Genomic DNA, 57,671 nt, shown 5'->3' with positions numbered 1-57,671 from the left:
TCCATGTTCAATCAGCACGCCAAGTGGCTCAAGGTCACCGCCGACATTCCGTGGCGTGCGCCGATTGCGAGCCTGAACTACCTGTTGAGCTCGCACGTGTGGCGGCAGGACCACAACGGGTTCAGCCACCAGGATCCCGGCTTCATCGACCACGTCGTGAATAAGAGCGCCGACGTGGTGCGGGTCTATCTGCCGTTCGACGCGAACACGCTGCTGAGCACCTACGATCACTGCCTGCGCAGCGTGGACTACGTGAACGTGGTCGTGGCCGGCAAGCAGCCCGCGCCGAACCTGCTCACCATGGAGGAGGCGGTGGCGCACTGCACGCGCGGCCTCGGCATCTTCGACTGGGCCGGCACCGAGACGCCCGGGGTGTCGCCCGACGTGGTGCTCGTCGCCGCCGGCGACGTGCCCACCCTCGAGGTGCTCGGTGCCGCCGCCATTTTGCGCGAGCACCTGCCGTCGCTGGCCGTGCGCGTGGTCAACGTGGTCGACCTGATGCGGCTGCAGTCGGCAGACGATCACCCGCACGGGCTCACCGACCGTGAGTTCGACGCGATCTTCACGCCCGACAAGCCGATCGTGTTCGCGTACCACGGCTACCCCTGGCTCATTCATCGGCTCACCTACAAGCGCACCGGGCACGACAACCTGCATGCCCGCGGATACAAGGAGATCGGCACCACCACGACGCCGTTCGACATGGTGATGCTCAACGACCTCGACCGGTACCACCTCGTGATGGATGTCATCGACCGCGTTCCCGGGCTCGGCGCCCGTGCCGGCCTGCTGCGCCAGCAGATGCAGGATGCCCGGCTGCACGCCCGGCAGTACACCCGCGACCACGGCGAAGACGCCCCGGAGATCCTGGACTGGGCCTGGGGCGAAGCGAGCGGCACCCCGGAGTCGAGGTCGGCGCGGGCCGCCGAGTCGACCGGTGGGGACAACACGTAGCGTCCTCGGGGAGCTGCACCCGATGTTGCTTCCCCACCGGCGGCGGGACCAGTGCAGCCGGCCCGCGGCATGCGGTCGCGGGCGGATGCTGCGGCCCCGCGCAGGCTCCCCGAACGGCGGTATGACCCGGGCGGTCAGGTCGGGAGTGCCATACTAGACAGGTCGATCGCGTAGTTCCGTTCGGCAATCCGCGCCCGTCCGGGTCGCCGAGATTCGCCGCTGGAAATGCCCGCCGACACGATCAACGGTGTGTGTTCCGCTGCAGGGGCGCCGCTGGAATTGTTTTGCGATTCGGTCGAAGCTGCCCGTCCCACAGGCAGAGAAAACCGCGTCGTGCACTCTCTCGTCCCTCAAATGGATTGAATGGATACCGTGGCACGTAGCATCTACATCACCTCGGCCGAAGGCAACACCGGCAAGTCCACCATCGCGCTCGGCGTGCTCGACACCCTCACCCACTCGGTGCAGCGCGTCGGCGTGTTTCGCCCCGTCGCCCGCTCGACGGACGAACCCGACTACGTGGTCGAGCTGCTGCTGCGGCACCTGAACGCCGGCGAGCCGGCCAGCGCGGAGTTCGTTCAGAACTACGAGCAGAGCATCGGGGTCACCTACGACGCAGTGAACAGCGACCCGGACGCCGCCCTCGCCCGCATCGTGCAGCGCTACAAAGCCGTCGAGGCCGGGTGCGACACCGTCGTCATCATCGGCAGCGACTACACCGACGTGGGCAGCCCCACCGAACTCGCGTTCAACGCGCGCATCGCCGCGAACCTCGGCGCTCCCGTGCTGCTCGTGCTCGGCGGACGTGTGGGGCAGGCGCAGGGCGAATGGCTCGGCCAGAGCGACCCGCGCACAACGAGCGACATCCGCCAGCAGACCGACGTGGCGCTCGCCGAGTTGCGCGACGAGCACGCATCCGTTCTCGCCATCGTCGTGAACCGAGCGGATGCCTCCCGGCTCGACGAGGTCGTCGCCGCCGTGCGGACCGTCGTCGACGCACCGAGCAACCGCGGCGAATCCACCGCGGGCATCCCCGTGTGGGCCGTGCCCGAAGACCCCTACCTCGTCGCCCCGAGCATGAAAAGCATCATGCAGGCCGTGGACGGCGCACTCATCAAGGGCGACCCCGAACTGCTCGCCCGCGAGGCGCTGGGCGTGGTCGTGGCGGCCATGTCCATGGTCAACGTGCTGCCGCGGCTGATCGAAGGCTCGGTCGTGGTGGTGCCCGGCGACCGCGAAGACGTGCTGCTCGCCGTGCTGATGGCCAACTCCGCCGCCACGTTCCCCTCGATCGCCGGCATCGTGCTCAACGGCGGTTTCGAACTGCCCGAGCCGATCCAGCGCCTGATGGCGGGGCTCACCCCCTCGCTGCCGATCATCAGCACCAAGCTCGGTTCCTACGAGACCGCGCTGCGGGTCACCCACACTCGCGGGCGCTTCGCCGCCGATTCGCAGCGCAAGCACGACACCGCTCTGGCCCTGTTCGAGAAGCACGTCGACGCATCCGCTCTGTTCGAACGCCTCGAGGTGAGCCGCGCCGACGTCGTGACCCCGCTGATGTTCGAGTACAACCTGCTGGAGCGTGCCCGCAGCAAGCGCCGCCACATCGTGCTTCCGGAGGGCGACGACGACCGCGTGCTGCGCGCCGCCGCCACACTGCTGGCCCGCGACGTGGTCGACCTCACCATCCTCGGCGAGGAATTCGAGGTGCGCTCGCGTGCCATCGGTCTCGGCCTGGACATCTCCAAGGCGCACGTCCTGAGCCCCTTCGACGACGTGCTGCGGCTGCGCTTCGCGGAGGAGTACGCCCGGCTGCGTGCGCACAAGGGCGTCACCCTCGACCAGGCGCGCGACACCGTCACCGACCTCTCGTTCTTCGGAACGATGATGGTGCAGCTCGGCATCGCCGACGGCATGGTCTCCGGCGCCACGCACACGACCGCGCACACCATCCGGCCGAGCTTCCAGATCATCAAGACCCGGCCGGGCGTCGGCGTGGTGTCGAGCGTGTTCCTGATGGCGCTCGCCGACCGCGTGCTCGTCTACGGCGACTGTGCGATCATCCCGGACCCCACGGCCGAGGAACTCGCGGACATCGCCATCTCCGCCTCCGAGACCGCCGTGCAGTTCGGCATCGAGCCGCGCATCGCGATGCTCTCCTACTCCACGGGCTCCTCCGGGGAGGGCGCAGACGTCGACAAGGTGCGCGCCGCGACCGCCCTCGTGCGCGAGCGCCGACCCGACCTGCTGGTCGAGGGTCCGATCCAGTACGACGCCGCCGCGGATGCCGCGGTGGCGGCCACGAAGATGCCCGGCTCCGAGGTGGCCGGCCGGGCGACCGTGTTCATCTTCCCCGACCTGAACACCGGCAACAACACCTATAAGGCGGTGCAGCGCTCGGCCAACGCCGTGGCGATCGGACCGATCCTGCAGGGACTGCGCAAGCCGATCAACGACCTGTCCCGCGGAGCCCTCGTGCAGGACATCGTCAATACCGTCGCGATCACGGCCATCCAGGCCGCGTCCCTCGATGAGGCGGCGGCCGCCGCGGTGTCGGCCGCGGCCGGAGTGCACGCATGACCGCCGTGCTCGTGGTCAACTCCGGTTCCTCGTCGTTCAAATACCAGCTGATTGAGATGAGCACGGAGACGACCCTCGCGAGCGGACTCGTCGAGCGCATCGGCGAGCTGATGGGCCAGTCCTCGCACACCGTCTGGGGCCGCCCGACGGATGCCGCGGCATCCGTTCCCGGCCCAGCCGCAGCAGTCGGCGCAGCCGTTCCCGCCGCGCACGGCTCCGCTCCCGCCGATTCCGCTCCCGCCGGCGCCGGCGCGGCCAACTCTGACGTGGTCGGTTCTGGCGCTGCCAGCTCTGGCTTGGTTGGTTCTGGCGTGGTTGGTTCTGGCGCTGCCGGCGCATCCGTTCCCGTAGAGACGGCCGTGACGGCCGTGACCGAAACGTCAGCCACGGAGCGCGAGCTGCCCATTCCCGACCACACGGCGGGCTTTGGCGTGATGCTCGAGGCGTTCCGCACCCACGGCCCGTCGCTGACCGAGCACGCGCCCGTGGCCGTCGGGCACCGCGTCGTGCACGGCGGAGCACGTTTTCACGAGCCGACGGTCGTGACCGAGGCGGTTGAGCGCGACATCGACGAGCTCTCCGGGCTCGCGCCGTTGCACAACCCCGGTGCCCTGCAGGGCATCACGGCCGCGATCGAAGCCTTCGCGTCGGTGCCGCACGTGGCCGTCTTTGACACCGCGTTTCACCAGACGCTGCCGCCCGAGGCCTTCACCTACGCCATCAACGCGGACCTCGCCGAACGCTTTCGGGTGCGCCGGTACGGGTTTCACGGCACCTCACATGGTTTCGTTTCCCGCGCCGGCGCCGAGTTCCTGGGCCGCCCCGTGGAAGACCTGAACCAGATCGTGCTGCACCTCGGCAACGGCGGATCCGTCTGCGCCGTGCGCGCCGGTCGCTCGGTCGAGACGAGCATGGGCATGACCCCGCTCGAAGGACTCGTCATGGGCACCCGCTCCGGCGACATCGACCCGGGTGTCTTGTTTCACCTGCACCGCAAGGCCGGACTCGACATCGACGACCTCGACGCCCTGCTCAACCGGGGGAGCGGCCTGCTCGGGCTGACCGGACGCGGTGACCTGCGCGACGTGGTCACGGCCGCCGACTCCGGCGACGGGCCGTCCCAGCTGGCCCTCGACGTGTACGTGCACCGGCTCAAGGGCTACGTCGGGTCGTATTACGCCCAGCTCGGCCACGTCGACGTCATCACCTTCACGGCCGGCGTCGGCGAGAACAGCGCACTCATACGCGGCCGGGCCCTGGCCGGGCTCGAGGCGCTCGGCATCACCATCGACGCGGAGCGCAACGAGGCACGCACGCGCGGCCCGCGGCGTATCTCGACCGACGACTCCGCCGTCACCGTGCTCGTCATCCCCACCAACGAGGAACTTGAGATCGCCCGCCAGACCCTCTCCAAGGTCGGCTGACCCCGCACCGACCCGGCCACCCTCCCCGCAAAACCGGTGTTTTCATGACACGCCGGGTCGGGGAGCCACGGATGCCGGCGTGTCGCGAATGATCCGGTTTGAGGGTGACGTGCGGCTCGGCGACGAGTGACGGATGCACCGGGGAGCCGGGAGCGTCGGCATCCGCGTGCCGTGGGCCGGGCCGTGTGCCGCGTGCACAAAACCGGTGTTTTCACGACACGCCGAGCTGCCGTGCCACACGGGCCGGCGTGTCGTAAATGTGCCGGGTTTAGCGGTGGTGCCGAGCCCGACGCGCGTCGACGACCGTGCGGTCTATCGCGGCGAGTGTGGTCGGCCACTCGAATAGGATCTGCGCGTACGTGAGGCGAAGGGTCGGGCGGCCCAGACCCGCCGCCTGCAGATCGCGGGTGTGGTCCGGGTGAAACCGGCTCTCACCGTGCCACTCCTGCCCATCGATTTCGACGGCCACGCAATCCTCCACAACGAGGTCTTCCGGGGGCATCGTTTCGGTTCCCGGCTGTCCGACGCGCACCTGGGCCTCCACTCGGTATCCCTCATGGCGCAGGCGCCGGCGCACGACCGTTTCGAGCCCGGAATCTGCGGTGAATTCCATCTCCCGGATGCCTCGGTGCAGGCGGGCCGGAGCATGCGCGCAGATGCGACGCACCTCGCTGATGGTGAGGAATTTCTCGTGCACGGCGGACTCAAGGCAGGCGATGGCGTGCTCCTCGTTCAGACAATGGATGCCTTGCCACACGGCTTCCATCGGGCTCACCAGCCAACACCTCGCGCCCTCGTCGAAGCGGGGAACCCCCCAGTGGTAGTGGATCTCTCGCCCATCGAGAGCTTCCGTCGGGCGCGGGTGACTCGTGTATCCGGTGCCGCGCGCCCCGGGTGGTAGTGCCAGGTGCAGGGAGAGATCGAGGCCGGCCCATACTCTTCCACGGCGCAGTGCGCTGAGGCACGCGATTCGAGCATGATTCGCGGCTGCGGTGGTTTGGTCGGAATCGACGTGGGCGCACACGTAGGTTCCGCGGGAAACCCGAGAGATCATTCCACCGGCCACGGCCGCTCTAATCTCCGTTGCGGCAACGCCGCGGGTGCGGAGCTCGTGGGTGGAGGCGACATGCCCGAGGGAACACAACAGAAGAAGGGGGCGCATGCACCGAGGGTGGCCCCCGGCGCCGCGACGGGGTCGGTCCTCGCCCGAGCCGGGGGAGCGTTTCTCCTGAACCGTCCTGTGGAGGAGAACCGACCGCCTCGTAAAACCGGTCATTCTGAGACACGCCGGGGTGGCCAGCCACGAAACACGGCGTGTCTCGAAAAGGACCGGTTTTGCCGAGGGGAGAGGGACGAAGGGATGACGACGGTCACGATGGTGACGCAGGGACGGGGGTAGTCTCGGCCTCAAAGAGGAGAGGTCATGAAAGCGATCGTTCTGTACGACTCCAACTACGGCAACACCCAGTCGATCGCGGAGACCATCGCGGGCGCCCTCGACCCCATGGCGGCCACGGCAGTGCCGGTCGGGAGTTTCAACGCCGAGGAGCTGCACGCGGGAGACGTGCTCGTTGTGGGCAGTCCGATCAACGGATGGCGCCCCACGGCCCGAATCACCGAGGCGCTGTCCTCCCTGGGTGCCGACCAACTGCGCGGGGTGAGGGCCGCGGCCTTCGACACCCGGCTGCACATCTTCATCCACGGCGACGCGGCGAAGAAGATCAGCGCGTCCCTGCAGGAGCACGGCGCGGAGATCATCGCACCGCCCCACGCCTTCTACGTGCAGAAATCCGAGGGCCCGCTCGACGCGGGAGAGAGCGCGAACGCTGCCGAGTGGGCCGCATCGCTGAAACGACTCGCCAACTAGCAGCCGACGGGTGGCTGGCGCAGCATCACCGGGAAATCTGTTGCAGCGCCCAGGAGTTGCCGTCGGGATCTGTGAAGAAGGCGTAGCGAACGCCGCCGCCCATATCGTTGACATCCGAGACGTCAACCCCGTTGTCAACGAGCGTCCGTCGCGCGACCTCGACGTCGTCCACGACCAGGTGAAGGCCGAGAACGGGCGCGGCGTCCGGGCTGCTGATCCCACCGCCGATCACGATGGAGCAGGCCGATCCCGGCGGTGTGAGCTGCACGATGCGCATCCCGTTGCCGGGCTCGATATCGTGATCGAGCACGAAGCCCACCCGGTCAACGTAAAAGGCCTTGCTGCGCTCCACGTCCGACGAGGGCAACGGCACCAGTTCAAGTCGCATGTCCACAGGTACTCCTTCCGGCCGCACGCATGGCACGACTGCCAGTATTCATGCGAGCGTACAACGGATGCCGCCGCCGGTTCGCACGCACGGCCACGTCGCGGGTGCATCCGGCGAGTCGCTCAGTTGTCGGAACGCGTCTGTCGGCACGCGCTCGTTCACACCGGATGCGCCCGTTCGGCCGACGCCGCGGCATCCGTCTTTCGAGCAGCGCGCGGCACGGCGTCGGCGGGGCCAAGTACCATTGATCTGTGGTTACCGCACTGTATCGCCGTTACCGGCCAGAGACCTTCGCCGAGATGATCGGGCAGTCGCAAGTGACTGAACCGCTCATGACGGCCCTGCGCACCAATCGGGTGAATCACGCCTACCTGTTCAGCGGGCCGCGAGGCTGCGGCAAGACCACCTCGGCACGCATCCTGGCTCGCTGCCTCAACTGTGCCGAAGGCCCCACCGACACACCGTGCGGGGTCTGCCCGAGCTGCGTGGAACTCGCCCGCGACGGCGGCGGCTCCCTCGATGTGGTGGAGATCGACGCCGCCAGCCACAACGGCGTCGACGACGCCCGCGACATTCGCGAGCGGGCGATCTTCGCGCCCGCCCGCGACCGCTACAAGATCTTCATCCTCGACGAGGCGCACATGGTGACGCCGCAGGGATTCAACGCCCTGCTCAAAATCGTCGAGGAACCGCCCGAGCACGTGAAGTTCATCTTCGCCACGACCGAACCCGAGAAGGTCATCGGCACGATCCGCTCGCGCACCCACCACTACCCGTTCCGGCTGGTGCCGCCCGCGCCCATGCTCGACTACGTGCAGCACATGTGCGAAACGGAGAAGGTGCAGGTCGCCCCTGGCGTTCTGCCGCTCGTCGTGCGCGCCGGCGGTGGCTCGCCTCGAGACACGCTCTCGCTGCTCGATCAGCTGATGGCCGGTTCCGACGGCCACACCGTGGAGTACGAACGCGCTGTTGCCCTGCTCGGCTACACGAGCGCGACCCTGCTCGACGACGCGGTTGACGCCCTTGGAGCCCGCGATGCCGGTGCCGCCTTCGACGCCGCAGACCGGGTGATCCAGACCGGCCAGGACCCGCGTCGTTTCGTCGAAGACCTGCTCGAGCGGATGCGCGACCTCATCGTCGTCGCCGCCACATCCGCTGCCGGAGCCGCGGCGGTGCTGCGCGGAGTTCCGCAGGACGAAATCGACCGGATGGCCGCCCAGGCCGCCCAGTTCGGGGCGGCGGAACTGTCGCGCACCGCCGACATCCTGAACGCCGCCCTCACCGAGATGACCGGGGCCACGTCGCCGCGGTTGCACCTCGAACTCATGATTGCGCGCGCGCTGATCCCGGCGACCGACGATTCCGTTCGCGGAGCGCTGGCTCGTGTGGAGCGCCTCGAACGCCGGATCGGCGTGGACGGCGCGCCGTCGCATCCGGCCGCCGAACCGACGTCGGCCGCGGCCCCTCGTCGACCGGTGGAGCCGGCCGCGCCGGCCGCGGCTCGCGCCCACGTCGAGCCGGGAGGAACCGGTCCGTCACCGGCCAGACCGGCCGAGACCGCCGAGCCCGCGCCGACGGGCACGGCGGCCGACACCGCGCCGCCGGCAGGAGTTGGCCCCGTCGAATGGGGTGCGCCTGCCACGACTGGCACCGCTGAAACGAAGCAGGCAACCACACCACCGTCCGCAACCACACCACCGTCCGCAGCCGCAACCACACCACCGTCCGCAACCACACCACCGTCCGCAGCCGCAGCCGCAGCCGCAGCCGCAGCCGGGCCTCCCACGACGCCTTCGACAACGTCGACCAACCCCGCGGAAGCGCGCGAGGCGGAGTCCAACACGGCGGGCACGGCTACGGCATCCGCTCGGGACACGGTCCCGGCCGGCACCCCGCCGGCCGACTCCGCTCCTCCGGTGCGCGTGCTGCCCACGGGGCCGGTCACGTTCGCGCAGATGAGTGACGCGTGGCCCGAGATCCTCGATGCCGTGCGCACCGCCAAGGTGAGCGCCTGGCTCGTCGCGTACACGGCTCACCTGATCGACCTGCGCGGTGACGTGCTCGTGCTGTCGTTTCCGAGTGAGGCCGACGTCGCGAGCTTCAAGCACTCTCCGGCGCCGGGCATGGGCGTGAGCGACTTCCTGCGCACCGCGATCCTGGCGGTCATGGGGCTCAAGGTGAAGTTCATCGCCCGCGAGGAACCGCGCCCGCCGTCCGGCCCCGCACCCGACGCGCCCATCGACCCCGTGACCTCGCCGTCGGCAGCCCCCGAAGGCGATGCGCTGTCCGACGAACCATGGGCGAACGGCCCGAGCGCGGCAGCGAGCCCTGCTCCCGGCGCCGCCTCCGCCGACGCGCCCTCCGCCGCTACCTCCGCGGGCCCGTCCGCCGCCTCCGAGGATGCGGTGACCTCTGCCGGCGCGGCGACTCCCGCCTCGACCCCATCTGCCGGTGCGCCCACCGTCACGGATGCGGCCACGTCCGCCGATGCGGCCACCGTCACGGATGCGCCCACGGTCGCCGATTCTGCACCCCCTGTGCCGACTGTCACCGAGTACGAGACCATCCCCGCGGCCGCAATCGATCCCGCAATCGACCAGGGCGCGGATGCCGCCGCGCGCGCTGTAGCCTCGACCGGGTGGAACACGGTCGTCATCCCGGGTTCCGCCGGCGCCGCGCCCGTCGCCCCCGCGGCCTCCGCCGCGGCGACGCAGCCGGCCGCACCGGCCCGCGATCGCACGCCGGAGCGCAGAGCCGAGGAGGAGCCGCCGTTCAACGACGTTCCCCCACCCTTCGACGACGTGGAGCCCGAGCGCGATGCCCCCCGCGAGGAGCGGATGCCCCACCCGACAGCAGCGAACCCGAGCAGAGGCGGCTCGCCCACGCCCACGCCCACGGCCACGCCCACGGCCACGGCCGCCGCGCCGCGCGCCCAGGCCGCATCGGCCGGTCGACGCCCGACGGCGCAGGCACGTCCGACGACGGCGCCGAGCTTCGCCGAGAAACAGCGCTACGGCGAGGCGGTCGTGCGCGAGATTCTGGGCGCCACATTCATTGAAGAACAGCCGTACTTCGCGGCGACGCCGCGACCGAGAGGCGATTAGCCCATGTATGAAGGAATTGTTCAGGAACTGATCGACGAGCTCGGGCAGCTGCCCGGCATCGGGCCCAAGTCCGCCCAGCGCATCGCGTTTCACATTCTGCAGACCGAGAAGGTCGACGTGACTCGGCTCGCCAACGTGCTGCTCGAGGTGCGGGACAAGGTGCGGTTCTGCGATATCTGCGGCAACGTGTCCGAGCAGACCACCTGCATGATCTGCCGCGACCCGCGTCGCAGCGCCGCGCTCATCTGCGTGGTCGAGGAGGCCAAGGACGTCGTGGCGATCGAACGCACCCGCGAGTTCAAGGGGCTCTATCACGTGCTCGGCGGGGCGATCAGTCCCATCGACGGCGTCGGTCCCGACGACCTGCGCATCCGCCAGCTGATGCAACGGCTCGCCGACAACACGGTTCAGGAGGTCATCATCGCGACCGATCCGAACCTCGAGGGGGAGGCCACCGCCACCTACCTGTCGCGCCTGCTCACCACGCTGGAAATTCGAGTGACCCGCCTCGCCTCCGGCCTCCCGGTCGGCGGCGACCTGGAATACGCCGACGAGGTCACCCTCGGCCGTGCCTTCGAGGGTCGCCGCGAGGTCGCGAAGTAGTCCACCCCGCTCCGCGCCGGCGCCCCTAAAACCGGCCCGTTCACGACACGCCGCGCCGCGTGGCGCCGCACCCCGGCGTGTCTCAGAATCCCCGGTTTTGTGCAGCGGCCACGAGCCCGCGGCGGGCCACATGACGTCACATGGTGGGCGCCGCGTGGCATGACATTTATACTGGGGGCTTGGGCCCTGCCCATCTTCCCCCACCTCAGGAGTGCTACGTGGCTTTGATCGTGCAGAAGTTCGGCGGATCGTCCGTTGCCGACGCCGAAAGCATAAAGCGTGTCGCGAAACGCATCGTCGATACGCGCAAGGCCGGCAATGAAGTGGTCGTCGCCGTGTCGGCCATGGGCGATTCCACCGACGAGCTGCTCGACCTCGCCCACCAGGTCACGCCGCTTCCCGCTCCCCGCGAGCTCGACATGCTGCTCACCGCGGGCGAGCGCATTTCCATGGCCCTGCTGGCCATGGCCATCAAGAGCATGGGGTACGACGCCCGCTCGTTCACCGGCAGCCAGGCCGGCATGATCACGGATGCCCGCCACGGGTCGGCGCGCATCGTGGACGTCACGCCCGGCCGCATCCGTGAAGCGCTCGACGAGGGCGCCGTCGCCATCGTGGCCGGCTTTCAGGGCTTCAACCGCGACACCAAAGACATCACCACCCTCGGACGCGGCGGCTCCGACACCACCGCCGTCGCCCTCGCGGCGGCCCTGCGCGCCGACGTCTGCGAGATCTACACGGATGTCGACGGCATCTACACCGCCGACCCCCGCGTCGTGCCCAAGGCCCACAAACTCGACCGCGTGTCCAGCGAAGAGATGCTCGAACTCGCGGCCGCCGGCGCCAAGGTTCTCTACATTCGCGCCGTGGAATATGCCCGGCGCCATGGCGTCACACTGCATGTGCGGTCATCCTTTAATAACAACACCGGCACGGTCGTTTACAACGCCGATACTGCCCGCGCGAATGGAGAGATAGTGGAAGAGCCAGTCATCGCCGGGGTTGCCGCCGATCTGAGTGAAGCAAAGGTCACCGTCGTCGGCGTTCCCGACATTCCGGGCAAGGCCGCCCTCATCTTCAAGATCGTCGCGAAGACCAACGCCAACGTCGACATGATCGTGCAGAACGTGTCCGCCGCGTCGACGGGACTCACCGACATCTCGTTCACCCTGCCCAAGTCGGAGGGTCAGCAGGTGCTCACCGCGCTCACCAACGAGCAGCAGGAGGTCGGGTTCAAGGGCCTGCAGTACGACGACCAGATCGGCAAGCTGGCCCTGGTCGGCGGAGGCATGCGCACCAACTCGGGGGTGTCGGCCAAACTCTTCGAGGCGCTCTATGAGGCGGGAATCAACATTGAAATGATCTCCACGAGCGAGATTCGTATCTCCGTTGTCACCCGCGCCGACACCATCAACGAGGCCCTCCGCGTGGTGCACACCGCGTTCGGGCTCGACGCCGACGCCGACGCCCAGGTACACGGCGGAACCGGCCGCTAGGCCACACCAGCACCGAGTCTGCATCTCGCGGACGCACGACACCGTTCTACGTTAGGAAGCAAGTGAGCACCCACGCTGTAACCGCAGGAATCAACATCGGCGTCGTCGGTGCCACCGGACAGGTGGGCGCCGTCGTGCGTGCGCTGTTGGCCGAGCGCGATTTTCCGGTGAAGAGCATCCGCTTCTTCGCGTCCGCCCGTTCGGCCGGCAACACGCTGCCGTTCAAGGGCGTCGACGTCGTGATCGAAGACGCGGCGATCGCCGACCCCACCGGCCTCGACGTGGCGATTTTCTCCGCCGGTGCGTCGCTGTCCAAGGTGCAGGCGCCGCGCTTCGCCGCCGCCGGTGTCACCGTGATCGACAACTCCTCCGGATGGCGGATGGACCCCGACGTGCCCCTCGTGGTGAGTGAGGTCAACCCCGAGGCCATTCACCTGGCCACCAAGGGCATCATCGCCAACCCCAACTGCACCACCATGGCCGCAATGCCCGTGCTCAAGGTGCTGCACGAAGCGGCCGGCCTGGAACGCCTCATCGTGAGCACCTACCAGGCGGTGTCCGGAAGCGGCCTCGCCGGTGCATTCGAGCTGGCCTCCCAGGTGCGCGTCGCCGTGAAAGACGAGAACCTGTTGGGCCTCGTGCACTCCGGCACGGCCGTGACGCTGCCCGAGCCGACGATCTACGCCCGCCCGATCGCCTTCGACGTCATCCCGCTTGCCGGGTCCGTCGTCCCCGACGGCAGCTTCGAAACCGACGAAGAACAGAAGCTGCGCAACGAGAGCCGCAAGATTCTGCGGCTTCCCGACCTCCGCGTCTCCGGCACCTGCGTGCGCGTGCCCGTGTTCACGGGCCACTCCCTGTCGATCAACGTGGAATTCGCCCGGCCGCTCACGGTCAAGCAGGCCAACGAACTGCTCGTGGATGCCCCCGGCGTCACCCTCACCGACGTGCCGACCCCGCTGCAGGCGGCCGGCGAGGACGCGAGCTTCGTCGGCCGCATCCGTCAGGACGAGGGCGTTCCGGACAACCGCGGCCTCGCCCTGTTCATCAGCAACGACAACCTCCGCAAGGGCGCCGCGCTCAACGCCGTGCAGATCGCGGAGCTCGTCGCGGCGGAGCTCGTCTCGGCATAGCCGCACCGCCCGGCGGATGCCGCTCGGCACCCGCCGGGCTCGGTCCCGAGGTGCTGTGGCGCGCCCGCGTGACGCCCATCGCGCCCCGCGTCGGGGTCACGAGGCCAGGACAATGACACGTCATTCCGCAGGATGCCGGGGGGCGCGAGTGCCTTGTCGGCCCCCTAACTGGGCTCGCGCTGCACTAAACTCTGGCTTGTGAGGCGTAATCGGTTGTGGGACGGGCTACGGCGGGCCGGGTTCGTGATTTTCACGGCCTACGGCATCGCCGTGATTGTCGATGCCGTGACCCACGTTCTTCGGGGCACGATCACCGACCTGGTCATCGCCGCCATCGGCGTGGGCTGCGTCGTCGCCCTCGAGAGCTACCGGTTCTGGGTGGGCGGGCCGCCGTACCGCAGCCTCTCCTTCACCCTTCCCGTGATTGCGTTGCCGATTCTCTCGCCGATGCTCGGCGACCCGGCCGCCGTGGGCGTGCTCGCAATCGGGACGGTCGTGCGCGTTCTCGCCCGCACTCACCGCTGGTCAATGGCCGCGTATGCCTCCGGCCTGGTTGGCATCGGGGCCGCCATCTACCTCATGGTTCATCACGCGCTGCGCGACGCCGACGCACCACAGGCGATCGCCGCGCTGATTGCGGCCGTCGCGTTCGTCGTGACGGTTTTGCTCGTGGAAACGGGCCGTCGCATGAGCACCGCGGCCCCCTGGGCATTCGATGCGTGGCTCCCGAGCGACCCGGCCCGCTTCGTCACCACGCTCGCGAGCGCCGCGGCGCTCACCGCCCTCGTCGCGCTGTGGAACGACCCGTCCCTGCCCTACTTCGAAGAGTCCGTGCAGCCGCGCAACGCGCTCGTCATCCTTCTTCTGCTCACCGTGATCACCATTGCCGCCAAGGCCTCGGTGCGCCTGTACGACATGCGGCGGCGCTTCAACGGTCTGATCCGGGGCACCGCCGCCCTGAACGCGAAGTCCTTCAATCACACCGCAGACTCCGAGTCTTTCGCGGACCTCCTGCGCCGTGCCGTCAGCGAGGCCGTCGGAGCCGAAACGGTGACCGTGCGCAGCCACCCCGGGTCCCCGAGCGACATCGCGGCGGCCGTCACCCTGGTCGAGGGCCAGGTGCTCTATATCGTGGCCCACCGCGATGGGATGGATGTGGCGTTCGGCCGCGACGACCAGCTCGCCCTGAATGCGCTGGCGCACACGACCGACGTCGTCGTGCAAACACGGCACGACATCGGTGGACTGACGCTGCGGGCCACGACCGATCCGCTCACCGGCCTCCCCAACTACGGTGCCTTCCAGGAGGCGCTCAACAACATCAACGATCACCGCAACTACTCCGAGGCGCTTGCGGTGCTCTTCCTGGACCTCGACGACTTCAAACGCCTCAACGACCGGCTCGGCCACCAGGCCGGCGACGACGTTCTGCGTGCGATCGGCCACCGCTTGCGCCTCGCCGTGCGTCCCTTCGATGTGGTCGCCCGCGTCGGCGGCGATGAGTTCGTCATCATCCTCACCCGGCTCTCCTCACTCGCCGAAGCCAAACTCGTGGCCGACGAGATCCTCGCCGCGACGGGCGCGCCGCTCATGGTCGCCGACACCACGGTGCATCCGCTGCTCAGCATCGGCCTGGCGTACTCCGCGCACCGCGAAGTGGATGCTTCCCAGCTCGTTCTCGATGCCGACCGCAGCATGCTTTCGGTCAAGAAATCCCGCCGCAGCGGCGGTCCGTCCGATGAGAGCAGCATCAGCATCTCGGACCACCGGTCGCCGCAGGTGAACGATGCCGTGACCGACGCCATTCGGGAGAACCGGCTGGAAATGGCCTACCAGCCGATCGTGAGCCTCGTGACGAGTCAGATCTGGGCGTTCGAGGCGCTCGTTCGGTTCACCGATCCGGAGATCGGAGCGCTGTCGCCGCCCTCGCTCGTGGCCAAGGCCAAGAACCTCGGCCTGCTCGACGAACTCACCCGACAGGTCGCCGAGAAGGCTATGGCCGCCGCAGCCGAATTCCGCCTGGTTGAGCCGCGCATCCTGTGTATGACCATCAACGTGGAGGCGATGCAGGTACTGCCGGAACGCCTCGGCAGATTCGTGGAAGACCTCGCCCACCGCTACGCCGATATTTCCCTGTGCCTCGAACTGAACGAGCGCTCGGTGGCGCGCGTGTCGCCGGCGTTGCGCGCCCAAGTCGACCGTCTGCGGGATATCGGAATCCTCATCGCACTCGACGATTACGGTTCGGAGGATTCGTCGGTGGACTCGCTCGTGCGAGTGCCGATGGACATTCTCAAGATCGACAAGAGCCTCGTCGACGATCTCGAGGATGTGCGCCAGCGCGAGGTGCTCACGGCGCTGCAGGGCTTTGGCGACAACCTGGAGTACTCGATGATCGTCGAAGGCGTCGAAGACGCGGTCATGGCGTCCCAGCTGACCCGACTGGGCATTCGCAGCGCACAGGGCTTCCACTACGGCACCCCGCAGAGCCTGGAAGACATCCTCGCCCGGCTGGAGGAGCACGGAGCAGCGGCCGTCATCCCGCACGCCGCGTGCGCAGGCGAGCACGCCGAGCAGCCCGTTGACTCGCGGGCCGAAGACGACGCCCTCGTGGCACCCGGTTCGTGACGGTGGCCGGCGACCCCACGTGGCACGATCTCCGCTCCGTGAGTAGCGTTGACTCGTGACACAACCCCCAGTACCCGCGGACGTCGAGAACTACTTCTACGACCTTGCCCCGGCCTCCCGCGCCGTTCTGTACCCCGTGATCGACGCGGTGCGCGACGCAATGCCGCCCGGATACGAACTGGGGATGCACTTCGGAATGCCCGGTTGGGTGATTCCGCTTCGCACCTACCCCACGACGTATAACGGCCTGCCGCTGTCCTACGTGAGTCTCGCGGCGCAGAAAAACTATCACTCGCTGTATCTCATGGCGCTCTACAGCAACCCGGCAGCGGATGCCGCGTTCCGCGCCGAATGGGCCGCCACCGGCCGCAAACTCAACATGGGAAAATCCTGTCTCCGGTTCAAGACCCTGGCCGAAGTCGACCTGGACATCGTTGCCCGTTCGGTCGCCAGCGTGTCGGTCGAGGCCTTCCTCGCCCGCTACGAGCGCATCAAGCACTAGCCACACCCGCCCGCCCGCCTCGCGTTCCCGGCCGTGACCCCGCGCGAACGCCGCCCGGCGTTCGGCGCTCCGGCGCCGCGATACACTCGGAAGCGTGAATTCAACGGAACCCGTAGACGTCGTTCTCATTGGCGGCGGTATCATGAGCGCTACTCTCGGCACCCTCCTCAAGGAGCTGCAGCCGTCGTGGCGCATCGAAGTGTATGAGCGACTCGGGGAAGCGGCGCAGGAAAGCTCAAACCCGTGGAACAACGCCGGCACCGGCCACGCGGCGCTCTGCGAGCTCAACTACATGCCGGAAGTGCCCGGCGGGAAGCTGACCGCCGACAAGGCCGTCAACATCAACGAGCAGTTCCAGATCAGCCGGCAGCTGTGGGCGCACCTGGTCACGACCGGCGCGCTGCCCGAGCCGGAGAACTTCATCAACTCCACCCCGCACATGACGTTCGTGCGCGGCAAGGCCAATGTCGCCTACCTGCGCGAACGCTACGAGGTGCTCAAAAACCAGCCGCTGTTCGCCGGCATGGAGTTCAGCGACGATCCGGCCGTCATCGGCCGGTGGACGCCGCTGATCACCAAGAAGCGTCCGTCCGGGCAGAAGATCGCGGCCACGCGCAGCGACCTCGGAACCGACGTGGATTTCGGTGCCCTCACGCGTTTCATGTTCGACAACCTCGCCAAGCATGACGTCGAGGTGAAGATGAACCGACAGGTGACCAACCTCAAGCAGAACGCCGACGGCACCTGGCGCATCAACCTGCTGCAGCAGGTCGGGCAGACCCGCAGTACGGTCAATGCCAGGTTCGTGTTCGTGGGCGCCGGCGGTGGCGGCCTCGCGCTGCTGCAGAAGAGCGGCATCCCCGAGATCAAGGGATTCGGCGGATTTCCGATCAGTGGGCAGTTCCTGCGCACCACGAACCCCGATCTCGTCGCCCAGCACCAGGCGAAGGTCTACGGCAAGGCCGGCGTCGGGGCCCCTCCCATGTCGGTGCCGCACCTTGACACGCGCATCGTCGATGGTGAGATGTCGCTCCTGTTCGGCCCGTACGCCGGCTTCAGCCCGAAGTTCCTCAAGACGAGCACCTGGTTCGACCTGCCGTTCTCGATTCGTCTACACAACCTTGGCCCCATGCTCGCCGTGGCCCGGCACAACTTCGACCTGATGAAGTACCTCATCGGCGAGGTATTCGCCTCCCGCAAGGCCAAGCTCAAGGCGCTGCAGGAGTTCGTGCCCACCGCCAAGATGGCCGACTGGGAACTCATCACCGCCGGCCAGCGCGTGCAGGTCATGAAGAAGGATGCCGCCAAGGGCGGAATCCTCCAGATGGGTACCGAGGTGATCACGTCCGCCGACGGCAGCATTGCCGGGCTGCTCGGGGCCTCGCCCGGGGCATCCACGGCGGCCCCGATCATGGTGGACCTGCTGGCGCGGTGCTTCCCCGACCGCATTGCGGGCTGGGAACCGAAGATCCGCGCCATGATTCCGAGCCACGGCACCAAGCTGTCCGACGACCCGGCCGCGGCCGCCGCCTCGCTCGCCACGACCGCCGAGGTTCTGCACCTCACCGCCTGACTCCACCGCCTGACTCCACCGCCTGACTCCACCGCCCGACTCGACCGGCCCCCGGCATCCGTGGGGCCCGTGCGCAAAACCGGTGTTTTTCGAGACACGCCGTCTGTGCTGCCACCTGGCACGGCGTGTCTCAGAATGACCGGTTTTAGCAGCGGATGCCGTGGGATGCCGTGGCACGCTTGCGCTCCACTCGGAGTTGTGTTCGAATAAAGTCATGCGCTGGACCGGTCAGGAACTCACGACGGAGGAGGCCGGCGCGCTCCCGGGGCTCGCCAGGCTCAGCAATTTCGTGCGCAGCGTGCAAACGCCCGAGTTCGCCGGAATCACGTTCCACGAAATCCTCGCCAAGAGCGCGCTCAATCGGGTTCCCGGGCAGAGCGCGATGCCGTTCGGCTACACGATCAATCCCTACCGCGGATGCTCGCACGCCTGCGCCTACTGCTTCGCCCGGCCCACACATGAGTACCTCAACCTCGACGCCGGCAAGGACTTCGACAGCGAAATCATCGTCAAGGTGAACGTGGCGGAGGTGCTGCGCAAAGAACTCGCGAAGCCGACGTGGGGAAAGCATCCGGTTGCGCTCGGCACGAACACCGACCCGTACCAGCGCGCGGAAGGCCGCTACCGGTTGATGCCGGGCATCATCGCGGCCCTCGCGGAATCGGGCACGCCGCTGTCGATTCTCACCAAGGGCACCCTGCTGCGCCGCGACCTTGACCTGCTCGCCGAGGCCAGCCGACTGGTGCCGGTGGATCTGGCGCTCTCCATCGCCATCTACGACGACGAGCTGCAGCAGTCGGTGGAACCGGGAACGCCGACCACCAAGGCCCGGCTTGCCACAGTGACCGCGGTGCGCGAGCGCGGTATGGACTGCGGGGTGTTCATGATGCCGATTCTGCCGTTCCTCACCGACACCCGGGCGCACCTCGACGAGGCGCTGCGGCAGGCCAAGGCGGCCGGGGCGTCGAGCGTGCTGTACTGCGCGCTCAACCTCAAACCAACGGTGAAGCAGTGGTACTTCCAGTGGCTCGAGCGCGAACATCCGGAGCTGCTGCCGCGCTACCGGGAAGTGTTCGCCGGCGGCACCTATGCCGCGAAGGACTATCGCACCTGGCTCACGGCGCGCATGAGACCCCTCATGCGCGCGCACGGCCTGGAGCGGGGGCGCACCGACCCGGCCACCGGCGGACCGCGCTCGAGCGCTCTGGATGCTGCGCTGGCCGCCGGTTCCGGGCCGACCGTGGCCCCCGGCTTCTCGCCCGCCGGTGACGCCGCGGCCGGTTCCGCCGGGTCGCTCATCGCCGAGGAACTCCCGCCGGAGCTCGCGCCCCGACTCTTCTAGCCGAACCGCCGCCCCGCACGCCGGCGGGGGCCGGTGCACCCACGACGCGGGCGGACTCCAAGCCTCAGATGGCATACTAAAACTGAGGGGGATGTGATGACTCTTGGATTACCGGGATACCTGGTTCGGTCAGCGCTCAGTCGCGCCCTCGCGCGGGCCGCGAACTGGTTCGGTCTGATCTGTCTCGCGGGCGCCCTCGCCTCCGTCGCCATCCTCAGCTCGACGCGCAGCGGAACCGAGCTGTCCCTCACCATCGCCGTCATCCTCGCCATGGCCGGACTTCTCGTTCTGCTCGCACGACGCCGCAATCTCGTGACCTCCCTCGCGTATCTGATCACCGGAACCTTCTGCGTATATGTCTTCACCGACACCGTGTTGGGCGTGCCGCAGGAGTTTTCCGCGTCGACCGTCTTTCTGCTTGCCCTCCCCAAGATGGCCCTGATCATGGTCGGCGGCGCCGGGTCCGGGCTCGTCGTCGGTGTTTTCTGGAGCACGGCCGGTTTTCTCCTGGCCGAAGCGGCGGCGCTGCTCGCCATCGCGCACGCCGGCATCAGCGGCGGCCGCGACTTCTTCACCGTGTCCGCCTACGTTTTCCTGACGACCGTGTTGCTCCTCGCATCTCTCGGTCGCCGCCGGGGAGCGCTCGCGCAGCCCGCCCTGCTGCGGGCGGCGCAGAACGATGCGGCGAGCCAGCTGCGCCATTCGCTCGACAACCGATCGATCGCGGTGCTCAACGACACGACCGTGAATCAGCTCGTGGCCCTCTCGCTGTCCTCGCCCGGTGAGCTGACTCCGCACGTTCGTTCGGGTCTGCGCAACACCCTCGACACCCTGCACGACACCGACTGGCTCGCCGACTCGCACGCCCCCGGAACGGGCGTCCTCGCGACCAGCGCCCTCTTCGCATCCGTTGACCGGTGCCGCACGGCCGGCCTCACGGTCGACGTCACCGGGTCGGTCGACGTGCTGGACCGCCTCGACTCCTCGGTGGACCGGGAGCTCGCCCTGGCGGTGGAGCAGTGCCTCGGCAATGTGCTGCTGCACGCGGGAACCACGGCGGCCGAGGTGAGCATCGAACATGACTCGGAGGGCGTGGCGGTGATGGTCGCGGATGCCGGCCGCGGCTTCACCCTGTCGGGTTCCGGCCGCGGGCGCCTCGGACTGCGCCAGTCCGTGCGACGACGCATCGACCGGGTCGGCGGATCCGTCACCATTTGGACGAGGCCGGGCGCCGGGACCACGGTGCGCCTCACCGTGCCGCTGCCAGACGCCGCCGTGCGCCCCGCGCCGGCCGCAGTCCCCGGAGCGCGATGAAGGCGCCCGACGTCGCCCTGCAGCGGCCTGACGCCACCCAGCAACGACTCGACCCGATCGGTGGCCTCGCCGTCTGGCCCCTCGCTCCCGTCACCGCGCTGATCGTGCTGGGTTATGCCGTCTACTCCACCCTCACGCAGGCCGGCGAGGTGCAGCACGAGCTGTTCACCGCCCTGGCCGTGGTGTCCCTCGCAGGTGCGGCGGGGTTGCTCGTGTGGGCATCGCTTCCCGAAAGCGCCCCGTTCCAGGCTCGGTCGAGTCTGGTCATGGTCGGTCTCGCCCTGCTGGCCTACGTCCTCGAACAGGTCGGAATGTGGGGCCATAACGCCTCCGTGCACAACGACTTCGGCCAGATCGCCCTCGGCCTCCTCCTGCTCGCCCTCGCACCCTTCCGCCCGTGGCGGGAGATCGCGCTCCTGGCCGTCATCGCCGCGATGGTCGTCGCGTGCGGGGCCTGGGCGCAGGCCGTGTTCTTCGGCACCGGAACTCCGGCGCTCTTCGCCATTTTGGCTGCCGTTCAGCTGCTCGCTCCGGCGTTGGCGGGCGCCGCGTACTGCCGACAGGTGGTCAAGTCCATCCGCATTTGGCAGACCGATGCGCAGCGGTCCATTCGGCTCGACACGGAAGCGAGCCGGGCGCCCACGGCCCGCGCGGTCGTGCAGCAACGCCTCAGCGACCTCGACTCGCACGTGCTTCCGTTCCTGAACGAGGTCCTGGCTCGTGGAAGCGTCACCGCCGTGGAGATCGACCGTGCCCGTCTCCTCGCCGACGAGGTGCGCACCGCACTCGTGGCCGAAACCGATCGCACCTGGCTTGATGACCTCGTGGCGCGCGAGAGTGTGGCCCTGGCCGCTCCGGCCGCGGATGCGACGGCATTCGGTCTCCCGCTCGTGCACGACGACGAGCGCCGTGCCGCCCGGTTCACGTCGCGGCAGCGCGCCGCGTTCGGTGCCCTCGTCGTGATGGTCTGCGATCACCCCGGACTCGATCCATCAAGCCTCATGATCGGCATCTCCACAGCAGATCGGGTCGACCCCACATACAACCCGGACGACGCCGGGGAGTCCCCGCATTCGGCCGGGGCCGCCGTCGTGCGGCTCGAGGCGTCCGTGGCTCTGCCCGCCCGCCAGCTGCGCGCCGCGGCGCACCCCTTCATTGCCGTGTTGCGGGTGGAATTCTCCCGCGTTCACGTGACGGTTCGCGGCCATCGGCTCACCGTCTGCTTCGATGCCGCGCACCGGGAGGCCGGCCATCGCAATGCCGACCGCGTGCGCCTCCGGGCCCTTCCCGCGGCCTCAACCAGAAACGAGTATTAATGGCGAAGCTCTACTTCCGCTATGGCGCGATGAATAGCGGCAAGAGCACCTCCATGCTGCAAGCGGCGTACAACTATGAGGAGCGTGGGCATCAGGTACTGCTCGCCAAGCCGTCCGTTGACACCAAGGGTGACCGCGGCATCCTCTCCCGGCTCGGTGTGACGCGAGCCGTGGACTACCTGCTGATGCCCGACACGGATGCCCTCACGACGTTTCAGCAGCATCGCCGCACGGTGCTCGAGGCGACCGGCCTCGACGTGAGTGCGCTGCTGCTGGACGAGGCACAGTTTCTCACCGAGGCGCAGGTTGACGACCTGCTGCGCATCGCGATTCTCGAGAACGTGCCGGTGCTGGCCTATGGGATTCGCACGGACTTTCAGACTGTGGCGTTTCCGGGCAGTCGGAGGCTGCTGGAGGTGGCGCACAGCCTGGAGGAACTCAAGACGATCTGCCGTTGCGGCCGCAAGGCGGTCTTCAACGGGCGCAAGATCGACGGCGTGTACGTGTTCGACGGCGACCAGGTGGCCATCGATGGTGAAGAGGTCACCTACGAATCGCTGTGCGGGTCGTGCTACCTCGAAGAGAGCCACGGCGTGCTGAATTCCCGGAGCAGAGCGTAACCAGGTAGCAGCTGCGGATGCCGCCGCGCCGTGAAAAAGGTGAGGCGCTCGATCACTTTCCGGTGAGAAAAGTCACGAGCGCCCCAACACCCCCGGTCCCCCCGATAATGTTCCCCAGGGTCTACTCTAGGTATACCCCAATGCGTTCGGCTAGCCGTCAGTTCTAGTGGCCCCCGAAAAACGGGATTTGTCCCCCAAAACGGCCTCAGATTTCGCCGCAACGGCCCGATCTATCCCCTGTTCGCGGTGCATTTCGTGAGGATACACACACCGGTCTGTCCCCCCGCTAGGGTGGAGGATATGTGCCGCTACAGAGTTGCGTTGATCGACGACCACGAAATCGTCGCACGGGGCTTTGCCGAACTCTTTTCGACTATCCACAACATCCACGTCGCGGCCACTGTAGCCACCGTCTCCGAGCTTCTGAAGGCGACGGCGCACGACGACAAGATCGACCTCGTCATCCTCGATCTGCGCCTGTCCGACGGGTCCACCGTCTCCAGCAACGTGCAGCGACTGCGGGAGGCCGGCGCCGACGTGCTCGCCTTCACCGGGGGTGACGACGCGGCGCTGATGCGTGCGGCCGCCCGTTCCGGGGTGCTCGGCGTGGTGCGCAAATCCGAACCCGCGAATGTGTTGCTGGACGCGGTGTCCCGGGCGGCCGTGGGGGAGACCATCGCGTCGACGGACTGGGCCGCGGCCCTCGACGGCGACCCCGAGCTCTCCGACGCTGCGCTCAGCCCGCGCGAGCGCCAGGTGCTGTCCCTGTATGCCGCCGGAGCGAAGGCGCCTCTCGTGGCGTCGCGAACGGGACTGTCCGAATCCACGGTGATCGATTACATTCGCCGGGTGCGCTCCAAGTACGAACGCGTCGGCCGACCGGCGAACACCAAGGTTGACCTGTACAAGCGCGCTCTCGAGGATGGCATCCTGCCCATACCCGGCCGCCCGTGATCCGCGCTCGCGCCCTCGACGCTGTGGTGGGCGAGGCCGACGTTCAGACCGTGGACGGCACCCAGGACCGACTGACTCGCCTGCTCTACGGCGCGGTCGGCGGCGGGGGAATTATCTTCGGCGGATTGTCGCTGCAGCCCCTTCTCGCCCAGGTGGACATCCTCTCGGTCGCCGGGTCCTGGACCGCGTGGCTGGTGGTCTTCTCGCTGCCGATTCTCGTTGCCGCGCTGTCACGTCGCGCAACTCTCCGCACCTTGCGCAGCCTCGCCCGCCTGCACGGTGCCGTGTTTCTCCTGCTCCTCATCGGATGGCTCGTGCTGGGCATGCATGCGATGCCGGCGGGCCTCGGCATCCCCTGGGTGCTGTCCTTCACCGGGGTGCCGTGCGTGGCGGTGTCCGTGGCCGAGCGTGCCTCCGTGGCGTGGACCTACATTGTCGTGGCCTGCACCATCAGCGGCGTCGTGCGTGCCGTCACCACGCCAGCCGAGCAGCCGGCACTCCTCGGCCTGCAGGATGGCCTCTACTCGCTCCTGCTGATCAGTGTCTTTGTGGCGCTTACCTTCGCGCTTCGTCGAAGCGCCTCGCGGGTGGAGGCCGCGACGCGGTCATCCCGGGCCGCGGATGCCCGCGTCGCCGCCCACGCGGCACGCGCGGCGGAGCGCCACACGATCGATGCACTCGTGCACGACAGCGTCATCTCAACGCTGCTGGTGGCGGGCCTCGGCCGGGCCGACCAGGCCGTGATCTCCCGGCAGGCCGCGACGACCCTGGACAGGCTCGACTCGCTCAGCCTGCCCGCCGAACTCAAGCTTGTGGCGCGCTCCCGGGTATGGGAGCGGCTCGAGGCCCTCACGAAAGACCTCGCGCCCGCGGCCATCCTGCGCACGGAGCTCCACCTGGATCGCATGATCCCCGTGCGCGTCGGCGATGCGGTCGTCGGGGCCGTGGGGGAGGCGCTGCGCAATTCGGTGGCGTCGGCCGGGATCGATCGCCTCCACCCGGTTACCCGCCGAGTCACGGTGCGACCGTCGGGCGGCGGCATCCAGGTGCACGTCAGCGATGACGGCGTCGGCTTCGAGCCGTCGCTGGTGCCCCGGGAGCGGCTGGGGATTGCCCAGAGCATCGTGGGGCGCATGAAACGCGTTGACGGCGGGGCGGCCGTGGTGAGGTCACGTCCCGGTCATGGCACCGAGGTGCTCATTACCTGGATTCCGCCCACGGCGGTCGCGCGCCCGCCGGCAGAGGCCCGGCGGCACCCGGCACTCGGCGCCGCCGCGTCGGCCTCCGATCAGGTCGTCCCGGCCCGCGCCGGTCGGGAGGGCGCGCCCCCGCGCACCAACAGCGAGCCGCGCCAAATGTCAGTGGCTGCGACCCTCGGTCCGTCGACCGGCCTGGCCTGGGGCATCCTCGGACTGTTCATCGGTGTGCACGCCCTGCTGGCCGTCGCGGGCGTGACGCGCGTCGCCTCGTTTCCGGTCGGGCTCGTGGTGGACGCCGTGGCCCTGCTGGCGGTCTCCGCCGCCGGGCTGTGCAGCATCCTGCCGGCCCGCGACCCTTTTCCACGCTCCCGCACGCTCGGCATCCTCGCGCTGTGCACCGTCGCGATGGGTCTCATGTTCTGGCAAGTCTCACCGCTCGACGAGCGCCCCTACGCCCAATGGCACCTCGGCGCCGTCACGCTGGTGCTGGTGGTGCTGGTCGCGCGCGGACGCGTCGGCTGGGTCTGGGTGGGCTACGCGGCCCTCGCTGTGGCCACGGTGATCTGGGGGCTGACACACGGGCTGGCGATCCTGGATGGCGTGGGTTTCGTCATCCGCCATGCCGGAACGCTTCTCGTGGGAACCCTGTTCGCGGTGGCGCTGCGTCGCTCTGGCCGCAGCCTCAACACCCTGATTCTCGACGGCGGCCAACGCGCGGCCGGCAAGGCTGCGAGCGACGGGGTCGCCCAGGAGCGAGCCGCACAGCTCGCGCGCTTCAACGCGCTGGCGCGCCCCGCCCTCGAAAGCCTGCTCGACCCGCACGAACTCAGTCCTGCCGAACAGGCCGAGTGCCTGCTGGTGGAGGGCAGCCTGCGCGACGCCATTCGCGCCCGGAGCCTGTTCACGGAACCCATCATCTCGGCGACGCGCGCGGCGCGGTCCCGTGGCGTTGAGGTGACACTGCTGGATGACGGCGGTGACTTTCAGCCCGCCGATGTGCGCGTCCTCGCGCCGCTGGTGGCTGCTCAGCTGGATGCGTTGACCTTCGGTCTGTTCACGGTCCGCATCCTTCCCTCGGAGCGCATCGACCTGGCCACCATCGTGGTCGAGGCGGCCGAACATCGCATGCTCCTGGTGGCGCGCGACGGCACCGCGCGCGACGCATAGCCGCAGCGAATCCCTCCGGCGCACGCCTCGCGGGGCACAAATACCGCCAAGATTGTATACAACTGACCGAACGGTCAGATGGCGCTGGGCTCCGCCACAACCTGCAGCCCGGCCGACGAATTCGCCGACAGCGAAAGAGCCTCCACCCAGTCCCGGTTCAACACGGGAACGCGGCTCCCGAAGTACTTGTAGACGAGGGGAATGGCGGGGTGCAGCCAGATCGTGCTGCGCCCACCGCCGGCCAGCGGGTCGTCCCGCCAGGAGAAATAGAAGCTCTCGCCGCGGCGCAGCTTGGTGCCGATCACCAGCTGGATGTGGGCGAGGATCCGATCGTCGAAGTCGGCCGTCAGACTTGAGTCGTAGGTCAGCTTGCCCATGTTCTTGCTCCACTTATTGTCGGACGGACTCAGGTGAAAGAACCTGATCGCAGCGTAAAAGCAGCGCAACCCACGGACGTGCTCCAACGGTGGGAATGTGCATTTCCGAGGCTCTTTCAGCTTAGTAAATGCAGTCGCTGCAAAATGGGCCGGACCATCGCCCAAATGCGCCCCAAGTCGGGGGACGTGGGTGGACCCCCAAATGAGCTATCGGGGCAGCAACGCCGGAACGATGACCAAAGCATTGAATGTCAGGTGTGCAACGATAGGTCCACCCAGGCGACCGGTCACGACGGCGAGCGCGGCCGCGGATGCGCCGAAGGCGAAGGTCGACACACCGACCACCACCACGGCGGCGGGTGAGCCGGCGGTGAGCGTATGCACCAGCGCGAACACGAGGCCGCTCACCGCGACAGCGATCACCGACGACGACACGCGACCGACGCCCGCCGTACGCGTCGTGCTGAGAACTGCGCGCAGCAGCAGCCCGCGAAAAAACAGCTCCTCCACCAGTGGGGCGATCAAAATGGGAGCGGCCAAAGCGCCAAACAACCACCACCCGTCGTACACCGTCTCGCCGAACGCCACCGCCCCGCTGCTCAGATGCCCGTAGCCGAGTACTTCGACTGCCCCGGCCATCGATCGTGCGAGCAGCCCGATAGACAGCCCCCACACAAAGTCCAGCGGTCGAAACCGCAGCCCGACGTCGTGCCCGTGCCAGTACCAGGCCACCCCCACGACCGCCAGGAGGGGGACCCAAACGGCCAGGTAGCTCAGCAGCAGGCTCAGGTTCGGGTCCGTCACCCAGAAATTCGATGCCGCCAGTCCCGCGAACACGACGAATAGTACGGCGAGCACCACGCCCACGGTCGCATCCGTCAGCCCGCGCACGGCCTCGAATACTCGGGGGGTGCGGGCCTTGCTCATGCCACAAAACTACCGCCCCCGCCCACGGATGCTGCGCCCTGGCAACACGGGCGCCTGCGTCTGGCCCGGTGCTGGCATGCGGCAGAATGGTCACATCACCACTCGGTGCAACGCCTCGGCGACATCCTGGAGTCCTCATGAATCCCGACCACGACCTCGTTGCTGTTCAGCGGCGCACCGTGCAAGTGCTGGTCACGGGACAGATCCTCGGCGGGCTCGCCATCGGAGCGACGCTCTCGTTCGGCTCCGTTCTGGCCGCTGACATCTCCGGTTCGGATGCCTGGGCCGGTTCCGCGGTCACCATGACCACCCTCGGTGCCGCGATCGCCGCGCTTCCCCTGGCCGGGCTCGCCCAGCAGCGTGGACGCCGGTCGTCGCTGACTACCGGAGTGCTCATCGCGGCTTTGGGCGCTGTGGTGATCGTCGCCGCCGCGCAGAACCGCGCGTTCCCCCTCCTGCTTCTCGGATTCGTGTTCCTCGGCAGCGGCGCGGCCGTGAACCTGCAGTCGCGGTTCGCCGCGACCGACGTCGCGAGCCCGCAGCACCGGGGCCGCGACCTGTCCGTTGTCGTCTGGTCGACTACCGTCGGCGCCGTTGTGGGACCGAATCTCTTCGGCCCCGGTGAGGCCATTGCGGGCTGGTTGAGCATGCCACCATTCACCGGGTCGTTCGCCATTGCCATCGCGGCACTGGCGCTCGCCGCCGCCGTCTTTCTCGTGGGTCTCCGCCCCGATCCGCTCCTGATCAGCCGCGCCCTTCCGGCGTCCGTAACCGACACGGCGCACGGCCGTGTCGCGTCCAGAGCGAGGCTCGCCTACGCGATCAGTACCATTGGTCTGAGCCACGCGGTGATGGTGGGGGTCATGGCCATGACGCCGGTGCATATGGCCAATCACGGTGACAGTCTCACCATCATCGGCTTCACCATTAGTCTGCATATTGCCGGCATGTTCGGCCTGTCTCCGCTCTTCGGCTGGATGAGTGACCGCCTCGGGCGCGTGCCCACCATCCTCGTCGGCCAGGGACTCTTCGCCGTGGCCCTGATGACTCTCGGGCTCGGAGGGTCGAGCACCCCGCTGGTCATGGTGGGCCTCCCACTCCTCGGGCTCGGGTGGAGCGCATCCACCGTGGCCGCTTCGGCTCTCGTTGCCGATCTCGTCACAGGAGCCGCGCGCACACGGGTTCAGGGCCGCACCGACCTCGTGATGAACCTCTCCGGGGCCCTCGGTGGAGCCCTCGCCGGGCCGGTGCTCGCGCTCCTCGGCTACTCCGGACTGGCGTGGGCCGCGTGCGCCCTCGTGCTCGTCACTGTCGTAACCGCCTTCACCAGTCGCACCCGAGTGCCGGCGGCCTGAGTGCCCGACCGGGCACACTCCCCGAGGCGGCATCGGGCGTACTCGCTCGGTTCGGCACGCGAAGAGATCAGCTCAGCTCCAGCCCGGTCGTATACCGGCCCATGGAGCGCACGGTGTGCCACAGACGCCCACCCGGGTCGTGAACAGCCGGCCGGCATCCGGGTACATTTCCAGGTCCCGCGCGCTCAGATCTCGCGACGCCGTCGTGATCAGCAGCACGTCGAGCTCGGGCCCAACAAAGGCAACACTCGACGTGTGCGGCGCACTCACGAGTACGGTGTCGACGTGCTCGCCGGCCGGCGAAAATGACCGCACCTCTCCGGCGCCCCAGATGGCGATCCACAGGTAGCCGCGCTCGTCGACGCACATTCCGTCGGGTGAGCCGTCCGTCACCCGCAGGTGTTCCCGCCGCGCGCCGATCACCCCCGACGCTGCGTCATAATCCCGCACCCACACGACCCCTGGAATCGTGTCGATGCTGTATAGCAAGCGGCCGTCGGGCGACCATGCGAGCCCGTTCGAGAGCGCCAGGTCGTCGTCCAGCGTGGTGAGTGTGCCGTCATCTTCGACCCGCACCAGAGTCTCCGTGCCCGACTCCTCGCCCAGGGAGAGAGTGCCGATCAGGAACCGGCCGGCAGGGTCGCATGAGCCATCGTTGGTGCGGCGGTCCGCGCCCTCCGGTACGATCCGCGGGCCCGGCATCCGCTCGCCAGTGGGGGAGACCACGACCAGCCCCTCACGCTCGGCCACCAGCAGATCCCCGTCGGCCGATACGGCGACGGCGCCGACGGTTCCCTCGAAATCGTGCCGGGCTGTCTGCTCCACTCGATCACCATTCAGTCGGCCTTCGAAGACCTTCCCGGCCTCGATATCGACCCAGTAGATCGTGCCCGCGGCCCACACCGGACCTTCCGCGAGCACGTTGCGATGCGTCGACGACGCCGTTGCGTGGAATTCAGTCATGGCTCCAGCCAACCATGGGAATGCATACCCCGCCGCCCCGCCAACCTATGCCTCGCGGCGTTTAAGATGTCGGGTGGCACTCATCCCAATGAGTGCCGCACGGCCAAACAAGTGCCGCGAAGCCGCGAGGGCCGCGGTCGGTCAGCGCAACGCCATGACCGTGGAGAGCGACCGGGCCGCCTCCTGAAGCGACGGGAGATACTCAACCAGCTGATCGATGCTCGTGCGGAAGGCCGGTGCGGCGGTGGCCACGGCGGCGACGATGTTCTGGTTCACGAGAATCGGCACGCTGATGGCCCGGATACCCGCTTCGTGCTCCTCGTCCGCGATGGCGTAGCCGCGCTGATGCACGGCATCGATCTCGGCGCGGAACGCGGCGCGGTCGGTGATCGTGTTCGCGGTGAACGCATCCAGGGCGAGCGTTTCGGTGAGGTGGCTGCGCACGTTGTCGGGGGAGAAGGCGATAAGCACCTTGCCGACGGCCGCGCAGTGCAGCGGTCCATGGGTGCCCGGCTCGCCGACCACGCGCACCTGCTGCGGTCCCTGCACGGTGTGCACATGCAGTTGCCGGTCGCCGTCGAGCACGGCCAGCAGTGTCGCCTCATGGGTGAGGGCGGAGACGCCGTCGAGGATGGGACGCGTCATCCCTGCGAAGCCGTAGGCCACCGACACGGTTTGCGCGAGTTGGAAGATGCGCAAACCCACGGTGTACTGCCGAGTGGACGCGTCGAACTTGGCGTAGCCCTCGCGCACCAGGGTCCCGAGCAATCGGTGCGCGGTGCTGAGGGGAAAGCCCGATTCCCGGGCCAGGGCGGAGGCGACCGCGCCGTGCGGGTGGTCGCCGAGCAGGGTCAACAAGGAGAGGGCCTTGCCCACCATGTCGCGGTTGGGCGTCGCTGCTTGTGTGTCGGGCATTGTTCTACGCCTTTCGGTGGCAGCTGGTCTGGCTGAGCCTAACGGGCTTTCGCGGATTGTTGGGATCTGCGCAGTCAATGCTATATTCTCACATAGTAAGAAGCACTCCCGCTATTTGGGAGTAATCCACGTAGGTACCAATGAAGCTAACTCTGGAGATGTCGCATATGCGTCGGTTGAATCCCAAACTCGTTATTATTCCCGCACTCGCGTGCGCGCTCCTCCTCTCGGGCTGCACCTCGCCCGGCACCAGCGCCGGCGGCGGCACCGCAGCGCAGAGCCAGCTCGACAAGGTGGTCAAGAGCGGCACCGTTCGCGTCGCCGTGCTCCCGGACTATCCGCCGTGGAGCGTGCAGAAGCCGGACGGCGGATTCGAAGGCTACGACATCGACATCGCCAACAAGCTCGCGGAGGCCCTCGGCGTCGACCTGGAACTCGTGAGCACCGACGGCACGAGCCGCCTACCGCTGCTGAAGTCCGATCGGGCCGACGTGAACATTTCCGAGTGGACCGCCACCGACGAACGCGCCAAGGAAGCCGGCTTCACAATTCCCTACGTCGCCCACGGGGCCGGCGTCCTGTTCAAGACCGACAACCCGATCGCGAGCTACGACGACCTGGCCGGCAAGTCCGTCTCGGTTGCCCGGGGCAGCACGAACGACTCGATCATCACCAAGAACTTCCCCGACACCAAGGTCGAGCGGTTCGAGACTATCGCCGACGCCATGGCGGCGCTGCAGGCCGGCAAGGTCGACGCGCTCGTCGAGGGTTCCTCCACCGTGGCGCAGATGGCCAAGGACGACGGGGGCTACACCGTCGTTGACGCACCCGCCCTCTTTCCGTCGCTCGTGTCAATGGGTGCGCTGAAGGAAGACCAGGTCTGGATCAACTACCTGAACAACTTCATCCGCAACCTCAACGCATCCGGTACGAACCAGGAACTGTTCCAGAAGTGGGGCAACGCGGACCTCCCCGCAATCGTCGGCTAAGTTCATCGGCTCGTCGGCCGGCACATCCGGCCGACGAGCTCCCAACGCAGTGACGTGGTGCTCAAGAAAGGCCATGCATGACCCTCTACTTCGGCGATATTCTCCCGTATCTGCCCGTGATGCTCAAAGCCCTCTGGGTGAGCATCTATGTCACACTGATCAGTTTCGCGGCTGGCGGTCTGTTGGGCATCTTCATCTACCTCGCCAAATCCAGCCGGTTCACACCGCTGCAGGTGATCAGCAACACGTACATCGAGATCATCCGCAACACCCCGCTGCTGGTTCAGCTCTACCTGATCTACTTCGGGCTCGGCTCCATCGGCATCGACTTCAACCCGCTGTGGTCGGTGTTGATCGGCATGACCTTGAACAACTCCGCATACACGGCCGAGATCTTCCGCGCCGGCATCAGTGCCGTGCCGAAGGGTCTTCGGGAGGCGGGAACGGCCCTCGGGATGCCTTTTCACCAGACATTCCGTTACGTGATCCTCAAACCGGGGATTCGCAACGTCCTGCCGGCCCTCACGAATCAGTTCATCGTGTTGTTCCTGTTCTCCTCGATCGGCTCGGTCATCGCCCTCGGCGAACTGACGTCGACCTTGCAGAACCTGAACTCGCAAACCCTGCGCACGCTCGAGATCTTCTCCGTCGGTGCGTTGCTCTATTTCCTGACGTCGGCAGCCATCGCGTTGGGATCCAGAATCACCGAGAGGTTGGCGTTCAGATGGTAGGGCAGAGCTGATGGACTTCGTACAATATCTACCGCCCCTGCTGCGCGGCGCCGGCCTCACCATTGTGATCTGCGCGGCCGCCGGAGTACTTGGCAGCCTCATCGGAATCGTGCTGGGCACCGCCAAGGCGTCACCGAGCTGGATCGCGCGGGCACTCAGCTCCATCTACATCAACTTCATCCGCGGCGTTCCGATCCTGATCATCCTGCTCTTCACGTACTTCGCCCTGCCGCTCATGCTCCCCGCACTCACGTTCTCGCGCGGGTTCACCGCGGTTGTAGGTCTCTCCGTCTATTCGGGGGCGTACATGGCCGAAATCGTGCGCGGAGGCATCCAGGCCGTCCCCAAGGGACAGTCGGAAGCCGCTGAGGCCCTCGGGATGCACTACTTCGTGCGACTGCGCTACGTGATCTTCCCGCAGGCGATGAAGATCGCCGTGCCGCCGGGCATCGGGTTTCTGATCGCGCTCGTCAAGGCATCCTCGCTGGTGTCCGTGATCGGGTTCGTCGACCTCACCCGGGCCGGCCGCATCGTCACCACGATCAACCAGGAGCCGCTCGTGACGTTCCTCATCGTGGGCGCGCTGTACTTCGTCATCTCCTATCCGATCTCGCTGCTCGGCACCTGGTACGAACGGAAGCTGGCATGAGCGTCATAACTTTTTCACCTGCCGAACGGAGTAACTCATGATCATCACGGTCGAAGGCCTGCACAAAAGCTTCGGAAAACTGGAGGTGCTCAAGGGCATCGACTGCGAGGTCGCCGAAGGGGAGGTGCTGTGCGTGATCGGGCCCTCGGGGTCGGGCAAGAGCACGCTGCTGCGCTGCCTCAACTTTCTTGAATCGTTCAACAAGGGGCAGGTGACCATCGGCGGTCACAACCTCACCGGCGCCAAAACCAACCTGAACGCGGTGCGCCGCGACGTGGGCATGGTGTTCCAGTCCTTCAACGTGTTTCCGCACATGAAGGTAATCGACAACATCATGCTGGCTCCCATGAAGGTGGGCAAGGTCGGCCGCGCCGAGGCGCGTACCCGCGGCATGGCCCTGCTCGAAAAGGTGGGCCTGACCAACAAGGCGGATGTCTTCCCCAGCACCCTCTCCGGCGGGCAGATGCAGCGGGTCGCCATTGCCCGCGCGCTGGCCATGGAACCCACGGTCATGCTCTTCGACGAGCCCACCTCCGCTCTTGACCCCGAGACCGTGGGCGATGTGCTCGACGTCATGAAGAAACTCGCCGAAGAGGGGATGACCATGGTGGTCGTCACCCACGAGATGGGTTTCGCCCGCGAGGTCGCCGATCGGGTGATGTTCATGGACGGCGGCCTCATCGTCGAAGAGGGCACCCCGGCCGAGATCTTCGAGGCACCGCAACACGGTCGCACGCAGGCCTTCCTCAGCAAGCTGCTCTGACGTGAGTACTGCTGAGACCGGCACCGGTCGCCTCCGCGTGGTGATGGCCACTCCGCTCGACCGGGAGCTCTGCGACCACATCGTGGCCCTCGAACCACGCATCGACCTGGTCTGGGAACCGGACCTCATGCCCACGAGGCGCTTCGCCACCGACTACCGCGGCGACCCCGACTATTCCCGCACACCCGCGCAGCAGCAGCGCTACGACGCCCTGGTCGATTCCGCCGACGCGCTGTACGGCATTCCCGACCTGGACCCGGCGGCGCTGCGCCGCACGGTCGAGGCCAACCCGGGCTTGCGGTGGGTGCAGACCATGGCCGCCGGCGGGGGCGGGCAGGTGAAGGCCGCCGAACTCGGCGCGGCCGACCTGTACCGCGTCGCGTTCACCACGTCGGCCGGAGTGCACGGCCGCCCGCTGGCCGAGTTCGCCCTGTTCGGACTGCTGGCCGGCGCCAAAATGCTGCCCCAGCTGCGGGCGCAGCAGACCGAACACCACTGGCCGCAACGCCAGGAGATGCGCCACCTCGCCGACCAGACCATCCTCGTGCTCGGCACCGGCGGCATCGGCCGAGAGGTCATTGCCCTGCTCGGCGCGTTCGGCTGCACCGTGATCGCCACGAGCCGGCGCGCGAACACCCTCGACGGGGTCGACGAGGTCGTGCACCCCGACAACCTCGGCGCGGTGCTTGGGCGGGTCGACGGCATCGTCGTGACCCTGCCCGGCACGGATGCCACCGCCGGCCTCGTCGGCGAGGCCGTGTTCTCGGCGATCAAACCCGGTGCGACGCTCGTGAACGTGGGACGCGGCACCGTTGTCGACGAGCCGGCGCTGATCGCCGCGCTTGAGGTCGGACAGATCGGCTTTGCGGCCCTCGACGTGTTCGCCCAGGAGCCGCTGCCTGCCGCGAGCCCGCTGTGGGACATGCCCAATGTGCTGGTCAGCCCGCACACGGCCGCGCTCTCCACGGCCGAACCCCGGCTCATCGCCGAGCTTTTCGCCAGGAATGCCGGCGAACTGCTCGACGGGCGTGCGCTTCTCAACCGGGTCGACACCGTTGAGTTTTACTGACCCAGCGGCGGAGCGCCTCGCCCGCATCGAGACCTCGGACGGCCCGCGCGCGGTGGCGTGGCGGAGCGAACAGTGGTGCGGCATCCGCGATCTGTTTGCGGACCCGCTGCAGCTGACCGGTGATGTTTTCGGCACGGATGTGCGACTGCTGGCCCCCTGTGAGCCGCGCGTAATCCTCGGCATGGCCCACAACGGCCCGGGCGATCGCGAGCTGCCCCCGCAGGCGTTCCTGAAGTCGGCGCGCACCGCGGTGGGCCCAGGCGACACAATTTGGCTCGATCACGGCATCGGCACCGTGCACATTGAAGGTGAGCTGGCCGTGGTCATGCGGTGCACGGCCCGCAACCTCCGGCCCGAGGAGGTTCCCGGCGCCATCCTGGGCTACACGATCGGCAACGACGTGACGGCGATCGACCAGGTGGCCTTCGACGAGAAAATGACCCAGGTGAAAAACGGTGACGGGTTCACGCCGCTCGGCCCGTGGATCGAGACCCGGCTCGATTGGCGCGAGGTGAGCATCGACGTGAACGTGAACGGTGTGCTGCGCGCGCGGGGCACCACGGCTGACCTCGCCCGCAACGTGGTCGAGCAGCTCGTGTACCTCAGCTCGATCATGACCCTCGGCGCGGGAGACGTCGTGCTCATGGGCTCCCCGCACACGGCGGCGAGCATCCAACCCGGTGATGACGCCGTGATCAGCCTCGCCGGGCTCGGAACCCTGCGCAATCCCGTGGCCGCCCTTCCCGCCCGGCACCTCACCAGAACGCCCTTAACTCAGGAGCACGCATGAGTACCATCCCCGATACCGACCTGTCCACATCGGATGCGGTCCTTCTTCGGCTCGAACAGGTGGGAATCGTTCCGGTGATCGTCGTGGATGACGCGGCGCACGCCACCGACCTGGCCGACGCCCTCGTGAGCGGTGGCCTGCCCGTGGCCGAAATAACCCTGCGCACCGACGCCGGGTTTGAGTCCCTGCGCCGCTTGTGCGCGCGCGGCGACATGCTCGTGGGTGCCGGAACGGTGCTGACCGCCGAACACGTCGACCGGGTCGTCGACGCCGGCGCGTCCTTCGTGGTCAGCCCAGGCCTGAGCCTCGACGTGGTTGAGCGCTGCCGCGACCACAACGTGGCAGTGATCCCCGGCATCGCAACGGCGACCGAACTGCAGGCCGCCGTCGTGGCCGGTCTTCGCCACGTCAAGTTCTTCCCTGCCGGCACGCTCGGCGGGCGACCCATGATCGAGGCGTTGGCAGGTCCGTTCCCGGGCGTCCGGTTCATGCCCAGCGGCGGGGTCAGCGCCGACAACGTGGCCGACTACCTCGCCAGCCCGGCGATCTTCGCGGCCGGCGGCAGTTGGATGGCCACACAATCACTCATCACGAACGGCCAATTTGACGAGATTGCCCGGTTGAGCCGCGACGCGATCGCCCTGGTCGGCCGGGCCGCCGGGGCGAAGCGATGACGCTTCCGGCCATCCGGCCCGCCGAGGACTGCCGCTTTGATGTGGTGTCCCTCGGCGAGGTCATGTTGCGCCTGGATCCGGGGGACACCCGCATCCGCGCGGCCCGCAACTTCGCAGTGTGGGAGGGAGGCGGCGAATACAACGCCGCCCGAGGCCTCTCGCGCACCTTCGGTCAGCGCACCGCCGTGGCGACCTCGCTCGTAGACAATGAAATCGGCCGACTCACCGAGAACCTCATCCTGGCCGGCGGGGTCGATTCGTCGCTGATCGTCTGGCGTGACTTCGACGGCGTGGGTCGGCAGGCCCGGAACGCGCTCAATTTCACCGAGCGCGGTTTCGGTTTGCGTGGGGCGATGGGTGTCTCCGACCGCGGCCACAGCGCCGCATCTCTGCTGCGGCCGGCCGACATCGACTGGGATCACGTCTTCGGCACCCTGGGCGTGCGCTGGTTGCACACCGGTGGAATCTTCGCCGGCCTGTCGGAGTCCACGGCGCAGACGGCGGTCGCGGCCATGACGGCGGCACGCCGGCACGGCACCATGGTGTCCGTCGACCTCAATTACCGACCGAGCCTGTGGCATGGGCCCGCCGCCCAGCAGCGCGCGACCGCGGTGTTCACCCAGCTTGCCGAGCACGCCGACGTGCTTGTCGGCGGCGCCACCGACTACGCCGACCGGCTCGGCATCCGGACCCCGGCCGGGGATCTGGGCGCCGCCGCCGAACTGGATGCCCTGGCAGCGGGGGTTCTGCGCCGTTTCCCGAACCTGTGGCTGGTGGCGTCGACCGTGCGCAAGGTGCATTCCGCATCCGTCAACGACTGGAGCGTTGTGGCGCAGGCGCGCGGCGAGCCCGCGATCGCGTCAACGCGCTACGACCGGCTGGAGATCATGGACCGGGTGGGCGGTGGCGACGGATTCGTCGCCGGGCTCATCTACGGCCTGCTCGAGGGGCACGGACTTGCGGATTCCCTCGAATACGGTGCCGCGCACGGGGCACTGGCCATGACCACCCCCGGCGACAACTCCATGGCCACCCGCGCCGAGGTGGAAGCGCTGGTCAACGGGCAGGGCGCCCACGTGCAGCGCTGACGCGCCGCTGTCGCCCGAGCGGCCGCGTCGAGTACAGCATCCGATGCTCGCGGCACCCGTTTGACCGTGTGGCACCCGCACAAACGAGTGCCGCCTCGCCAAACGAGTGCCGCCTCGCCAAACGAGTGCCGCCTCGCCAAGCGAGTGGCGCGCCGCCAAGCGAGTGCTGCCTGGCCCAGGCTTGGTCTCCCGCGGCGACGTGTGCGCCGCGCCGCGCCGGTGGACTCTACTACGGGCGGGCGCCCGCCAGCCGGTAGCCGACGCCGCGCACGGTCTCGATGCGGTCCCTGCCCGCCGCGCTACGCCCGATCTTCTTGCGCACATTGGCGACGTGCACCTCCAGAGAACGCTTGTCGGCCGCCGTCACGAGCCCGCTCGTGGCATACCTGTCTCCGCGCAGCTCCAGAATGAGCTCGGCCTTGCTGTGCACGCGGTCGCCGGGCTCCATCAGCCGCGCGAACAGATCGAATTCGCTGCGGGTGAGCGCGACCGGTGTGCCGCCCGCCTCCACCAGTCGCCGCGCCGGGTTGAGACGCACGCCGTCATGCTCCAGCCATCCGCTCGCTGCCGGCTCGGGCTCGGCCGGAAGCGGCTCTCGGCGCACCACCGCGTCGATGCGCGCCCGCAGCTCCCCCGTGCGAAACGGTTTGGCCAGAAAATCGTCGGCGCCGGCGCTGAGTCCACGCACCACATCAATCTCGTCGAACCGCGCCGAAATCATGATGATGCGCGCCCGGCTGATCGCCCGAATGCGCTGCAGGGTTTCGAAGCCGTCCATGCCGGGCATGTTCACGTCGAGAGTGATCAGCGTGGGGGCGTGCGCGGTCACGAGGGCGATGCCGTCGATTCCATTTTCGGCGAGCTTCACCGCGAAACCGGCCTCGATCAGGATCGTCTGGATTAGCTCACGTACGTCGCCATCGTCGTCGATCACCACGGCCACGCGCTCAGCGGTCTCCGTCACGGCGCCCCATCTCTCATCTCCTCGAACCCTACCCAAAGACCTGCGCAACCGCCCCGCCCCGGCACCGCCGGCCTCAGCTACGACAGCGCGGCAGCCCTCACCGCGCCCAGTGGCAGGCTCAGCTCCAAGCGGCTGCCGGCACTCGACGACTCGACGATGCGCAGGTCGCCGCCGTGCCGCCGGGCAATGTCACGGCTGATGCCCAGGCCGAGGCCGGTGCCGTTTTGGGCCGACCGGCGCGCGGCGTCGGTGCGGTAGTACGGTTCGAACACCCGCTCAAGTTCCGCGTCGGCGATGCCGTCCCCACCATCGGTGACCGCGAGCGTCATCGTGTCGGCCGTGCGCGTCACGGTCACGGTCACGGTGCCGCCCACACGGTTGTACTTGATGGCGTTGGTAAGCAGATTGTCGAGCACCTGCCGAATGCGGTACGGGTCCACCTCGGCCCAGAGCGAATCGGCCACGGCCATGTCGATGGCGACCTCGCGCGCATCGGCGGCTGCCCGGCTCGCTGCCACGGACGTGTCGAGGATCTCCCGCACGTCGGTGGTCATGGTCTGCAGCGTGAGCTGGGCGCTCGCGGTGCTGCGCCCGAGCAGCAGGTCGGAGAGGATCCCCTCCATCTGCTCGGCGTTGCGCACAATCACCCCGGCCCGCCGCTGCACCGTCAGGGGCTCCTCGCTCCGGCGCTGCACGAGCTCGGCGTTGCCCAGAATGGAGGTGAGCGGCGTGCGCAGCTCGTGGGTCACCGCTTCGATCAGGTCGTCGCGGGCTCGCACCGCGCGCTCTGTGAGCACGGTCTGCTCGGCGAGTTCCGCTCTTTTGCGGCGGATGCGGGTGCCCGACACGCCCGCAGCGGCCGCCATGATGATCATGATCAGCGGAAAGGCGATCAGTCGGGTGAAATCGCTGGCGTCGAAATTGACATAGCCGATCAGGAAGCTCCGCGGGCTCGTGCCGGCCACGAGCGCGAGGCAGATCACGAAGCCCCAGGGGCCGAACGTGTACGCGATCCAGATGATTGGCAGCATGAGCAGCAGGCCGCCGCTCGAGACCATGGAGTCATCGGCCAGCGCGGTCACGCGAAGGGCCACGATGTCGATCAGCCCCAGCAGCAGCGAGAAGCGCTGAAACAGCTCGTTGCGGTGCCAAGCCACGGTCGCCACCGTCGCGAGCACGATCATGCCCGCCCCGGTGGCGTAGATGATCGGGTCAATGCTGTTCGGGCGCCCCAAGATCAGCGCCGTACCCACCACGATCAGCGCCCCGAGCATCACGATCTGAAACTCCAGCAGGGAGCGGGCATAGCCCTCAAAGTGTCTCGACATGTGGATGGCCCCCTGAACGTAGCCTAGCCATTGCCGGGCGGAGAACTGGGAGAATCCTGCGGATTCAGCGGGGATTTCTGCTGTCAATCCTGAGCTTGGCCGGTGACGCTTGGGAGACATACCCACCCAACAAAGATTCCAGTGGAAAGGTCTGCCGCACCATGACGCACGCAACCCCGCACATCGACTCTCCCGCACGAATCACGCTCGGCGCCGACAGGCCGTTCCTCACGACGGCGACCCCGGCTGCCCCGTAGGTTCGCGCTCATGCAGGGACTTATCTGCAGGGTCGGCGCGGCGATCGCACGCGCAGCATCCGTCTTCGTCGACAGCGGGACGCGCTCGACCGCGCCGGTGAGCACCCGCCTCGCCGTGGGAACACTGCCGTGCGATGTGGTCTTCCACCCCAGCGGCAGCACCGCCTATGTTCCCAACTCGATTTCGAAGGACATCTCGGTCATTGACGTGGGCACCGGCCTCGTCATCGACACGATCGTGTTGGGGGAACACCCCCGGGCGATCGCGGTCAGCCCCGACGGCCGGCTCGCCTACGTCACCGAACCGAACGAAGATCGTGTGGCCGTCATCAACCTGGCGGATGGCACCCTGCGCGACCCGATCGATGTCGGCTGCTTTCCGAACTCGGTGGCGTTCAACGCCGACGGCACCGTCGCCTATGTCACGAATTCGAGCGACGACACCGTCTCGGTCATCGACGTGGCCGCCGGTCGGGCGCTCAGCGAGACGATTGCTGTCGGCCATGACCCCCGCGACGTGGCGTTCAGCCCCGACTCTGCGCGCGCCTACGTGTCGAATTTTCGCGCCGGCACCGTGTCCGTCGTCGACGTGCGTGCCGGCACGGTGAGTCGAACCATCACCCTGAGCAGCGGTTACCCGGCCGGGATCGCCTTCACTCCCGACGGCGCATCGGCCTACGTCTCGCACGGCGGCGGCAACGTCTCGGTCATCAACACCAGTGACAGCGTGGTCGAAACCGTCATCGCGGTGGGCCGCGGCGCCAGCGGTGCCGCCGTCAGCCCCGACGGCAGCACCGTCTATGTCACCAACCCGAGCGATCACAGCGTTTCGATCATTGACGTGGTCTCCAACACGGTCGGCGAAACCATCTCTGTCGGCACCCGCCCGGTCGCGGTGCAGTTCAGCCCCGATGGCACGAGCGCTCATGTCGTCGATGGCGGCAGCGACACGGTGTCGGTGATCAGGCTCGACCCGGCGCTGCGTTCGGGGTCGGATGCGTCGGGCAGTCACGCACCGCCTTCAGCGTTGCGCGGGTTGATCACCGCTGTCGCTCTCGGCGGTGGCCCGGCACCGGCTTCCGCAGTACCCCGGCCGGGCCGGGTCGAGGGACATAGGTCGCCCCAGCGACGCTGACGAGCGGTGAGACCGGGTCGAACCGGGTCTTCCACCCCCCCCTCACAGCGTCGCGTTCGCCCGGGGGAGCACGTCTTTGCGATGTCGGTCACGCTCAACATGGGCGCACGTGCCTGCCACCGCATCCTCTGCAGGAGAGCGGGTGAGCCGGGTCAGTCGAGCTGGGCGGTGAACTCGTGGAGCCAGGGGCGCAGCTGGGGGCCGAGGTCGTCGCGGTCCACGGCAAGCTGGACGATGGCCTTGATATAGTCGAGGCGGTCGCCGGTGTCGTAACGGCGGCCACGAAAGATGACGCCGTAGACGCCGCCGGTTGCCTCGGGGGTCACCGCCATCTCTTGCAGCGCGTCGGTCAGCTGAATCTCATTGCCTTTGCCCGGCTCGGTGTGCTCGAGCACGTCGAATACCTCGGGGCGCAACACGTAGCGGCCGATGATCGCCAGGTTCGAAGGCGCGTCTTCGGCGGCGGGCTTCTCCACCAGACCCGTCACCCGAACCACGTCGGGATCGTCGGTGGCCTCGATCGCCGCAGCGCCATACATATGGATCTGTTGCGGGTCCACCTCCATGAGCGCGATCACCGTGGTGTTCCGTTTATGCTGTTCAGAGAGCATTTTTCCAAGAAGCGGATCGCGGGAATCGATAATGTCGTCGCCGAGCAGTACGGCGAAGGGCTCGTCGCCGACATGCTTCTTTGCGCGCAATACCGCGTGGCCCAGACCGAGCGGGTCGCCCTGTCGCACGTAGTGCATATCGGCCAGTCCTGTGGCGTGTTCCACCTTGGTGAGTTTGGCCTGGTCACCCTTCTGCTTGAGAACGGCCTCAAGTTCAGTCATACGATCAAAATGGTTCTCGAGTGCGTTCTTGTTGCGCCCCGTGACCATGAGCACGTCGTCGAGGCCGGAGGCAACCGCCTCTTCGACCACGTATTGGATTGCCGGCTTGTCGACGACGGGAAGCATTTCCTTGGGCATTGCCTTGGTAGCGGGCAGGAATCGGGTGCCGAGCCCGGCTGCGGGAATGATGGCCTTCGTAATTGATGAGCTCATTGGGGTCATGCTAGCGGGCTGAAATGAGCGGATGGTTACAGCGTCGCCCCGCCCACGGCACTGCGGAAGTGCGTGCTCCCTGTGCGCGGCTGGGCCTTTTGCCAACCTTGTGTGGCAGCCTCTCGGAGGGTGTCGGCATGCGGCGCCCTCCTTTCTGTCATTGGGGGCCACTTAGTGGAACTTCGCGATTACCTTCGAATCCTGCGCAAGAGCTGGGTGCTCATCGTGATGATCACCCTGGCGGGCGTCGCCGTCGCCGCCGCGTTCTCTGTGCTGCAGAACCCGGCGTACAGCGCCACCGCCAAGATATTCGTGTCGACCCAGTCGGGCGGAAGCACCAGCGATCTCGCCCAGGGGAACGCCTTCACCGTGCAGCGTGTGAAGACCTATGCCGACCTCGCGGCGACGCCGCTGGTGCTCGCACCCGTGATCGACTCCCTGGGGCTCAATACGTCGCCGGACAAACTCGCCCTCCGCGTGGCGGCCTCCGCCCCGCTCGACACATCGATCATCGCCATTACGGTCCTCGACACTGATCCTGAGCGCGCGGCCGAGATCGCCAACGCCACGTCGGAGAGCCTCACCGCTGTCGTGAAGGAGATCGAGACTCCGGGCGGGGCCGAAGCGGTCACGCCGGTCAAACTCACCGTCGCGCAGAACGCCACAGTTCCCGTCGATCCCGACAGCCCGAACGTACCGCTCAACGTCGCCCTGGGCGCCCTGGTGGGACTGGCGCTGGGGCTTGGCAGCGCCGTGCTGCGCGAGGCGGCCGACACCCGAATCCGCAACCGGCGCGACGTGGAGAGAATCACCGACGTGCCCGTACTCGGCGACATCGTCTTCGATCCGAAAGCAAAAGACCGGCCGCTCATCGTGCACGTCGATCCGCGCAGCCCGCGCGCCGAATCGTTCCGTAGCCTGCGCACCAACCTGCAATTCCTTGACGTGGGCCGCGCTGACCGGTCCTTCGTGGTGACCTCCTCGATCGAGGCTGAAGGCAAAAGCACCACCGGTGCCAACCTGGCCATCGCCCTCGCCGACACAGGCTCCCGCGTTCTGTTTGTGGACGCCGACCTGCGCCGCCCCAAAGTCGCGGAGTACATGGGAGTCGAAGGCGCGGTGGGCCTCACCGATCTGCTCGTGGGGCGCGCCGAGTTTGACGATGTCGTGCAGCCCTGGGGCGCGGGCCAGCTGTTCGTCCTTGCCGCCGGCCACGTGCCGCCCAACCCGAGCGAACTGCTCGGATCGGAGCGCATGAGCCAATGCATCGCGGAGTTCAACCGCACCTTCGACGTGGTCATCTACGACAGTCCGCCCCTGCTGCCCGTCACCGACGCGGCCGTCTTGGCCAAGAACGTGGGTGGCGCCATTGTGGTGGTCGCCGCCGGTCGCACCCAGAAAAACCAGTTGACAGGGGCGATCGCCGCCCTTGACAACGTGGGTGCCCGTATCTCGGGCTTGGTTCTCACGATGCTGCCGACCAAGGGCCCGGACGCCTCGGGGTATGGACACTACGGCTACGCGTACGGTCAGGATGCGGCCGCCCCGGTCGCCACCCCGGCCGTGATACCGAGCAGAGTCGTATCGTAGAGCGGCGTGCGCTGCTGCGCGACCCCGCATTCGCGGGCGGAGTATTCGAACGCATTCACTTGGCCTGCCCTCTCATACGCGATTCATGAAGTTGTAACCCTCATGGGGTACATTCGACCAGTGGTCGGTCTTCCGGAACGTGCGGGAGTGCAGCCGACCGCCCTGTCGCCCGTCTCGAACGAGGCTCCGACGGGCTGTCTCCTGGTCTGATCCCAGTGGAGACGTTGCCCGGCAGAGTTGCCAGTTCCGATGCCGTCAGCCCCGTGTGGCTGGGTGTCGGACCCCTGTCCTGAAACGACCACGAAGCGAGCGAACGATGCGGCGACTCGGCCGCCGTACGAGGAGTTTATGAGCAAGATCCTGACCGAAACCGGGGTTGTCGGCCCCACGACGACCTTGGATTGGCGCCGCCGCTACGCCCTGTACCTGACCGTGACCGATCTGGTCGTGCTCCTCTGGGTGGTCTTCGGCGTGCAGATCGCGTGGTTTGGATCGGATGCCGCCGACGTCAAATTCCGCGACTCCACCACGCCACTCATGATCAACTACAGCGTCGTCTCTGTGATCATCATTATCGGGTGGATGGCGATGCTGCATATCTACAGCACCCGTGATTCTCGAGTGCTGGGCACCGGTTCCGAGGAATACAAGAACGTCTCCACTGCCTCGTTGCACCTATTCGCCTTCGTGGCGCTCGGCGCGTACATATTCCAGGTGGATGTCGCGCGCGGCTACATTCTGATCGCCCTGCCGCTCGGTGTGTTCGCGCTTCTCCTCTGGCGCTGGCTGTGGCGTCAATGGCTCGGCGTGCAACGCCGTCACGGCCGCTACTCCAGTCATGTGCTGCTCGTGGGTTCACCGACCACAGCCGCGCACATCGCCGCCGAACTACTCGACCGCAGCGAGGCCGGCTACCGAGTGGTGGGGGCCTGTGTGCCCGACGGCCTGGCCGGAACTCGCCTGGGTGACACCGCCGTGAGCGTGCTCGGCGACCTCGATTCCCTCCATGCGGTACTGGAACGCACCGGCGCCGACACGGTAGTCATCACCAGCAGCGACGAACTTCCACCGGCCCGCATCCGCGAACTGAGCTGGAGCCTCGAACCGGGCCGTCAGCACCTCGTCGTGGCGCCGAGCCTCACCGACATCGGCGGCCCCCGCATCCACACCCGCCCGGTGTCGGGCCTGCCGCTCATCCACGTGGAGACCCCGCGCTACGAGGGCCGCAAGCTTTTTGCCAAGCGCGCCTTCGACATCGTGGCGTCGAGCATCATCATGGTGCTCCTCGCGCCGACCCTGGCCGGAATCGCGCTCGCCGTGCGTGTGAGCACCCCGGGGCCGGTGCTGTTTCGCCAGAACCGGGTGGGCATCAACGGCCGCCACTTCAACATGCTCAAGTTTCGCTCCATGGTCATCGATGCGGAGGTTCGCCTCGACGCCCTGCAATCCGAGAGTCGGGTGGAGGGCAACGCGGTGATGTTCAAGATGAAGAATGACCCCCGGGTGACGCCCGTCGGGCGTTTCCTGCGCCGCTTCAGTCTCGACGAACTGCCCCAGCTCATGAACGTGTTCCTCGGCACTATGTCGCTCGTAGGCCCGCGGCCCCCGCTTGAGCGCGAGGTCAACGAATACGAAAACCACGTGCATCGACGCTTCCTCGTCAAGCCCGGCATTACCGGGCTCTGGCAGGTCAGCGGCCGATCGAACCTGTCGTGGGAAGACACCGTGCGGCTGGACCTCTACTACGTGGAGAACTGGTCGACCATTGGCGACATCGTGATTCTCTGGCGAACCGCCAAGGCCGTCGTCGGCCGCGACGGAGCCTACTGAGCCAGCCCGCGCTCGAACCGACATCGCCCGCACTTGAACGACAACCTAAGGGATCTCACGTGAAGCAACCCATCAGCACGACGCTACCCGCGGAATTGACTCAGTGGATCGGCGGGGTGGAATTTGCCTCCAGCACCCCGCACGACGCCAGCCAGCACATCGTGGAACTGGCCGCCGAGGCGACGCAGGAAGGCACCCATGTCCACCTCGCCAACGCCTACACCGTTGCCCTCGCCGATCAGCACGTCAGCTACTCCGATGTGCTTGCTGCTCCGGCCCTGAACTTTCCCGACGGCAAGCCGATCGGCTGGATCTCCGCCCTGCGCGGCCAGTCCCCGCGCCTGGAACAGGTACGCGGCCCGCAGCTGTTCCTCGACGTCTTCGACAAAGGCCGCGAACACGGAATCCGGCACTTCGTGCTCGGCTCGACCGACGATGTGCTCGACAGTCTCAGCAGTCGCCTGCACACGAAATTCCCGGGAATCGATATCGTCGGAGTGGAGAGCCCGCCGTTTCGCGTGCTCGACTCCGACGAATTGCAGGCGCAGGACGACCGCATCCGGGCCAGTGGCGCCGACATCGTCTGGGTGGGCCTCGGCACACCCAAGCAGGACCATGAAGCCCAGCGTCTCGCGAAGAATCTGCCGGTCGTGGCTGTCGCCATCGGTGCAGCCATCGACTTTGCCGCAGGCGCCACGCCCGAGGCCCCCGCATGGATGACAAACGCCGGGCTCGAATGGGTCTACCGGTTCGCGAGCGAGCCGCGACGCCTCTGGAAGCGGTACGTCTTCGGAAACGCCCGCTTTCTTAAGGCGTCGCTTCTGGCGCCGGCGCGCTAGCCGGGCAGTCGATGAGTGATACCACGCCCCCGGTCATAGCCGGGACGCCGAAACAGAACGGATTGTGGGCCGTCGCCCAGCAGGTGACGACCCTCGTCTTCACGGGCGCCTTCAGCATTGTGCTGGTGCGCTTCGTGTCGGTCTCCGACTTCGGCGCCTACAGCTACGCCATCACCCTCGCCTCCCTCGGTGTGGCCGTGATGGCCTCCGGGCTGCAGGGGCTCGCCATTCGCGAGTTGCGCATTCGGGAACAGGACTCCGCGAGGATTCTTGCCTCGCTTTTCTTCATTCGCGAAATGATGGCGCTGGTCGTGTACGTGGGTTTTGCACTCTTCGCGCTCGCCAGCGCCGACCAGTCGGTGCTGGCCGTTACGATCGTGGCCTGCCTGGCCGTCATCGCTCGGGTTCTCGACGCCCCCGAGCTGTGGTTCCAGGCGCGGCTGCGCACCAAGGAACCGGCCCTCGTGCGCATCGGCACAGCCGTCGTGTTCTTTGTTCTGCGACTCGGCCTGCTGTTCTGGGCGCCGACCGTGATGGGCCTCATCCTGCTATTCGTCGCCGAGCAGATCACGAACGGTGTGCTCATCTCGGTGCAGTACCGCCGCGCAACCGGCAACTCGCCCTTCAAGAAGGCCGAGGGCGCCGAGACCCGTACGCTGGCCCGGCACGCCACCCCGCTCGCGATCTCCGGCATAGCCAATCAGATCAACCTGCGTGCCGACATCGTCATCATCCAGGCGCTGTCGGGCAATACCAGCGTCGGCCTGTACGCGGCCGCCGCCCGGCTCAGTGAGATCCTGTACATTCTGCCGACCTCGTATATGAGTGCCACGTTCCCCAATCTGCTCGACGTGCGCGAGAAGTTCGGAAACCGCAGCCCTGAGTACCGCCACCAGCTGCAGCGCGGTTTCGATGCCGCATTCTGGTTTGGCATTGTCGTCGTGATCGGCACGCTCGCCACCGCCGACTGGCTCGTTCCGCTGCTGTTCGGGGCGGAATATGCGGAGTCTGCGACGGTGCTCATGGTGCACGTGTTGGCGTGTCCGTTCGTCTTTATGGCCGCGATTCTGAGCAAATGGATCGTGGCCGAAGGCCTGCTGTGGCTGTCGCTGCTGCGCCACAGCGTGGGCGCCGCACTGAGTATCGCGCTCAACATCGCCCTGATCCCCGAGTTCGGGATTGTGGGCTCGGCCTGGGCCACCGTCGTCGCCTACTCCGCCGCGTCCTATTTGTTCTGCTTCTTCGGTCGCAGCACCTTCGGCGTCGCCGTGATGATGACCCTCGCCCCCCTCGCCCCCATACGACTTCTTCTGCACCGACTTCGGAAAGGTTCCGGCAAATAATGCAACTCATCACCGGCAAACTGCGCGAGCGTTTGAAGCGCACCCGCGACGACGGCAACCGGGCGCTCTACCGCTACGGGTCGCACGGGTTCCACTACCGTTTCGTGCGCAATGTCTTCAGCCGCGAGACATCGGCGGTATTCCACGGCATTCGGGAGCACCACCGCAAGACGCAGGCCGGGACCGAGGTCTTCGAACTGCGCCGGCGCATCCACATGATCGAAAAGGGCCTCACCATGCGACCCCGCCGCGACACCTTCGCGACCGGCTACATACTCGAGCTGCTCGAGCGGCTCGAGCGTTCGGTACGCCTGGGTGTGCTCGGGGACGAAACCGTCGCCTGGGCCCGCGACGTGCTCGACGGCTACATTGAGGCGACGGCCACGAGCACGAGCCACATCATCGCCCGGGCGCGTACGGCCTACGCGCTGATTGAGCTGGAATCCGAAACGCCCTACTGCGGGCCTGCCTTGCCCGCAGTGCCACCCATCGACTTCGACCCGGGCCACCTCGAGGCGCTGGCGCATCACCGCCGTTCCGTGCGCTGGTACCAGGACCGTCCGGTGGACCGCGTCCTGGTCGACCGCGCCGTGGATATTGCCCTGCAATCGCCCACCGCCTGCAACCGGGTGCCCTACCAGGTGCGTATCTTCGACACCCCGGCGGATGCCCGCGCGGTCGCCCGGATCGCCGGCGGAACCACCGGGTATGTGCAGAATCTGCAATCCGTCGCCGTGATCGTGGGCGACCTGTCGGCCTATCAGGACGAACGCGATCGGCACCTGATCTACATTGACGGCAGCCTCGCCGCCATGGGCCTCGTCTACGCCCTCGAAGCGTCGGGGGTGTCGTCATGCTGCATCAACTGGCCCGATATGAAAGCCCCCGAGCGTGCCATGCGCGAGCTCATCGGTCTGGAACCGTACGAACGGGTCGTCATGCTCGTTGCCTTCGGCTACGGCGACCCCGACGGCCTCGCGCCCGCATCACCGAAACTCTCACTCGAGCAGGTTCGCAGCTATCGATCCTTGGAGGCGCATGTTTAACAAAACTCAGACCATGACCGACGTAACTCAGACCACGTCGCCCGAACACGTCGTGTTCGTGCGCGGTGTCGGCTCGCACAATGGCGGCGCCGAGCTGCTGCTGCGCGCCGCCCAGGAGCGCATGGCCACCGAGCAGGTGCGCATCGCAGCAGATGTGCGCCGGGTCTCCACGGACCTGCGTCACCGCTGGGACATTGGCGGCTACCTGAGCGTTCCCAAGTTCGGCCGCCTCGAAAGCCTCGGCGTCGACTTGCTGCCGTTGCCCCTGGCGCACCGCCTCGACCTCTACTCCGCCCGGCACCTCTCCGGGGTGCTCGACGCCTCCGGATTCGCCATCGGTGACCAGTGGAACCCTGACTCCATTCGGCGCGACGCGGCCACCTTCGCCCGCCTGCGCGCGCGCGGGCAGCCGATCGTGCTGCTCCCTCAAGCGTTCGGGCCCTTCAAAAAGCCCGACGTTGCCGCAGCCTCCCGTGAGCTGTTCTCCCACGTGGACCTGATCTGCGCCCGCGACCGTGAGTCCTTCGCGCACGTGGCCGCCCTGCGCGGAACCGACGCCGGAATGCTGCTCTGCCCGGACATCACCATCGCCCTCGAGGCACACGCGCCGACGGTCACGCCGCCGGCAGACTCGAGCGTCACCGGCCGGGTCGCGATCGTGCCCAACGTCAACCTCGCGAACCGGTCGAGCGAACCGGATGCCGCCGCCCGCTACGCCTCCTCCCTGCTCAGCATTTACCGCGCGCTCGCCGCCGACGGGCTGTCACCCTTCTTCCTCATCCACTCCGCGCACGGCGACCCCGGCGTCATTGCCGCCGTGAAGGCCCAACAATCCGACGTGGAGGTGACCGTGCCCACCGACGGCCTCGAGGCCAAACGCCTGATCGGCTCGTGCAGCGGAATCATTGCGGGCCGCTACCACGCCCTCGTCAGCGCCCTCGCCCAGGGCGTGCCGGCGGTCGCGCACTCCTGGTCACACAAGTACGGCGCACTGCTCGAGGACTTCGGCGTCGCCCGCGGCCTGGTCGACCCGATGGATGCCGAGGCGTCTGTTGCCGAGCTCCAGGCGATTCGCGCGGACACGGAATACGCCCTCGCCCTCGCCACGGCGAAACCGCGGCTCGTTGCCGCGATCGACAGTGTCTGGACCCAGGTCCAGACGCTGCTCGTTCACGGGCGGGTGAGTTCGTGAGCGGCCAGGCCGGTACGACCGGCGACGTGATCGTCATTAGCCAGGTGCCGCCGCCCTTCCACGGCTCGACCGTGATGAGCGTGGTGTTCCTGGAAACCCTCGACGGGCTGGGGCGGCCGTATCGGCTGATCGACCGTCGGTTCAGCAAGGACGTCGGTGAGGTCGGCGCCTTCAAGCCGGGCAAAGTGGCCGCCGCCGGGGGCCTGATCGGCCGCTTGTTCGGGGCGATCGTGCGCCGGCGGCCCCGCCAGGTCGTGTTCTTCATGACCAATCGCACGGCGTCGTTCCTCGTGGATTGCGCCCTCGCCGAGATCCTGCGGCGCTTTCGCATCCCGACCATCGGCTACCTGCACACTCAGGGGTACACCGCCCTGGCCGAGCGCGGCCGGGTGTGGGCATTCCTGGTGCGCCGGTTGCTGACGAGCGCCCAGACGTTGGTGTGCCTCAGCGGCGCCCTCGAAGCGGATGTGCGCGGTCTCGCCCCCGACGCCCGCATCGTTTCGATCGCCAACACACCGCACCGGGTGCCGGCGGCGCTGGGCTCGACCAGCACCGCCGAGACCGACGAACTCACCGTGCTGTTCCTCTCAAACTTCATTCCGGAGAAGGGCCTCGGTGAGTTCCTCGCCCTGGCCGAGCACTTCGGCCGGCAAGGGAGCCCGGTGCGGTTCGTCGCCGCGGGCGCCCCTGTAAGCGACGACCAGCTCGGAGAGTTGCGAGTGGCCGCCGGAGCCAACACCGACGTGCTCGGCCCCGTGGGGCCGGAGCGAAAATGGGAGCTGTTGCAGCAGGCGAGCCTGCTCGTCTTCCCCAGCCGCTACCCCTTCGAAGCGCAACCGCTGGTTCTCGTGGAGTCGATGGCGGCCGGTCTTCCGGTTGTGGCCTTTGATATCGGCGGTATCGGCGACCTCGTCGACGACCGGGCGACCGGGCGTCTGCTCACCGTGGGCGACGATGCCGGAATGCTCGGTGCGGTGCAGGAGCTGATCGGATCGCCCGAAACCCGCGGGCAGATGGCCCGCGCCGCCCGCGAGCAGTTCACCGCGAAATACTCACGCAACGCATACGAGGAGGCCTGGAATCACACTCTCACCCACTAAAGACGACGCATTCGCCGCCATCATCCCGGCATACAACGCCGAACGCACCATCACCGACACCGTCGCGAGCGCACGTGCGGCCGGCGCGACGACGATCCTCGTCGTCGACGACGGCTCCACCGACGCCACCAGCGAGCTCGCGACCGATCTGGGCTGTACGGTGATCATCCAGACGAACGCGGGTGCCGCCGCCGCCCGCCGCACGGGCATCGCCGCGGTGGAGGAGCCCTTTGCGGTGCTGCTCGACTCCGATGACGCCATCGTGGCTGCCGGCGTCGCCGAGTCGCTTCGCCAGCTGGTCGAGGCGCCCGACGCCGTGGCCGCTCAGGGCCGCACGGTCGGCATCGGCCATGGTGGCGCTCGCCGCGACCTGCGCCACTGGCCCGACGGGGTCACCGCGGCCAGCCTGATCGCCCGCGGCCACGCCCCCGGCCCGCCCGCCGCCTTCGTCTGGCGCACCGCGAGCCTGCGCCAGGTCATCGGGAGTGATCCTGCAGGCGTCTGGCCGCGCTTCGGCGAAGACTACGAGCTCATCGTGCGCGGTTCCCTGCTCGGGGAGATCCTGGTGCACGAGGAGGTCGCCTGCGTGTACCAGTGGGTCGGCGGCAAGAGCGGCGCGTCCCCGCGCAGCAGCATCCTCGATGCCGACAGCATCCGTCTGCACTACGCCCGCCACACCGGCACCCCGGCCCAGGCGCGCAGCGCGGCCGAGGTGCGCAGCCTGGTCTGGCTGCGCCGCGCCTCCGAGCACACCTCACACCGCTCGCTGCCGACCCGGCTGGGCTACACCGCCCTGGCCGTGCTCGCCAACCCGGTGCCCCTCGGCGGCCGGGGGCTCAAGCGACTGGCCCGGAAGCTGCCGACCGGCCGCGCCCACCCGGCCATCGATGCGGCGGCCGACGCGGCCGATCGCCGGCGCACGGTCACCGGCAGCGACTTTCGCCGGGCCCTGCGTGCCGACCTGCGTGCCAACCCGCGCGACCCGAAGGCCGCCCTCGTGCTGCTCTCGTTCCGGGTGTCTCAGCTCATGATGGGCGACCTCGACCGCCCTCGTGCGATCTCCCTGCCCTTCGTCGTGGTGCACCGGCTGTTCACCGAGTTCCTACTCGGGATCGAGCTGCGCCCCAAGACGACTGTGGGCCCCGGCCTCACCATCTACCACGGCACCGGCCTGGTCGTCAATGACCATGCGCGCCTCGGCAGCGGGGTCGTGCTGCGCAATGGCGTCACGATCGGCCACCAGGAGGCCGGCGGCGGCTGCCCCGTGATCGGCGACGGCGTGGTCGTGGGCGCGAGCGCGCTCATCCTCGGCGACATCGTCGTGGGCGAAGGCGCTCGGATCGGCGCCGGCGCCGTCGTTGTGAAGCCCGTCGCGGCGTACACCGCGGTCGCCGGTAATCCGGCTCGAAAAATCAAGGACCTGCCCCGCCCCTGACCCAGGTCACGCGGGGCCCACTGACTCAACACGACGCTGTACGCATATATAAGGAGAAGCATGACGAAACGCGCATTTATTACCGGGATCACCGGGCAAGACGGTTCTTACCTCGCGGAGCTGTTGCTCGGTAAGGGCTACGAGGTTCACGGCCTGATTCGGCGGGCGTCGACGTTCAATACGTCTCGCATTGATCACCTTTATGTTGACCCGCACGATACCGGCGCGAAGCTCTTCCTGCACTACGGCGACCTGAGTGATGGGTCGCGTTTGTCGACGCTGCTGGCGGAGATCAAGCCGGACGAGGTGTACAACCTGGCTGCGCAGTCGCACGTGCGGGTGTCGTTCGATGAGCCGGAGCACACCGCCGACACGACGGGTATGGGCACGATTCGCCTGCTGGAGGCGGTGCGCATGTCGGGCATTCATTGCCGGTTCTATCAGGCGTCGAGTTCGGAAATGTTCGGTGCGACGCCGCCGCCGCAGAACGAGGATACCCCGTTCTATCCGCGTTCTCCGTATGGTGCGGCGAAGGTGTACAGCTACTGGATCACGAAGAACTACCGGGAGGCGTACGGCATGTTCGCCGTGAACGGTATTTTGTTCAACCACGAGTCGCCGCGTCGTGGCGAGACGTTTGTGACGCGCAAGATCACTCGCGCTGTTGCGGCGATCAAGGCCGGCACGCAGGACCAGGTGTACCTGGGGAACCTCGATTCGATCCGTGACTGGGGTTACGCGGCCGAGTATGTGGAGGGCATGTGGCGGATGCTGCAGGTTGATGAGCCGGAAGACTTCGTGCTCGCCACCGGCGGCAACTTCACCGTGCGTGACTTCGTGCAGACGGCGTTCGAGCACGCGGGCCTGGACTGGGAAAAGCACGTGAAGTTCGACGAACGGTACCTGCGCCCCACCGAGGTCGACGCCCTCGTCGGCGATGCCTCCAAGGCCGAAGCGAAGCTCGGCTGGAAGGCCACCGTTGACACGGCGGAACTGGCCCGCATCATGGTCGATGCCGACATCACCGCGCTTGAGCACGCCGGCGGGCGTTGGATCGACCGGGTCGAGCTTGCCTCCTGGGGCACCCTCGAAGCCGTGGGGACACGGTAATCGTGGCCGTGGAAGAACACGTGGACAACCGCGACCAGGCGCAGTTCGAGCCCGGACCCCTCGACCGCGCCGGCCGGTTCTACGTCGCCGGTCATCGTGGCCTCGTCGGCTCCGCCATCTGGCGATGCCTGCAGTCGGAGGGGTTCACCGACCTGGTCGGGCGCACCTCGGCCGAGCTCGATCTGAAGGACCGCGCAGCGGTATTCGCCTTCTTCGCCGAGACGAAGCCACGCTATGTGGTGCTCGCCGCGGCAAAGGTCGGCGGCATTCTCGCCAATGACAGCTTCCCGGTGGATTTTCTCAGCGACAACCTGCTCATTCAGACGAATGTGCTCGATGCCGCCCTGAAGCACGGAGTGGAGCGGCTGTTGTTCCTGGGGTCGTCGTGCATCTACCCGCGGCTCGCGGAGCAGCCCATCCGGGAGGACTCGCTGCTCACCGGGCATCTGGAGCCCACCAACGACGCCTACGCCATCGCGAAGATCGCCGGGATACTGCAGGTTCAGGCCGTGCGCCGGCAGTATGGGCTCCCGTGGATCTCGGCGATGCCGACCAATCTTTACGGGCCCGGCGACAATTTCTCCCCGCAGGGCTCGCATGTGCTGCCGGCGTTGATCCGCCGCTACGACGAAGCCGTGGCCAGCGGGGCAGGCAGCGTCACAAACTGGGGCACCGGCACGCCCCGGCGAGAGTTCCTGCACGTGGACGATATGGCATCCGCGTGCCTGCACCTGCTTGAGAACTACGACGGACCCGAACAGGTCAATGTGGGCACCGGGCGCGACGTCACCATCAGGGAGATCGCCGAAGCGGTCGCTCGGGCGGTGGGTTACGCGGGAACCACCGAGTGGGACGTCAGTCGCCCCGACGGCACCCCGCAGAAGCTGCTAGACGTGGGAAAACTCGCCGCCGCCGGCTGGACGGCCGACATCGGCCTCGCCGAGGGCCTGGCATCCACGGTGGCGTGGTACCGCGAGCACGCCGACACCCTCCGAGAGTAGCCCCGTGCACACCAAAACCACCACCAAGGAGCTACTCATGGCCCGAAAAACTCTCGCCGCACTCGTAATCGCAGCCCTCGCCGTTGTCGCCGTGCCATCCGCGGCGCACGCCGTCGACGGTCTGGATGACAACGTGCGAGTCGCCGGCGAACCGACCCCCGGCAGTACGCTGACAGTCTCGATCACAGACGGGTCCTTTGACGCCGACGAAAGGGTCGAGTTCACGACCTCGGGGGAGGGCGAGCCCACCTACTCGGTCGTGAAGGCCGACGAGGTCTCGAGCACCCGCACGGCGAGTAACACTGGCGCGGCCAGTGTTTACCTGACGCTGCCCTTCGACGCGACCGGGTCGTATACGGTGACCGGCACCGGACTGAGTTCGGGGGCCACGGCAACGGCGACCATCGCGGTTCCGGGCACCGATCTGGGCAGCACGATCGTCGCGGGCGGCCCCACGAGCACCCCGCAGGACACGACGGTGCTCGTGGCCTGGGGCGCCGCCGGTCTGCTCGTCTTTGCGGCGGCGTTCGTCGTCGTGACGGGCATTGTGCGCCGCCAGCGCACCACCGCAAATAACCCAAGCAGGGAGAAGAATCTATGAGAATTTCCGTTATCGGCTGTGGCTATTTGGGCGCCGTGCACGCGTCCGCGATGGCGGATCTGGGGCACGACGTGATTGGGATCGACGTGGACGCGCAGAAGATCGCGCATCTTTCGGAGGGGCGTCCGCCGTTCTTCGAACCGGGGTTGCCGGAGGTGCTCACGTCGGCGATGGCGTCGGGTCGGTTGCGCTTCAGTTCCGACATTGCCGATGCCGCCGGCGCGCGGGTGCACTTTGTCGCGGTGGGCACGCCGCAGAAGGCCGGCAGTTATGCTGCCGATCTCACGTATGTGGATTCGGCGATCGACGCGCTTCTCCCGCACCTGAACGCCGGCGACCTCGTCGTGGGCAAGAGCACAGTTCCGGTGGGCACCGCGGCCCGTCTCGCGGGCATCGTGGAGGCCTCCGGCAGCGGGGCGAGTCTCGCTTGGAACCCGGAATTTCTGCGAGAAGGTTTTGCGGTGCAAGACACCATCAGCCCAGACCGCCTCGTGTACGGTGTGCCCGACGGTGAGGCCGGAGCGCACGCGACGGCCCTGTTGAGTGAGGTGTACGCCGCGGCGCTCGAGGCGGAGACCCCGCTGGTCGTCACCGACTACGCGACCGCCGAGCTGGTGAAGGTCGCCGCGAATGCGTTCCTGGCCACGAAGATCAGCTTCATCAACGCTATGGCCGAGATTGCCGAGGTGACCGGTGCTGACGTCACTCAGTTGGCGGATGCCATCGGTTACGACAACCGCATCGGCCGCCGTTTTCTCGGTGCCGGCGTGGGTTTCGGCGGCGGGTGCCTGCCGAAGGACATTCGTGCGTTCACCGCGCGTGCCGAGGAACTTGGCCGCGGTGAGTCGGTCGCCTTCCTGAAGGAGGTTGACGGGATCAACCTCCGTCGTCGTCAGCGCGTCGTGGATCTGACCGTGAGCGCGCTGGGCCCGGCCATCTACAAAGCCAAGGTCGCGGTGCTCGGCCTGAGCTTCAAGCCGCACTCCGACGATGTGCGCGACTCACCGGCCCTCGACGTGGCCGTGCAGCTGCGCGGCCTGGGTGCGGAGGTCGTCGCGACGGACCCGCAGGCCATAGACAATGCCCGCGCGCGGCATCCGCAGCTCACCTATTCGGAATCCCTGGAGGACACCCTGCGGGGCGCCGATGCCGTGGTGCTCGTGACCGAGTGGCCCGAGTTTCGGCACCTCGACCCGGTCTGGGTGGGCTCGCTCGTGCGCACCAAGACCATCGTCGACGGCCGCAATTCCCTCGACCCGGCAGCCTGGCGCGCCGCCGGCTGGACGTACCAGGGACTCGGGCGGCCTTAGAGAATATGACAGTCAGCAATACGGAACACCGCACGAGCAGCCTGCTCACCACACCCGCGCCGCCGGCGCGGGTGCTGGTGGGAACGGCCGCGATGGCGCTCGTGCTCGGGCTCTCGCGCTGGGGCACGAACATCGGCGCCTCGCCGCTGTTCATCACCGATATTCTCATCGCTCTCAGCCTGGTCAACTGGCTGCTCACGGCGAAGGTGAAGGGCAGAAGGCCGCTCTCGGGTTGGGTGCCCCGCTCGGCACCGACCGTGTTGTTCCAGCTGTTCTTCTTCTATATGCTCGCGCGGTTCCTGTTCGCCATTGGCAACGGGCCGATCCTCCTCTGGCTGCGCGACGGAATGCCGTTCCTGTACGCGATTATGGCCTTCATCGCGGCCCGGTCCCTGGCGGCCTCCACTGAGTCCACGCGCGCCTTGACGATGCGGGTGTTCTGGTGGGCGATGGGCGTGCACCTGGTCTGGACGAGCCTCGTGCACGTGACGGGCACCACGGCCGGGTTCCCGGTTGCGGGCGGCGTGTTCTCCGCGCCCGCCTTCCAGCTGCGCCCCGACATCGACTCGGCGCTGATCGCGCTCACCGTAGGCATGTGCCTGCGCCAGCTCATGCTGGGCCGACACAAAGCGTGGGCGGTGTTGGGAATCCTGGTGGGCGTTGCCACCGTGTTCACACTCGGCACCCGGGCAGGCCTGATCAGTGTCATCATCGCGCTCGCGGTCTCCTACGGACTCACCTACTCGGCCCTGCACAAGCTCAGCGGGCGACGCGTGGCCATGGTGCTCATGGTTCCCGCGGTCGTGCTGCTTGTCGCGATCGTCCTGCCGACGACCACGCCCGGTAAGCGACTGCTCGCCACGGTCGGCGAGGTGACGTCTACCTCATCCACGTCCGCGGCGGATGTCGGGGCACAGCAGAACGCTCAGGGAACCCAGCGGGCGCGGCTCATGGTCTGGTCGGCCACCGTGGACTGGACCAATGAGACCACCGCGCGGCAATTGTTCGGCAGCGGATTCGGTAATGATTTTCTCGAGCAGGCCGGGGTGAAATCCTTCCTGGAGGGGACCACCTACACGAACGTGCGCAG

49 protein-coding genes (2 of these 49 only partly in view) are annotated in these 57,671 nt (G+C 67.5%); 40 read left to right on the top strand and 9 right to left on the bottom strand.

The features are described 5' to 3' along the window. The 3 genes from AC1MB9_RS12895 to AC1MB9_RS12885 form a co-directional block, all read left to right on the top strand. A protein-coding gene (locus AC1MB9_RS12895) for a phosphoketolase family protein (RefSeq protein ID WP_479962347.1) crosses the window boundary here: on the top strand, positions 1-954 show its 3' portion. The gene continues 1,548 nt to the left of window position 1, outside the view; 954 of the gene's 2,502 nt are visible here — the last part of the coding sequence; the start codon falls outside the window, past its left edge; it ends in the stop codon at positions 952-954. A 372-nt stretch (positions 955-1,326) separates the two neighbouring features. Beyond that, positions 1,327-3,534, top strand: coding sequence for a phosphate acetyltransferase (gene pta / locus AC1MB9_RS12890; RefSeq protein WP_479962346.1), 2,208 nt, complete (start codon positions 1,327-1,329; stop codon positions 3,532-3,534). Then, the gene (locus AC1MB9_RS12885; protein WP_479962345.1) at positions 3,531-4,958 is read left to right on the top strand and encodes an acetate/propionate family kinase; all 1,428 of its coding nucleotides are present in this window, start codon (positions 3,531-3,533) and stop codon (positions 4,956-4,958) included. Before pta ends, AC1MB9_RS12885 begins: the two co-directional genes overlap by 4 nt. Before the next feature lie 268 nt (positions 4,959-5,226). Here AC1MB9_RS12885 and AC1MB9_RS12880 read toward each other — a convergent pair whose 3' ends face one another. After that, on the bottom strand, positions 5,227-6,120 hold the full coding sequence (locus AC1MB9_RS12880) for a hypothetical protein (protein WP_479962344.1): 894 nt from the start codon (positions 6,118-6,120) through the stop codon (positions 5,227-5,229). Positions 6,121-6,381: 261 nt separating this feature from the next. On the opposite strand from AC1MB9_RS12880, the gene AC1MB9_RS12875 reads away from it, so the two are divergent. Then, entirely contained in the window at positions 6,382-6,825 is a 444-nt protein-coding gene (locus AC1MB9_RS12875) for a flavodoxin family protein (protein ID WP_479962343.1), read from the top strand. A gap of 25 nt (positions 6,826-6,850) precedes the next feature. On the opposite strand, the gene AC1MB9_RS12870 is transcribed toward AC1MB9_RS12875, so the two are convergent. Beyond that, entirely contained in the window at positions 6,851-7,219 is a 369-nt protein-coding gene (locus tag AC1MB9_RS12870; protein ID WP_479962342.1) for a VOC family protein, read from the bottom strand. Between the two features lie 245 nt (positions 7,220-7,464). Between AC1MB9_RS12870 and AC1MB9_RS12865 the strand changes: the two genes are divergently transcribed. The 13 genes from AC1MB9_RS12865 to AC1MB9_RS12805 all read left to right on the top strand — a co-directional run bounded on the left by AC1MB9_RS12865 (position 7,465) and on the right by AC1MB9_RS12805 (position 26,164). Continuing rightward, on the top strand, positions 7,465-10,317 hold the full coding sequence (locus tag AC1MB9_RS12865; RefSeq protein WP_479962341.1) for a DNA polymerase III subunit gamma and tau: 2,853 nt from the start codon (positions 7,465-7,467) through the stop codon (positions 10,315-10,317). Positions 10,318-10,320: 3 nt separating this feature from the next. Next, the gene (gene recR / locus AC1MB9_RS12860; protein WP_479962340.1) at positions 10,321-10,920 is read left to right on the top strand and encodes a recombination mediator RecR; all 600 of its coding nucleotides are present in this window, start codon (positions 10,321-10,323) and stop codon (positions 10,918-10,920) included. 218 nt (positions 10,921-11,138) lie between these two features. Beyond that, positions 11,139-12,416 carry an aspartate kinase gene (locus AC1MB9_RS12855; protein WP_479962339.1) on the top strand — a complete coding sequence of 426 codons (1,278 nt, stop codon included), beginning with the start codon at positions 11,139-11,141 and terminating at the stop codon, positions 12,414-12,416. Positions 12,417-12,478: 62 nt separating this feature from the next. Then, positions 12,479-13,549 carry an aspartate-semialdehyde dehydrogenase gene (locus AC1MB9_RS12850; RefSeq protein WP_479962338.1) on the top strand — a complete coding sequence of 357 codons (1,071 nt, stop codon included), beginning with the start codon at positions 12,479-12,481 and terminating at the stop codon, positions 13,547-13,549. Positions 13,550-13,747: 198 nt separating this feature from the next. After that, positions 13,748-16,177 carry an EAL domain-containing protein gene (locus AC1MB9_RS12845; protein ID WP_479962337.1) on the top strand — a complete coding sequence of 810 codons (2,430 nt, stop codon included), beginning with the start codon at positions 13,748-13,750 and terminating at the stop codon, positions 16,175-16,177. 55 nt (positions 16,178-16,232) lie between these two features. Next, positions 16,233-16,679 carry a DUF1801 domain-containing protein gene (locus AC1MB9_RS12840; protein WP_479962336.1) on the top strand — a complete coding sequence of 149 codons (447 nt, stop codon included), beginning with the start codon at positions 16,233-16,235 and terminating at the stop codon, positions 16,677-16,679. A gap of 94 nt (positions 16,680-16,773) precedes the next feature. After that, positions 16,774-18,252 (top strand): malate:quinone oxidoreductase, encoded by a 1,479-nt coding sequence (locus AC1MB9_RS12835; protein ID WP_479962335.1) that lies wholly within the window; start codon positions 16,774-16,776, stop codon positions 18,250-18,252. A 214-nt stretch (positions 18,253-18,466) separates the two neighbouring features. After that, positions 18,467-19,594: an Rv2578c family radical SAM protein gene (locus AC1MB9_RS12830; RefSeq protein ID WP_479962334.1), complete on the top strand. Its 1,128-nt coding sequence runs from the start codon at positions 18,467-18,469 to the stop codon at positions 19,592-19,594. A 96-nt stretch (positions 19,595-19,690) separates the two neighbouring features. Further along, complete coding sequence (locus AC1MB9_RS12825) at positions 19,691-20,908, top strand: sensor histidine kinase (RefSeq protein ID WP_479962333.1); 1,218 nt, start codon at positions 19,691-19,693, stop codon at positions 20,906-20,908. Next, the gene (locus AC1MB9_RS12820) at positions 20,905-22,224 is read left to right on the top strand and encodes a hypothetical protein (RefSeq protein WP_479962332.1); all 1,320 of its coding nucleotides are present in this window, start codon (positions 20,905-20,907) and stop codon (positions 22,222-22,224) included. The genes AC1MB9_RS12825 and AC1MB9_RS12820 overlap by 4 nt, the downstream gene beginning before the upstream one ends. Beyond that, positions 22,224-22,844, top strand: a complete 621-nt coding sequence (locus AC1MB9_RS12815) for a thymidine kinase (protein WP_479962331.1) — start codon at positions 22,224-22,226, stop codon at positions 22,842-22,844. The genes AC1MB9_RS12820 and AC1MB9_RS12815 overlap by 1 nt, the downstream gene beginning before the upstream one ends. 321 nt (positions 22,845-23,165) lie before the next feature. Continuing rightward, the gene (locus AC1MB9_RS12810) at positions 23,166-23,798 is read left to right on the top strand and encodes a response regulator (protein WP_479962330.1); all 633 of its coding nucleotides are present in this window, start codon (positions 23,166-23,168) and stop codon (positions 23,796-23,798) included. Next, the gene (locus tag AC1MB9_RS12805; RefSeq protein WP_479962329.1) at positions 23,795-26,164 is read left to right on the top strand and encodes a sensor histidine kinase; all 2,370 of its coding nucleotides are present in this window, start codon (positions 23,795-23,797) and stop codon (positions 26,162-26,164) included. Before AC1MB9_RS12810 ends, AC1MB9_RS12805 begins: the two co-directional genes overlap by 4 nt. A gap of 74 nt (positions 26,165-26,238) precedes the next feature. On the opposite strand, the gene AC1MB9_RS12800 is transcribed toward AC1MB9_RS12805, so the two are convergent. Then, entirely contained in the window at positions 26,239-26,541 is a 303-nt protein-coding gene (locus tag AC1MB9_RS12800; RefSeq protein ID WP_479962328.1) for a DUF7882 family protein, read from the bottom strand. 207 nt (positions 26,542-26,748) lie between these two features. Further along, positions 26,749-27,468 carry a CPBP family intramembrane glutamic endopeptidase gene (locus tag AC1MB9_RS12795; protein WP_479962327.1) on the bottom strand — a complete coding sequence of 240 codons (720 nt, stop codon included), beginning with the start codon at positions 27,466-27,468 and terminating at the stop codon, positions 26,749-26,751. Positions 27,469-27,605: 137 nt separating this feature from the next. Between AC1MB9_RS12795 and AC1MB9_RS12790 the strand changes: the two genes are divergently transcribed. Beyond that, positions 27,606-28,823 carry an MFS transporter gene (locus AC1MB9_RS12790; protein ID WP_479962326.1) on the top strand — a complete coding sequence of 406 codons (1,218 nt, stop codon included), beginning with the start codon at positions 27,606-27,608 and terminating at the stop codon, positions 28,821-28,823. A 72-nt stretch (positions 28,824-28,895) separates the two neighbouring features. On the opposite strand, the gene AC1MB9_RS12785 is transcribed toward AC1MB9_RS12790, so the two are convergent. Then, the gene (locus tag AC1MB9_RS12785; RefSeq protein WP_479962325.1) at positions 28,896-29,786 is read right to left on the bottom strand and encodes an SMP-30/gluconolactonase/LRE family protein; all 891 of its coding nucleotides are present in this window, start codon (positions 29,784-29,786) and stop codon (positions 28,896-28,898) included. A 141-nt stretch (positions 29,787-29,927) separates the two neighbouring features. After that, positions 29,928-30,701: an IclR family transcriptional regulator gene (locus AC1MB9_RS12780; RefSeq protein WP_479962324.1), complete on the bottom strand. Its 774-nt coding sequence runs from the start codon at positions 30,699-30,701 to the stop codon at positions 29,928-29,930. Between the two features lie 167 nt (positions 30,702-30,868). On the opposite strand from AC1MB9_RS12780, the gene AC1MB9_RS12775 reads away from it, so the two are divergent. The 8 genes from AC1MB9_RS12775 to AC1MB9_RS12740 all read left to right on the top strand — a co-directional run bounded on the left by AC1MB9_RS12775 (position 30,869) and on the right by AC1MB9_RS12740 (position 37,454). Then, positions 30,869-31,690 carry a transporter substrate-binding domain-containing protein gene (locus AC1MB9_RS12775; protein WP_479962323.1) on the top strand — a complete coding sequence of 274 codons (822 nt, stop codon included), beginning with the start codon at positions 30,869-30,871 and terminating at the stop codon, positions 31,688-31,690. A 77-nt stretch (positions 31,691-31,767) separates the two neighbouring features. Then, positions 31,768-32,421: an amino acid ABC transporter permease gene (locus AC1MB9_RS12770; RefSeq protein WP_479962322.1), complete on the top strand. Its 654-nt coding sequence runs from the start codon at positions 31,768-31,770 to the stop codon at positions 32,419-32,421. Between the two features lie 10 nt (positions 32,422-32,431). Beyond that, positions 32,432-33,070 carry an amino acid ABC transporter permease gene (locus AC1MB9_RS12765; protein WP_479962321.1) on the top strand — a complete coding sequence of 213 codons (639 nt, stop codon included), beginning with the start codon at positions 32,432-32,434 and terminating at the stop codon, positions 33,068-33,070. A gap of 37 nt (positions 33,071-33,107) precedes the next feature. Beyond that, a complete protein-coding gene (locus AC1MB9_RS12760) occupies positions 33,108-33,833 on the top strand; it encodes an amino acid ABC transporter ATP-binding protein (RefSeq protein ID WP_479962320.1) in 726 nt (241 codons plus the stop codon). 1 nt (position 33,834) lies between these two features. Next, a complete protein-coding gene (locus AC1MB9_RS12755) occupies positions 33,835-34,902 on the top strand; it encodes a D-2-hydroxyacid dehydrogenase (RefSeq protein WP_479962319.1) in 1,068 nt (355 codons plus the stop codon). Beyond that, on the top strand, positions 34,889-35,692 hold the full coding sequence (locus tag AC1MB9_RS12750; protein ID WP_479962318.1) for a fumarylacetoacetate hydrolase family protein: 804 nt from the start codon (positions 34,889-34,891) through the stop codon (positions 35,690-35,692). Before AC1MB9_RS12755 ends, AC1MB9_RS12750 begins: the two co-directional genes overlap by 14 nt. After that, positions 35,689-36,366, top strand: a complete 678-nt coding sequence (gene eda, locus AC1MB9_RS12745) for a bifunctional 4-hydroxy-2-oxoglutarate aldolase/2-dehydro-3-deoxy-phosphogluconate aldolase (RefSeq protein WP_479962317.1) — start codon at positions 35,689-35,691, stop codon at positions 36,364-36,366. The genes AC1MB9_RS12750 and eda overlap by 4 nt, the downstream gene beginning before the upstream one ends. Further along, the gene (locus AC1MB9_RS12740) at positions 36,363-37,454 is read left to right on the top strand and encodes a sugar kinase (RefSeq protein ID WP_479962316.1); all 1,092 of its coding nucleotides are present in this window, start codon (positions 36,363-36,365) and stop codon (positions 37,452-37,454) included. Before eda ends, AC1MB9_RS12740 begins: the two co-directional genes overlap by 4 nt. 229 nt (positions 37,455-37,683) lie before the next feature. Here AC1MB9_RS12740 and AC1MB9_RS12735 read toward each other — a convergent pair whose 3' ends face one another. Together AC1MB9_RS12735 and AC1MB9_RS12730 are read right to left on the bottom strand one after the other, a co-directional pair. Next, entirely contained in the window at positions 37,684-38,418 is a 735-nt protein-coding gene (locus AC1MB9_RS12735; RefSeq protein ID WP_479962315.1) for a response regulator transcription factor, read from the bottom strand. 77 nt (positions 38,419-38,495) lie between these two features. Then, positions 38,496-39,746: an ATP-binding protein gene (locus AC1MB9_RS12730; RefSeq protein ID WP_479962314.1), complete on the bottom strand. Its 1,251-nt coding sequence runs from the start codon at positions 39,744-39,746 to the stop codon at positions 38,496-38,498. 267 nt (positions 39,747-40,013) lie between these two features. Between AC1MB9_RS12730 and AC1MB9_RS12725 the strand changes: the two genes are divergently transcribed. Next, a complete protein-coding gene (locus AC1MB9_RS12725; protein WP_479962313.1) occupies positions 40,014-41,138 on the top strand; it encodes a beta-propeller fold lactonase family protein in 1,125 nt (374 codons plus the stop codon). A 152-nt stretch (positions 41,139-41,290) separates the two neighbouring features. Here the strand turns inward: AC1MB9_RS12725 and galU are convergent, their stop codons facing one another. Then, a complete protein-coding gene (galU, locus tag AC1MB9_RS12720; protein WP_479962312.1) occupies positions 41,291-42,184 on the bottom strand; it encodes a UTP--glucose-1-phosphate uridylyltransferase GalU in 894 nt (297 codons plus the stop codon). Between the two features lie 174 nt (positions 42,185-42,358). Between galU and AC1MB9_RS12715 the strand changes: the two genes are divergently transcribed. The 13 genes from AC1MB9_RS12715 to AC1MB9_RS12655 form a co-directional block, all read left to right on the top strand. Continuing rightward, positions 42,359-43,774: a tyrosine-protein kinase domain-containing protein gene (locus AC1MB9_RS12715; RefSeq protein WP_479962311.1), complete on the top strand. Its 1,416-nt coding sequence runs from the start codon at positions 42,359-42,361 to the stop codon at positions 43,772-43,774. A gap of 348 nt (positions 43,775-44,122) precedes the next feature. Beyond that, positions 44,123-45,604, top strand: a complete 1,482-nt coding sequence (locus AC1MB9_RS12710) for a sugar transferase (RefSeq protein ID WP_479962310.1) — start codon at positions 44,123-44,125, stop codon at positions 45,602-45,604. Positions 45,605-45,663: 59 nt separating this feature from the next. Continuing rightward, positions 45,664-46,443, top strand: a complete 780-nt coding sequence (locus tag AC1MB9_RS12705) for a WecB/TagA/CpsF family glycosyltransferase (protein WP_479962309.1) — start codon at positions 45,664-45,666, stop codon at positions 46,441-46,443. Between the two features lie 11 nt (positions 46,444-46,454). Then, complete coding sequence (locus tag AC1MB9_RS12700) at positions 46,455-47,786, top strand: flippase (RefSeq protein WP_479962308.1); 1,332 nt, start codon at positions 46,455-46,457, stop codon at positions 47,784-47,786. Continuing rightward, positions 47,786-48,832: a nitroreductase family protein gene (locus AC1MB9_RS12695; RefSeq protein WP_479962307.1), complete on the top strand. Its 1,047-nt coding sequence runs from the start codon at positions 47,786-47,788 to the stop codon at positions 48,830-48,832. The genes AC1MB9_RS12700 and AC1MB9_RS12695 overlap by 1 nt, the downstream gene beginning before the upstream one ends. A 13-nt stretch (positions 48,833-48,845) precedes the next feature. Continuing rightward, entirely contained in the window at positions 48,846-50,024 is a 1,179-nt protein-coding gene (locus tag AC1MB9_RS12690) for a polysaccharide pyruvyl transferase family protein (RefSeq protein WP_479962306.1), read from the top strand. After that, on the top strand, positions 50,021-51,124 hold the full coding sequence (locus tag AC1MB9_RS12685; protein ID WP_479962305.1) for a glycosyltransferase family 4 protein: 1,104 nt from the start codon (positions 50,021-50,023) through the stop codon (positions 51,122-51,124). Before AC1MB9_RS12690 ends, AC1MB9_RS12685 begins: the two co-directional genes overlap by 4 nt. Next, on the top strand, positions 51,105-52,559 hold the full coding sequence (locus AC1MB9_RS12680; protein WP_479964643.1) for a glycosyltransferase: 1,455 nt from the start codon (positions 51,105-51,107) through the stop codon (positions 52,557-52,559). The genes AC1MB9_RS12685 and AC1MB9_RS12680 overlap by 20 nt, the downstream gene beginning before the upstream one ends. Positions 52,560-52,619: 60 nt before the next feature. Next, entirely contained in the window at positions 52,620-53,669 is a 1,050-nt protein-coding gene (gene gmd, locus AC1MB9_RS12675; RefSeq protein WP_479962304.1) for a GDP-mannose 4,6-dehydratase, read from the top strand. A 2-nt stretch (positions 53,670-53,671) separates the two neighbouring features. Further along, the gene (locus tag AC1MB9_RS12670; protein ID WP_479962303.1) at positions 53,672-54,670 is read left to right on the top strand and encodes a GDP-L-fucose synthase family protein; all 999 of its coding nucleotides are present in this window, start codon (positions 53,672-53,674) and stop codon (positions 54,668-54,670) included. 37 nt (positions 54,671-54,707) lie between these two features. Next, positions 54,708-55,271, top strand: a complete 564-nt coding sequence (locus AC1MB9_RS12665) for a hypothetical protein (RefSeq protein ID WP_479962302.1) — start codon at positions 54,708-54,710, stop codon at positions 55,269-55,271. Continuing rightward, positions 55,268-56,581, top strand: coding sequence for a UDP-glucose dehydrogenase family protein (locus AC1MB9_RS12660; protein ID WP_479962301.1), 1,314 nt, complete (start codon positions 55,268-55,270; stop codon positions 56,579-56,581). The genes AC1MB9_RS12665 and AC1MB9_RS12660 overlap by 4 nt, the downstream gene beginning before the upstream one ends. A gap of 5 nt (positions 56,582-56,586) precedes the next feature. Next, a protein-coding gene (locus AC1MB9_RS12655; protein WP_479962300.1) for an O-antigen ligase family protein crosses the window boundary here: on the top strand, positions 56,587-57,671 show its 5' portion. The gene runs 361 nt beyond the window's last position; only the first 1,085 of its 1,446 coding nucleotides appear in the window; its start codon is at positions 56,587-56,589; its stop codon lies off the right edge, out of view.

The organism is Cryobacterium sp. AP27, assembly GCF_056680495.1.
Note: the sequence above shows the minus strand (reverse complement) of the source record. Positions and strands in the feature narration are given on the sequence as shown.

Excerpts from the sequence above, each read along its gene's own strand:
- AC1MB9_RS12885 (WP_479962345.1), top strand. The coding sequence starts at position 3,531 with ATGACCGCCGTGCTCGTGGTCAACTCCGGTTCCTCGTCGTTCAAATAC.
- AC1MB9_RS12880 (WP_479962344.1), bottom strand. The coding sequence starts at position 6,120 with ATGCGCCCCCTTCTTCTGTTGTGTTCCCTCGGGCATGTCGCCTCCACC.
- AC1MB9_RS12875 (WP_479962343.1), top strand. The coding sequence starts at position 6,382 with ATGAAAGCGATCGTTCTGTACGACTCCAACTACGGCAACACCCAGTCG.
- recR (WP_479962340.1), top strand. The coding sequence starts at position 10,321 with ATGTATGAAGGAATTGTTCAGGAACTGATCGACGAGCTCGGGCAGCTG.
- AC1MB9_RS12830 (WP_479962334.1), top strand. The coding sequence starts at position 18,467 with ATGCGCTGGACCGGTCAGGAACTCACGACGGAGGAGGCCGGCGCGCTC.
- AC1MB9_RS12825 (WP_479962333.1), top strand. The coding sequence starts at position 19,691 with ATGACTCTTGGATTACCGGGATACCTGGTTCGGTCAGCGCTCAGTCGC.
- AC1MB9_RS12820 (WP_479962332.1), top strand. The coding sequence starts at position 20,905 with ATGAAGGCGCCCGACGTCGCCCTGCAGCGGCCTGACGCCACCCAGCAA.
- AC1MB9_RS12815 (WP_479962331.1), top strand. The coding sequence starts at position 22,224 with ATGGCGAAGCTCTACTTCCGCTATGGCGCGATGAATAGCGGCAAGAGC.
- AC1MB9_RS12800 (WP_479962328.1), bottom strand. The coding sequence starts at position 26,541 with ATGGGCAAGCTGACCTACGACTCAAGTCTGACGGCCGACTTCGACGAT.
- AC1MB9_RS12795 (WP_479962327.1), bottom strand. The coding sequence starts at position 27,468 with ATGAGCAAGGCCCGCACCCCCCGAGTATTCGAGGCCGTGCGCGGGCTG.
- AC1MB9_RS12790 (WP_479962326.1), top strand. The coding sequence starts at position 27,606 with ATGAATCCCGACCACGACCTCGTTGCTGTTCAGCGGCGCACCGTGCAA.
- AC1MB9_RS12785 (WP_479962325.1), bottom strand. The coding sequence starts at position 29,786 with ATGACTGAATTCCACGCAACGGCGTCGTCGACGCATCGCAACGTGCTC.
- AC1MB9_RS12780 (WP_479962324.1), bottom strand. The coding sequence starts at position 30,701 with ATGCCCGACACACAAGCAGCGACGCCCAACCGCGACATGGTGGGCAAG.
- AC1MB9_RS12775 (WP_479962323.1), top strand. The coding sequence starts at position 30,869 with ATGCGTCGGTTGAATCCCAAACTCGTTATTATTCCCGCACTCGCGTGC.
- AC1MB9_RS12770 (WP_479962322.1), top strand. The coding sequence starts at position 31,768 with ATGACCCTCTACTTCGGCGATATTCTCCCGTATCTGCCCGTGATGCTC.
- AC1MB9_RS12765 (WP_479962321.1), top strand. The coding sequence starts at position 32,432 with ATGGACTTCGTACAATATCTACCGCCCCTGCTGCGCGGCGCCGGCCTC.
- AC1MB9_RS12760 (WP_479962320.1), top strand. The coding sequence starts at position 33,108 with ATGATCATCACGGTCGAAGGCCTGCACAAAAGCTTCGGAAAACTGGAG.
- eda (WP_479962317.1), top strand. The coding sequence starts at position 35,689 with ATGAGTACCATCCCCGATACCGACCTGTCCACATCGGATGCGGTCCTT.
- AC1MB9_RS12740 (WP_479962316.1), top strand. The coding sequence starts at position 36,363 with ATGACGCTTCCGGCCATCCGGCCCGCCGAGGACTGCCGCTTTGATGTG.
- AC1MB9_RS12730 (WP_479962314.1), bottom strand. The coding sequence starts at position 39,746 with ATGTCGAGACACTTTGAGGGCTATGCCCGCTCCCTGCTGGAGTTTCAG.
- AC1MB9_RS12725 (WP_479962313.1), top strand. The coding sequence starts at position 40,014 with ATGCAGGGACTTATCTGCAGGGTCGGCGCGGCGATCGCACGCGCAGCA.
- galU (WP_479962312.1), bottom strand. The coding sequence starts at position 42,184 with ATGAGCTCATCAATTACGAAGGCCATCATTCCCGCAGCCGGGCTCGGC.
- AC1MB9_RS12710 (WP_479962310.1), top strand. The coding sequence starts at position 44,123 with ATGAGCAAGATCCTGACCGAAACCGGGGTTGTCGGCCCCACGACGACC.
- AC1MB9_RS12700 (WP_479962308.1), top strand. The coding sequence starts at position 46,455 with ATGAGTGATACCACGCCCCCGGTCATAGCCGGGACGCCGAAACAGAAC.
- AC1MB9_RS12695 (WP_479962307.1), top strand. The coding sequence starts at position 47,786 with ATGCAACTCATCACCGGCAAACTGCGCGAGCGTTTGAAGCGCACCCGC.
- AC1MB9_RS12690 (WP_479962306.1), top strand. The coding sequence starts at position 48,846 with ATGACCGACGTAACTCAGACCACGTCGCCCGAACACGTCGTGTTCGTG.
- gmd (WP_479962304.1), top strand. The coding sequence starts at position 52,620 with ATGACGAAACGCGCATTTATTACCGGGATCACCGGGCAAGACGGTTCT.
- AC1MB9_RS12665 (WP_479962302.1), top strand. The coding sequence starts at position 54,708 with ATGGCCCGAAAAACTCTCGCCGCACTCGTAATCGCAGCCCTCGCCGTT.
- AC1MB9_RS12660 (WP_479962301.1), top strand. The coding sequence starts at position 55,268 with ATGAGAATTTCCGTTATCGGCTGTGGCTATTTGGGCGCCGTGCACGCG.